The organism is Micromonospora sp. LH3U1, assembly GCF_028475105.1.
In the GTDB taxonomy this organism is placed as follows: domain Bacteria; phylum Actinomycetota; class Actinomycetes; order Mycobacteriales; family Micromonosporaceae; genus Micromonospora.
Genome location: NZ_CP116936.1, coordinates 2344515 through 2402185 on the forward strand (window position 1 = coordinate 2344515; position 57671 = coordinate 2402185).

Below are 57671 nucleotides of genomic sequence, written 5' to 3' on the forward strand. Positions count from 1 at the left end.
GAGGAGGTGGCCGCCGACCTGCGGCCCACTCCGGCGCGGTAGAACCCGGCCTTCTCAGGGTTTGGCCGCGCGGTACCAGGCGGCAGCCCCGGGGTGCAGCGACAGCGGCGCGGTGACGATCGCCGAGCGAGGGCTCATCCGCCCCGCCGCCGGGTGCGCGGCGGCCAACTCGGCCCGGCGTTCCATCAGCAGCCGGGTCACCTCCCGAACCAACCGCTCCGGCAGGTTGGCCCGGACGATCAGGTAGTTCGGGTCGGCCACCGTGGTCACCGCGTCCACCCCGTACACCGAGCGGGGGATGTCCCGGGAGACGTAGACCTGGCCGTAGCGGGAGCGCAGCGGCTCGGTCCATTCGCTGAGGTCCACGATCCGGGTGGCGCTGCGCCCGGCCAGCTCCTCGATGCCCCGCACCGGCAACCCGCCGGAGAAGAAGAACGCGTCGATCCGCCCGGAACGGAGCGCGGCCACCGAGTCGTCCAGCCCGAGCCGTTCCCGGCGCACCTCGTCGCCGCCGAGGCGGGCCACCTCCAACAGTCGGGTCGCGGTGATCTCGGTGCCCGATCCGGGTGCGCCGACGGAGACCCGCCGGCCCCGCAGGTCGGCGGCCGTGCGGACCGGACCGCCGCCCGTGGTGACCAGGTGCAGTTGGTCGTCGTACACCCGGGCGACAGCGTCGACCGAGGGGCTTCCCGCCGTGGTGGTGGGCAGCACGTCGGCCTGGGTGAAGCCCAGCTCGGCGTCGCCGGAACCGACCAGTTGGACGTTCTCCGCCGAGGCGGCGGTGATCACCACACTGGCCCGTACGTCGGGCAGTTCCCGGTTGAGGATGGCCGCCAGCGACTGCCCGAACGCGTAGTAGACGGCGGTGGGGCTGCCGGTGGCGATCCGGATCGTCGTCGGTGCGGTCGGGGCGTCCCGGCAGCCGGCGGCGCTCAGGCTCGCGGCCAGCAGCACCGTCAACAGGGCTGCCGTCCCCGCGCGGCGGCGACCGGGCCGGCTGGACGAGGTACGACTCACGCGGTGCACTGTGCGCTGTCGGACCGGTGCGCGCAACCCCCTTGGAGGTGGTGTGCCGGGCGGGTGCGCCCCGAGCACCGATCAGCAGGCCGGGCGCCGCGCGGGCACCGCGACCGCGCCGCGCGCCGACGTCAGGGCCGCGCCACGCGCTGGAGCCGCCGCGCGCGCCGGCTCCAGCGCCGCGCTGCTCAGGATTCGCGCCCGGTCCGGGCCGTCGGCCACGCTGACCAGGAAGCACCCGGTGCCGGGGCGGAGTCGGGCCGGCACGTCGAGCACGGCGGCGCTGCGGATCAGCACCGCGGCCAGCTCCCGGTCGGTGAGTCGCACGCCGAGGATGTGCCGGCGAACGTGCCGCCCGGCGGCCAGCAGCGCCGAACGCCAGGCCGCCGCCGCGAGCCGGGTCACCAACCGCCGGCGCGCCGGCGAAGCCCCGGGCAGCGGCCCGCCGAGCAGCTCACGCCGCCCCTGCCGCCAGCCCGCGTCCAACATCCGGGTGTACGCGCCCTGGTGCTCCCGGGGCACCCAGAGCCGGTGCAGCTCGTAGCGGCGGCGCAGGCCCCCGACGGCCACCTCGTGAGTGACCGGGATGTCCAGCCGGGCGAGCAGCTGCCGCATCCGCTGCGCGGCGTCCTCCCGGTTGAACTCCACCACCCCGGGTGCGTGCGCGGGAGGCGCGGCGCTCGGGCGCGCGGCGGTCGGCGGCGGCGTGCAACGCAGCAGGCAGGCGGCCTCGAACGCGTCGCCCAGGGTCAGCCAGTCCAACGGAGATGGCGGCGCCGGGGAGCGGGGCCGGTCGAGCAGGGCGGGTTCGCGGGTCAACGAAGGCTCCCTTGTCGGAGTCTGGGTTGTCCTACCGTCGCCCCTGCGTCGCCGTTACGGAACAGGTCCCGCTCAGCCTTGAGCAAATCTTGCGGCTGCCGCACCGCTGTTCCCCGGTGCCGTCTCGACACGGAACGCGGGGTACCGCGCCGCGATTGCCGCGAATTCGACCAGGGGTGCGTGCCGGTCGATGGGAACATGCGGCCGGGCTCCGGGGACCGTTGCCAGATACCGCTTGAGGATCGGTGCACGCTCCTCGACCGGTACCTCGACCAGGCGGCAGGCCCGGGCCCGCCCCCGCCGGATGGTCACCAGGCCGTCCGCCGCACGGACGTTGCGGACCCAGTTGCAGTTCTCGCCCAGCATCGGCACCAGATACCAGTCGCCCTGCCAGTCGGCCATGCCCAGCGGGAACCGGGTCAGCCGTCCCGTACGGCGGCCGGCGACCTCAAGTGTCACCCAGCGCCGGGGGTACAGGCCAGCACCGAACACGGCCGCCCACGCCCTGGAGAACCAGCGGGCCGCCGCATTACCGCGGCCCCCCGCGTACATCGAACGAAGGACGTTGTCAGACAACGGCCAGTTCCTCAACTTCGCCATCGCACACCCCTTCGCCCGCACCGACTCTTCCCGGCTTCAGGGTTGGCGATTCCGAGCGGACGATGCAGGGTCCAAGGTCCCGGTCACCTCGACCATTCGTCCTCGCTAGAGGTCGGTGACGACCACGTCCACCTGTCGTACCCGGCCGGACGCGGTGGCCTGCTCCACGACGGTGTGCTTCAACTCCCGCAGCGTGCCGACCAGCTCCGCTGCGGTTCGCGGCCGGGCACCGGCGACGAGCAGGTCACGGACCAGCCGCCCCTTGGTCGCCTTGTTGAAGTGGCTGACCACCGAGCGGACCGGCACGCCGTCGACCTCCCGCTCGTGCAGCACCCGCACGCTGACGGTCCGCTCGGCCAGCTCCCCGCGCGGCGTCCAGGTGGCCGCGTACGCGCCGGAGCGCAGGTCCAGTACCGGACCCCTGCCGGCGGCGTCGTCCAACACCGGCGTCAGCTCGGCGCGCCAGTACGCCGACAACGCCCCGACGCCCGGCAGGCGAGCGCCGATCGGGCAGCGGTACGGGGGGATCCGGTCGGCCAGTCGGACCGCGCCCCACAGCCCGGAGCTGATCAGGATCGACCGGCGGGCCGCCCGCTGCGCGGCTGTTGGCAACGAGGCCAGGTCCAGTGCCTCGTAGAGCACTCCGGTGTAGAGCCGCTCGGCCGGCGCGGTGGCCGCCTCCCGCAGTCGGGCGTTGCGGCGCAGCTCGCCCCGCTGGCCCTCGCTGAGGCCGAGCGCCGCCCGCGCCGTCGCCTCGTCCGGCCCGGCGCTCAGCGTCACCAGGGCGTCCAGCACCCGCTCGCGGGCCGGGTTCAGCTCGGGCAGCGAGAGCCGGTCCGGGGTCCAGCGGCGCCCGGTGCCGGCGTCGGCCTTCCCCTCCGAGGGCGGCAGCAGGATGAGCATCGGTCTCCTCGACGGGCGGATCGGCGGCGCCCCGCGCGCCGGCCCGGCCAGCGTACGACCCGCCGTTACCGCCAGGGCCGCACCGGGGTGTCGGGGTGGTACACGCGATAGCCGCCGACCTCCCGTACGAGCGCGGCGTCGGCCCGGTCGGCGAGCAGCTTGCGCAGTCGTCGATCCATCGGGGAGTCGATCTCGACTACGTAGCCCGGCCGTTCGGCCCGCCCGACCTGCCGCCAGTACGGCCGGTAGCGGTTCTGCCCGGGGGTCAGCTCACCGTCGAGCACTCCGCAGACCACCTTCTCGTCCGTGTTGAAGATCAACCGGTTGCAGGTCCAGTAGTCCCCGTACACCTCGTGGGGGCCGTCGGCGCGCAACGCGGCGGCCAGCTCCCGGGCCTGGCGCTCCTCGGTTCGTGACGTCGAGGTGCCGGTGGCCGCGAAGAGCACGGTGATCACCAGCGTGGTCGCGGTCAACGCGGCCAGCACCGCGGTGGAGAGCGCGCCGGTGAGTCGGCCGAGCGCACCGACCGTGCCCCGCCAGCACGCCACCGCTGCCACCCAGAGCGGCCAGAGCACCGCTGGCAGCGACAGTTGCAGCACCGACAGGTAGCGGGCGTTGTCCAGCGGGCTGGTCGCGGCGAGCGGGCTGCGCACGTACGACAGCAGGGTCAACGCGGCACCGGCGACCAGCGCGAGTTGCACCACCGGCCTGACCCGCTCCCCGCGCGGCGCCCCGGCCGCGCGGCGGTACGCCAGCACCGCGAGGACCGCGCCGGCCAGCAGCAGCACCGGGTACAGGAGGCCGAACCACTGTTGCCAGCGTCCGCAGCCGTCCACCGGGCAGAGCCCGTGCGCCAACGGCACCCCTTCCAGCAGGCCGCCCCGGATCCGGTCGGACCAGGGCGGGAGCGGCCCGGCCTTGGTGCTGATCTCCCGGAACACCGACAGCGAGTCCTCGCCGGGCGGGGCCCGGAGGTTGTCGGCGAGCATCGGTGCCACCCCGACGACGAACCCCGCCACCAGCAGCAGGCCGGACCAGCCGAGCAGTTCCCGCCGCACCGCCCACGCCAGGGCAAGACCGGCCACGGCCAGGTACGGCAGGATCAGCCAGTCCGACCAGATGGCCAGCCCGACGAGCAGGCCGAACAGGGCGACCGCGAGCCGTCGGCGGTGGACCGTGCGAGCGGCCAGTCCCATGGTGATCAGCAGCATCAGCAGCACCGCGGGCTTCACCTCGGGCCGACCACCCACCACGGTGAGTTGGTCGCGCACCACCCGCTCTCCTCCGAGCGCGAGCAGGCCCACGACGAAGGTCGCGAACCAGGGTGTGCAGAGCCGGCGGGTCAGCCGGTAGATCAGATAGATGAAGGCCGCGTACAACGCGAGCATCGGCAGCCGCAGCACCGGCCAGCTCGGCCCGGCCACCGCCACCAGGGGAGCGGCCAGGTACGACTCCAGCATCCCCATGTAGTGCTGGCCGTAGAGGAAGACCGGGCGTTCCCGGCCCTGCCCGATGTGCAGCGCGGCGAGGCCGAAGGTCGCCTCGTCGCTGTTCGACACCGGCACCGTGTACAGCGTCAGGACCAGCCGATACCCGACGCCGGCGAGCCCGAACAGCAGCGCGACGAGCGCCGGCCGGTCGAGTCGCGGGCGCCATCGCCCACGGTGCTGCTCTGGATGTGACACGACCACGCCCCCGTCGTCGTCCCGACGGAGTGTTTCACGTTTGGCGGGGCCGGCGAGGTGGATCGGGCGCAGCCGGGGTCGGCTCGCGTGGCCGTGCCTGTCGGCGTGTGGCAGGGTTGGCGCGTGCCACCCACTCCCACCGGCCAGCTGGCCGTTCCGAACCTGCACCGAGCTGCGCGGATCGAGGACGCGGTGCATCAGCTCGTCGAGCGTCGGCTGCGGCGCACCGGCTGGCGGGTCAACATCGTCGCGTACACCGGCTATGGCGCCCCGGGCTGGGTGCGGGTGATGTGCCGGGTGCTGCTGGGCCGACCGGACACCCGTCAGCGGGGTCGGCTGGACAAGGTCCGCGGCTGGCGCAGCTTCACCACACTGCCCGCGAAGCATGTCACCGTGACCATCGAGGCCGGCGGGGTGCGGCACGAGACGCAGGCCGACCGTAGCGGCTTCGTCGACACGCTGGTCGAGGCCGACCTGCCACCCGGGTGGGGCACGGTCCGCCTCAGCGTCCCGGACGCCGCGCCGGTCGACGCGCCGGTGCGCATCCTCGACCCAGAGGTCAAGTTCGGCATCATCTCCGACATCGACGACACGGTCATGGTGACCGCGCTGCCCCGGCCGCTGCTCGCCGCGTGGAACACGTTCGTGCTCGACGAGCACGCCCGCAACGCCGTTCCCGGTATGGCGGTGCTCTACGAGCGGCTGGTCACCGCGCACCCCGGCGCCCCGGTCTTCTACCTCTCCACGGGCGCGTGGAACGTGGCGCCCACCCTGACCCGGTTCCTGTCCCGGCACCTCTACCCGGCCGGGCCGCTGCTGCTGACCGACTGGGGGCCGACCGCCGACCGGTGGTTCCGCAGCGGGCGGGAGCACAAGCGGGTCACCCTGGCCCGGATGGCCAAGGAGTTTCCTGACGTGAAGTGGCTGCTGGTCGGCGACGACGGGCAGCACGACCAGGAGATCTACCGCGAGTTCGCGGCCGCCCACCCGGAGAACGTGGCCGGGGTGGCGATCCGCCGGCTCTCCCCGACGCAGTCGGTGCTGGCCGGTAGCCTGCCCGCCCCGGCCGGCTCGTCGTCGGCGGGACCGGTGGGGCAGAAGTGGCTGTCCGCACCCGACGGGGCCGGGCTGTGGAAGCTGCTGCGCGACGCTGGCCTCGTCTGATCTTCCGGAGTAGAAAATCGTGAAGGATACTTGCACGGAAGCCGTGCAGGATTGAAAATCCTTTCGTGCGCAGAGACTTTCATCGATACCTTCCCGGGCTGGCGCTGGTAGCGGCGCTGGCCCTCGGCGCGGCCGTCCCCACGGCCGCCCCGCCCTCCCCGCCCACCCCGCCGGGCATCGTGCCGGTGGCCGCCCAGGCGGCCTGCGTGACCGATCCGGCCACCCCGAAACGGCAGTTCCGGGGTATGTGGATCGCCAGCGTGGCCAACATCGACTGGCCCAGCCGCACGGGGCTCACCCCGGCCGCCCAGCAGGCCGAGTACCGAGGCTGGCTCGACCTGGCCAAGCAGCGCCGGATGAACGCCGTCGTGGTGCAGATCCGCCCCGCCGCCGACGCGTTCTGGCCGTCGACGTACGAGCCGTGGTCGCAGTGGCTCACCGGCACCCAGGGCGGCAACCCGGGCTACGACCCGCTGGCCTTCATGGTGGCCGAGGCGCACGCCCGCAACCTGGAATTCCATGCCTGGTTCAACCCGTACCGGGTGGCCAACCACACCGACCTGAGCAAGCTGGCGGCCAGCCACCCGGCCCGCACGAACCCGGGTTGGGCGGTCGCCTACGGCGGTCACCTCTACTACAACCCCGGCATCCCGGCCGTCCGCGCCTTCGTGCAGAACGCCATGATGGACGCCGTCAACCGCTACGACATCGACGCGGTCCACTGGGACGACTACTTCTACCCGTACCCGGTCAGCGGGGTGGCCTTCCCCGACCAGGCCACCTACGCCCAGTACGGCGCCGGCTTCAGCACCATCGCCGACTGGCGGCGTAACAACGTCAACCTGCTGGTCCAGGAGATGCACAACCGGATCCAGGCGGTCAAGCCGTGGGTGAAGCTCGGCGTGAGCCCGTTCGGCATCTGGCGCAACGCCGGCACCGACCCACTCGGCTCGCGCACCACCGGCCTCCAGGCGTACGACGCGATCTACGCCGACACCCGCCGCTGGGTGAAGCAGGGCTGGATCGACTACATCGCCCCGCAGATCTACTGGCAGATCGGCCACCCGTCGGCCGACTACGCGGAGCTGGTCCGCTGGTGGTCGGAGACCGTCACCGGCACCAACGTGCAGTTGCTCGTCGGCCAGGCCACCTACCGCGCCGGGGCGTCCGGGCAGGACGCCGCCTGGCAGGACCCGGCCGAACTGACCGACCATCTGACGCTCAACCGCACCTACCCCCGGATCCTCGGCGACATCCACTTCAGCGCCAAGGACGTACGCGCCGACCGCATCGGTGCCGTCTCCCGGGTGACGACCGACCACTACCGTCGGCCGGCGCTGGCACCGGCCGGGGCGGGCGGTGCCGCGCCCGCCGCGCCGAACCTCACCTCGGCGGTACGCGGCACCGGCGGTGTGACGCTGAACTGGCAGCGTGGCGGCACCGGAAGCACCGCCGAGTACGCCGTGTACCGACTGCCCGGCGACGGCTCGGTCGACCCCTGCGACCTGGCCGACGCCCGCAACCTGCTCGGCACGGTGCGCGCCTCTGGCGGCACCGGGACGTTCACCGACGCCACCGCCGCGGCCGGCTCGACCTACCGATACCTGGTGACCGCCCTCGACCGGCTGCACCACGAGAGCCCCGCCAGCAACGCGCGGACGGTCACCGGCACCGGCGGCACGTTCAGCGTGATCGTGGACAACGCCACCGCCGGTGGCTTCACCGCCGCCACCACCTGGGGCACGTCGTCGTACCTCACCACCCGGTACGGGGCCAACTACCGGTTCGCCGAGCCGCAGGCCGTCAGCGACCCGGCCTGGTTCAGCGCCACACTGCCCGCCGCCGGCTCGTACCGGGTCGAGGTCTGGTACCCGGCCGACTCCGGCTACAACAGCGCCACCCCGCACCTCGTGGCGACGGCGAACGGGACCGTGACCACCAAGGTCGACCAGCGCACCGGCGGTGGGCAGTGGCGGGAGCTGGGCACCTACGACTTCGCCGCGGGGACGCGTCAGGTCGTCGGGGTCAGCCGCTGGACCAGCACGTCGGGGTACGTCGTCGCCGACGCCATCCGGATCACCCGACTCTGATCCGACCGACATTCTGCTCGTACGGTCAGAAGCCGTGCCGGTCAGTTCGGCCGTAGGTGCCCTTCCAGGTGCCTACGGCCGAACGGCAGGCGCCGAACCTGGTCAGTCCCAGGATGAGCGGATCAACTCCCGCTCGGTGGCGGCGAGGTGGGCAGTCGTGGCGAGCCAGGCCCAGGCGTACCGGTCCGGGTCGGGATCGGTACGCCGACCGAACGCATCCCGCCCGCGCCGGTCGGACTCGTCGGCGAGCGCGGCGGCCACCGTGGCGGCGGTCGTGAAGCCGGCGCGGCGCAGCGGACCCGTCAGCCCGGTGCCCTCGCCGCGGGCCGCCTCGACGACGGCGCGGCGACCGCCGGAGACGGCCAGCTCCACCAGCCGGCGAACCCGCCACAGCGGGGACTCCGCGACCGCGTCGGCGCCGACGGCGAGGACCGGTTCGGTCATCGCGGCCGGGTCACGCGGCGGTAGGTGACCGCCCTGGATCTCGTCGTAGCCGAGGTCCGCCCGGCCGTGCCAGTCCGCGGGCAGCCGGAGCGTCGTGGCGGAACCGGGCACCGGACCGACCGCGAGCGGGCGCAGCGTGCTGGCCCGGTCCGGGTCCAGCCGGCCGACCACCCGGATCCGCAGGCCCGGCCGGGAGGCGAGCCGCCGCAGGTTGCCCACGTGGGCCAGCATCGGGTGGGAGTTGACCGGCGCCAGCCGGATCACCGGGCCGTCCGGCACCGGCGCCCGCTCCGGTCCGGCGTCGGTCGCGGGGGCCAGTTCGCGGGCCAGCACCTGGTCGCCGACGGCACCCACGACCATCAGGTCACCGCCGACCAGCGCGGTACCGGCGCGGATCGGGTCCTCCGGGTCGTCGGCGGCGAGTTGGGCGGTCACCACCTCGGCGAGTGGGCGGGCGAACAGTTCCGCCAGCGGTCCGGTGGCCCAGTCGGTCTCGGCGAGCGGGCTGGCGCGGACCCCCTTGCCGGCGCCGAGCCGGCCGTCCGGCGAAACGGTGGTGCCGGTGATCCGCAGGCCGCCGCGGGCCAACACCGCGTGGTTGACCGCGACTGCGCCCATCTCGGTGACCGCCCGGGCGCAGTCCCGTGCCCGCTCCGGGCCACCCGGTTTCACGTCGCCGAAGGAGAGCCGCCGCCCGTCGGCGGCGACCAGGTGGGTGACCACCCCGGCGTATCCGTTCGCGCTGATCACCGGTTCCCGGCAGACGCCGTACACCTCCAGCGTTCCGTCCGGCTGGTAGGCCCGCCGGAGGATGCCGACCAGCGCCGGGTCGGGATCGCCGGCGGCCAGCCGGCCGGCCACGTACAGCAGGTCGTGCAGCACCTCGACCAGCTCGGCCAGCCGGTGGCCGGCCTGTCGTTCCCGGTGGGCGCGCAGGCCACGGACCGCGCGCAGCGCGGCGCTCTCGGCCCGCGGCAGGCCGGCCAGCCGGGCGCTGTGGGCGGCCCGCAGCAGTTCGGCCTGGGGAACCGCGCCGGCGGCCGGCACGCCGGCCGCGAGCACTGCGGAGGCGGCCCGCCACAGCGCACCGGCGGCGGCCCGTTGCGCCTTCGTCGGTGCCGTGTTCTGGCCGGCACGACCGGCGGCCGATCTCTCGGTTCGCCCGGTCCGGCCGGTCTTCGCGCCATCGCTGTCCGGAGCGGACGACGCGCCGACGGACGCCGGGTCGGGACGGGTGGCCGGATCGGCGACCGGGCAGGCGACCAGGACCGCGGTCCGGTGCAGACAGCGGGGTGCCAGCAGGCAGCTGCACCGCGCCTGGTGCTCTTCGGTGACCGCGCCGGTCGACCCGGGCGTGAGGGTGACCAGGGCCTCGGCGCCGCAGTCGACCGACACGCCGCCGTCGACCCGGCCGACCGGTACCCCGGCCAGCCGTCCGACGGTGGCGTCCAGCCGCTTGTGCAGCCGGGGTGGCAGGGCGGCCACCGCCGCAGCGGCGACCTCCGGCAGCACCGGCGGCAACAGGTCGGTGGGTGTGCGGTCCGTCAACGTGATCCTCCGCGAATGCGATCGCCCACCCAGCGGGCGAGTTCGAGCGGGCTGAGAGCGGCGACCGGCATCCCGGCCGCGACGAGCTGCTCGGCGACCGGTACCGAATAGCAGGGCGCGCCCCGGTCGTTCAGCGCGGCGCAGCCGAGCAGATGCACACCGGACGTGGCCAGGGTGCGGACCTCGCCGAGCAGCCCGGCCAGTGGGTAGCCCTCCTCGAAGTCGCTGACCACCGCCACGATGGTGCGGCTCGGCACGGTCACCAGCGAGCGGGCGTGGGCCAGCCCGGCGGCGATGTGCGTACCGCCGCCGACGCGCACCTCCAGCAGCAGCGACAGTGGGTCGTCGACCCGGTCGGTCAGGTCGACCACCTCGGTGGAGAAGGCGAGGAAGTGGGTGGACAGGGTCGGCACCCCGCCCAGCACGGCGGCCGTCAACGCCGACCACACCACCGACGCCTCCATCGAGCCGGACACGTCGACCACCAGCACCAGCCGCCAGTCGGCCTCCCTGCGGGTCCGGGTGTTGAAGACCGGGCGTTCCGGCACCACGACCGTCCGGCCGTCGCCGAGCCGCTGGGTGTGCTGCAGGTTCGCCCGCAGCGTACGGGCGAGGTTGATCCGGCCACCGGGACGGCGGGACGGACGCGGGTTGGTCAGCCCGGTCAGCGCCGGACGCACCTGGGTGGCCAACTGCTTGGTCAGCTCCTCGACCAGCCGCCGGACCAGTGGCCGCAGCTTGGCCAGGTGCCCCTCGGGCAGTCCGCCGGCCAGTGACAGCACCGAGGTCAGCAGCTCCATCGAGGGGCGTACCGCGGCCGGGTCGAGCTCGGCGAGCACGTCGGTACGGCCGTTCTCGGCCGCCCGGGCGATGACCTCCTCGCGTACCGAGGTGCCGAAGAGCGCCTCGAGTTCGTTGGCCCACTCGCGTGCGGTCGGGAAGGAGCCTTCCTGGCCACCACCACCGCCGGCCCCCTGGCCGAGGTCGGTGGCGCCCTCGCCCTGGCCCGCCCCGTACAGCTCGTCCAGGGCGCGGGCGTAGCGGCGGGCGTCGGCCGGCAACCGGTCGGGTTGGCGGCCGAGCAGCAGCCGCCACCGGTCGGTGGGGGTGAGCTGGGCGGCCGGCGTGTCCAGGCCGGGTTCGGTGTCGGCCGAGCCGATCGGCGTGTCCGGGCCGGTGTCGGTGTCGGCGGAGCCGCTCGGCGTGCCCGGGATCGGTATGTGGCGGGCGATCAGGGCGGCCCGACCGGCAAGGTCGGCGGCGGTCCAGCGGGCCAGCATCTCGGGCGGGACGGACAGTGCCAGATCGAGCCGATCGCCGAGCCGGTCGGCGACGGTGTCCAGCAGCCGGTCCCGGGCCGCCGGGGTGAGCACGTCGAACCCGCCCCGCAGCGCCGGCAGCCGGTCCAGGAACTCGGTGTCGGTGAGCCGCTCGACCCGCTCCAGCAGCGGGTCCAGCGCGGCCGGGGCGGACTGCAGCAGCGGATGCGCCGCAGTGAGCAGACCCCCGAGCAGCCGGTGCAGCTGCCGCCGGGTGTCCGGTCCGGTCGCCGCGTCGATCCAGCCGGCCACCCGGGTGCCCAGGACCTCCAGGCCGGTCAGGTCGAGCAGCACCCGGGCGGCCAGGGCGGCGCCCTGGATCAGCGGCGAGCCGGCCCGGGCCAGGTGGTCGAGGGCCTCGTCCAGGCGTAGGCCGATCCGATCCTCGCCGGCGCGGACCGCGAGGTCGACCAGCGCGGCGGCGTCGGCGGTGGCGTCGCTGCCGGCCAGGCCCGGCAGCCCGCGGACCGCCGCGTCCAGCAGCACGACGGCCAGCTCGGCGGCCCGGGCCCGGCCGTCGGCGGTGGTGCCGGGCAGATGCGCGCGGCGCAGGGCCTCCAGCAGGTCCAGGGCGGCCAGCAGCTCGGGCAGCGTGCCGGTGCCAGGCAGCACCACGGTGGCCAGCTCCAGCCGGTCGGTGACCAGCTCGGGCAGGTCGCAACGGGCGGCGTCGCGCAGCCCGGTGAGCAACTGCGCGGCGGTGGGGCCGCCGTCGGCGGCCTCCCGGCGGAACCGGTCCCGCAGGGTGCCGGTCGCGGCCAGCGCCGCGGTCACCCCGCGTACGCCGACCAGGTCCAGCCGGGCCGCCACGGACGGCGTCCAGGCCAGCTGCCAACGGGTGGTCAGGGCGGTGCCGTCGCCGGTGCCGGAGACCGCGATCGGCTCGCCGTAGCCGACGCCGCAGGTCTGCAGGCGTTGCAGCAGGATCTCCCGCCGCCCGTCCAGCTCGGTGCGCAGCGGATCCAGCCGGACCTCGCGGGACTTCGGGCTGTCCGGGTTGGGCAGCCGCAGCGCGGTGAGTTCCGCCTCGACGGCGGGACCGAGGCCGGACCGCGGCGTACCGGGGGCGATCCGACCGCGTTCGGCACCGACCAGCACAATCTCCAGCGCCTTGGCCAGCGCTCGGCCGCGGCCGAGCAGTTCACCCTGGCCGAGCACGGTGGTCACCGCCTCCAGCACCTCGCCCCGGCCGGGGGCAGGCAGGTCCCGCAGTCGGGCCAGGTCGCCGGACAGCCGTACCGTCTCGGCGGCCTCGCCGGTACCGGCGGTGTGACCGGCCGAGCGGAGTTCCCGGCAGAGGTCGGTGACCGCCCGTGCGGCGGCGGCCCGGATCTGTTCGGGGTCGCCGGCAGCGGTGAAGACGGACTGCTGCCAGCGCGGGTCACGGATCCCGGCCGGGTAGCCGGAGCGGGAGTCGAGCAGGTCGAACGCGTACGGCACCAGCGAGGTGATCGCCGTGCCGTCGCCCTTGGTGGCCGGACCGGGCCGGGTCGTCACGGACCGGACCGAACCGGCCTGGGTGGCGCCGCCGGCCGTGCTGGCCGTCCGGGCGGGGCCGGCGTCGGTCGACGGGGTGGCGAGCAGGGCCGGGGCGTGGAAGGCGCCGATGACGGCGGCGACCCGCCGGCCGTCCGCGCCGGCCTCGGCCAGCACCCGGCGCATGTGTCGCTCGCGGGCCAGGTCCCGGGCCGGTATGCCGTCGCCGCTGGCGCTGTCGGTACGCATCGCCCAGCCGACGCCGAGGGAGGCCCGCCGGACCGCCTCCGGCGGGCAGCCCGGGGCGCGCACCTCGACCACCCGGTCCCACAGGTCGTCGCCGTCGCGGCCGGTGCCGCTGGCGCTGAGGGCGGCGGCGTAGCCGGACCGGCGCGGGCCGCGCACCGGCTCACCGGCGTCCGGGTCGCCCCCGGCGGCCGGCTCGGACCCGGCGGTCGAGTCGGAGTCGGTGGCCGGGTCGCAGTCGGTGGCCGGTTCGATGGTGTCGGCGCTCCAGCCGGGGTCGGTCAGCGGCAGGTCGCAGCAGACCACCTCGACGCCACGCTGTCGGGCCCAGCGGATCGCGGCCAGTTCCGGGGAGAAATCGGCGAACGGGTAGAAGCCCGTCGGCCCGTCCTCGCCGTGGCTGCCGACCAGGGCCAGCGGGGCCCGGGCGGCCGGGTCGGAAAGGTACGGCAGCCAGCGCTGGAAATCGGCCGGCAGCTCGACACAGACCACCTCGGCCGCGGCGGCGTCAAGCAGCGCCGGGAGCACCGCCGCGAGGGCCGGGCTGTGATGCCGCACCCCGATCAGGTACGGCCGGACGCAACCGGCGAGGGCGTCGACCACGGCTCGTGGGTCGGCCGCCATCGAGTCGACGGTCGGCGGAGCCCCACCGGGCGACGTGCGGGATACGGTCGTCACCGCAGGTTCTCCCGCAGATCCCAGAGCCGGCGCCACATCGCCGAGCCGTCCTCGGCGCGGCGGCGGACCGGGCCGTCCCAGTAGCCGAGCAGCCGGGCGTGGTCGTTCTGGTCGTCCTTGCGGACCACGCCGAGCAGGTGCCCGGGGACCAGGTCGAGCGCGTCCCCGCCGGGCAGGTACGCGGCGGCCAACCCGAGCGACGCCGCCACCTGCACCGCCTCGGCGGTGGACATCACCGTGCCGGGCCGTTCCACGTCCCAGCCCTCGCCCGACCGGCCGGAACGCAGGTCGCGGAACACGGTGACCAGGGCGTCCAGCACCGCGTCGTCCACGGCGTACGCCGCCCCGGCGCGCTGCACGGCGGCGGTGGCCTGCCGGCGTACCAGGTCGGTTTCGGTGTCCACGTCCGAGATCGGGTGGATGGTCTCGAAGTTGAACCGGCGCTTGAGGGCCGAGGACATCTCCGACACGCCCCGGTCCCGCAGGTTGGCGGTGGCGATCACGCTGAACCCGGGTGCCGCGCGGATCAGGCCGTCCTCGGTGCCGCTCAGCTCCGGCACGTTCATCCGCCGGTCGGACAGGAGGGACACCAGCGCGTCCTGCACCTCGGGCAGGCAGCGGGTGACCTCCTCGATCCGGACGACACGGCCGGTGCGCATCGCGGTCAGCACCGGCGAGTCGACCAGCGCCTGCGGGGTCGGGCCCTGGGCGAGCAGCAGGGCGTAGTTCCAGCCGTACCGGAAGGCGTCCTCGGTGGTGCCGGCGGTGCCCTGCACGGTCAGCGCGCTGGTGCCGCAGACCGCGGCGGCCAGCAGCTCGGACAGCATGGACTTGGCGGTACCGGGCTCGCCGACCAGCAGCAGGCCCCGCTCGCCGGCCAGGGTGACCACGCACCGCTCGACCAGACTCCGCTCACCGACGAACTTCGCCGGGATGGTCATGCTGGCCGGCAGTTCGGTGTCGGCCGGGCCGGTGCGCCGGTCGGCGGGCAGCTTCAGCGCCTCGCCGTCGCTGCCCCGGATGAAGGTGACCACGGCGCGCGGGGTCAACGCCCAGCCCGGTGGCCGAGCCCCGTCGTCGTACGCGGCCAGGAAGGCCAACTCGTCGGCGTACCGCTGTTCGGCGGAGAGGACCTGGGCGGCGGTCTCCGGCACCACGGTGGGGCGGACGTGTTCCGTCACGGTCACTGATGTTCCTCGATCTTTCTCTGGTTCGGGCGGGTCAGCGGCGGGTGCCGCGGGTGGGCAGGTTGTCGAATCGGGGCCGGTCGCCGTCGCGGAGGCGTTGCCAGGCCCGCCGGTAGAGGTCGGCGGCAGGCGCGAACGGGACGGTCACGCCGAGCCCGGCCGTACCGTCCGGTGCGAGGCCGAACAGGCTGGTCTTCCAGCCCTCGATCGGTTTCTGCCCGTGGCCGCGCTCCAGCCACGGGCCGGGCAGGAACAGCGACCGGCCGGCCCGGGACCGGCTGGCCTCGACGACCAGTTCGGTGCCGGCCAGTTCGGCGCGGGCCGCCTTCAGCCGGGCCGGCTTCCAGCCGGTCCACTTCGTCGTGTCGCGGTCGGTCGGGTCCGGCATGGCCAGCAGCATCAGGTACACCGCCGCCGCGTCGGCGCCCAGGCCGTGTTCCCCGGCTGCCTCGGCGACCAGGTCGGGCACCGACCGGGTCGGATCCTGCGGCCACCAGGTCCCGTCCGCCGCCCGCGCGCCGCCGCCCGGCTCCCCCGAATCGCCGAGGAGCGCCGCGAAGCGTGGGTCGCGGACCAACCGAAGCGCCACCTCCATCGGGTACGGCTTGGTTGCGTCTGCCCGCAGCGCCGGCAGGTACGGGTCCGTCCCGTCGACGTCGAGCAGGTCCGGTCGCAGCGCGGGCGAGGGCTGGGTGTCGGCGGTGGCCAGGACGATGGCGCCGTAACGTTCCCAGCCCGCGCCGGTCTCCGACGGGGTGCCAGCCACCTGGCGGAACGCGGGCAGGGAGACGTACTCGTTGAGGTCGAGCAGCAGGTGCGGGTTGGCCAGCCGATCCCGGATCAGCGCCAGCGCGGCCGGCAGTGCGGCCCGGCACGGATCGCCGGCCGGAGTGTGGTGGGCGACCCAGGCGGCCAGGGTGACCGTGGAGCACAGCACCTCACCGGTGAAACCCGTTGGCTGGCCGTCAGCCGGCTGGGCCCGATCGCCCTTGATCCCGAAGGTCAGGTCGGTGCTCAGTTCGGCAGAGCGGGCGGGGTCGAGCAGCGCCGGAAACGCTTTCGTGGGTGCCCAGTCGGTGCTGACCGCGCGCACCGCGTCGATGAAGAGCTGTTCGGGTATCACCGCCCGGCGTCCCACGGCGGCGTTCCAGACCCTCGCGGCGGCGGCCACGTCCACACCGTCGGTCCACAGCCGGGCCGGGTCGTCCGGCAGCAGCGCCGAGACCGCGGCCAGCCGGACCGCCATGCTTGACTCGTGCAGTAACTCGTAGGCCAGGTTGACCTCGCGGGCCTGCTTGATTCCGAGGGCCTTGAGCAACTCGGGCGTGGCGGTGTTCATCGAGTTCCCGTACAGCAGGCCGGCCAGCACCAGCTTCCCGGCGGTGGGGGTGACGCCGGTCAGCTCGGCGAACTGCTCGGCCGCTTCCGGCCGCCAGGGCAGTGGGCCGCGCGCGGCCCACTCGGTGAGGAAACCGGTCAGCCAGCCGGCCGGCCGTTCGTCACCGACCGGCGCCGAGGACCGCACCGTGTACGGCTCGGGCACGGCGAACACGCCGGCCGGGTCGTGGTACAGCGCGTCGAAGAGGTAGCCGCCGGCGGTGCCGGAGTGGTTGAGCACGGCGATGAACGCCCCGTCGGGCAACGGCAGGATGCCCGGCCGGGGGGATCGGCGTTCGCCGTCGAGGTTGGTGAGGTCGTCGTCGCGCAGGTACAGCGAGAATCGACGCCAGCGGGCTGGTTCGGCCGCCGTGCTCAAATCGAGCCGGTCCAGCTCGGTGAGCAGGGCGCGCAGCGTCTCCCGGTGTTCGTCCGGGGTGACCGCCGCGACCGCCCGGTAGGCGACGGCGGCGACAGCGCCGAGCAGGTCCCACCAGTCCAGAGTGATCGGCAGCGGCGGCCCGTCGAGGTGCAGCCGTACGGCGGGTTCGTTCCCGGTGGCGGCGGATCGCTGGGCGGCGATCACCTGGAACTGGGTGAAGGCGTGGGTCGAGCTGCTCGCCCTGGCGGCCGAGCGCAGACCGTTCAGCGCCAGCTTGAGCTGCTCGTCGGTTGGTCCGCTCGCGGTGGCCGCCGGTGCCACCGCCTTCGGGGCGGACAGCGACCTGGTGAGCCGCTCGCCCACCGCCTCCAGGTCGGTGTGCGCCTGGGCGGCCAGCCGCAGCACGCCGGCCACCCCGGCCAACAGCGCGTCATGGCTGATTGTCGGCAACGTCGAGCGGACCAGTTCGACCAACGCGTCCTCGCCATCGGCGGTGGCGGATGCGCCGGCCGATGGGCCGACCACGGCTCCCGGGAGGGCGATGGGAAGGCCGGTGCTGGCCTGGGTGGCCGCGGTCAACCCGGATCGGGTCGCAGCCCGTGCGGCCGCTTCGGCCGTGGCGGCGCGGCGTTCGTCGAGGGCAGCCTTGAACAGCGTGGCGGCGATGTCCCGGTCCACCCGGCGCAGGGCCGCGGAGCCGGCCGGATCCCGGTGCAACATGTTGCCGAGGAACTCCCGCCTCGGCAGCGGGACCGCCCTGGCGGTGTAGGGCCGGCCGGACGACGCTCCGGCGGTGGCTGACACCACACCGTCCGGGTCGACCAGGACGAAACCGTCGAGGACGGCCCGTGGCCGGTCGTCGCCGGGCAGCATCAGCGCCGCGATCGGTTCCTGTCCCGGGGCCACGGTGACGGTACGGCCAGCCAGGTCCTCGCCGCGCACCGCGCCGTCCGGCAGGGTGGCCACCCGCCAGCCGAGTAGACCGTCCACCGGAGCGGCGGCCGGGGTGGCCCGGTCGGACAGGGCCGGCCGTAGCCAACTGGCCGACTCCTCCAGGCGGCTTCCGCTCACCGGCAGCTCGGCCAGGAACCGGGGCAGGCTGCGCCGGCCGTGGGTGTTGCTGGCCGGGTCGTACTCGCGCCAGCCGTGGTCGCTGTTCTCCTCGTCGGGGCGGTAGACCCAGTAGGAGGTGCCGTCGGTGATGACCGGCAGCTCCACCGGGACAGCGTTGTCGCGGGGGTGCAGCACGCCGTCGCCGGTGGTCCGCCCGCCGCCGGCCAACGGCAGGGTGATCTCGTTCGGGCGCCTCTGGCCGCGAAGACTGCCGTTGATGGCCTGCAGCTCGCCGGGCGACGAGTGCCAGTAGCCGCACAGGTCGTAGTTGAACGACCGGGAATGCCAGAAGACAAGCAGTTGACCGTCGACGTAGTGGTAACCGGGCTGGCGCCACATGTCGCCGGCCGGGATGCGCAGGTCGTGGCGGAGCACGATGCCCTCGGCGCCGAGCACGCGCACCGTGGTCGGCCCGCCCAGGATCACGTACGGCCACGCGTCCTGCTGGGTCACCTCGACCCGCCGGTCGCCGCCGGTCACCTCCTGCCAGGCCTGCTCCCAGTCCGGCCAGCCCAACTCGTCGAGGAGCCCGCCGCGCAGGCTGCGGGCCACGTGCCCGGCGAGGTCGACGTCGAGGGCCTGTCTGAGCTCGCCGCGCGCAGCCTGCGCGGCGGGCCCATCGAGGTCGTCGAAGACCAGGCGCAACGCCTCCACCGGGAGGTTGCCCAGCCACCTCACCGCCTCCGGAAGGTATGGCAGCCCGGTGGTGAACCGGTCGCGGATCCGGGCCCGCAGCCAGTCGGCCAGCATCGGCCGGACGCCCCGCGTCCCGGCCAGCCGGCGCTGGGCCTGCTGCTGGTCGTCGACCTGGTCGAGACCTCGGCGCAAGGCCGCGGTGAACCGGTCGTCGCCGGCCAGGGCGAGCAACTCCCGCTCTCCCTTGGCATTCACCCAACGCGCCAGGTCCAGGGCGTCGCGTTCCTTGGGCGGCGCCACCGGCAGGTCGAGGGCGAGGAGCAGATCGAGCAGGTCCAGGTCGTCGGCGACGGCGAGGGCCTCGCCGCTGTCGGCCAGCTCGGCGCGCAGCCGGGCGGCCATCCGCTCGACGAGTGGGTACAGCTCCCGCAATGGCCGGTGGCGGTCCAGGTTGGCCCGACTCAGGAAGCGGCGCAACCAGCCGACGGAGCCGTCCTGCGGACGGGCCGCGTCCGGCACCTCCGGGTCGGAGAGTCCGGCGAGCGCACCGGTGTCGGCCAACAAGGCCATCCACATGACCAGGTTGTCCCGGTTGGCGGGCATCAGATCGAGCAGGCTGCCACGGATCGCCGGGTCGCGGCCGGCCAGTGCCGTCACCGCCGGCAGGTGCACCTTCCACCAGCCGGCCGGCGCCTCGGCGGCCACCGGCAGCCGCAGCAACTCGGCCAGGTAGGCCGCCTCGCGGTCGGCGACGGCGGCGGCGCCGGCCGCACCAGCGGCCTTGGTGGCGGCCCGGACCAGCCGCTGCACCGCGCTGGCCAACTGCGCGGAGGGAACCACGCCGGCGGCCGCTGCCCGCAGCGCCAGCCGGCAGAACCGCTCCAGCGTCTCGTCGGCCGGCAACTGGGCGGACAACTCCTTCGCGTGGCCGGCCAGCGCGGTCGCGGAGACCACCTTGGCCGCCGCGAACTCCACATAGACCTCGTCCAGCCGGGTCAGGTCGACCGGCAGCCCGTGCTGCGCCTCCGCCTTGCGCGCCTTGTTGAACAACTGCGTCGCGTAGGTGTCCTGCCCGGCGGCCAGAAACACCCGCGCCGCCTGCTCGAAGAACGTCGGCAGGAAGTGCGGCAGCGTACGGGCGAAGCGGTCGGCGAGGCTCTGGTGCCCGTCCAGGGCGGCCTTCGGCTTCGACCGGACCTGCTTGGCCAGCTTCTGCAGCTCCGGCACCACCGCCAACGCGTGCCGGCCGTCCGCCGGGTGGTGCACCAGCACCCACTCCGGGAAGGCCAGCGGGCGGCGCGGGCCCAGCCCGACGACGGCCGGCTCGGCGCCCGGCGTCAGACCGAGGAACCCGACGGCCATGTCCTCGCCCTCGCCGAGGGCCGCGTCGACCAGGCGGACCACCGGCCGGTCGTCGAGGGCCGGGTGCCGGTAGGTGCGGGCGGTGAGGGGCACCACCCGGTCGCCGGCCCCGGCGGTGCCGATCGGCAGCACCGCGCCGGCGGCCAGCAGGCTCTCCGCCGATTCCCCGTCCGACCTGGTCGTCATCCCGGTCACGCCTTCTCCCCCGTTCGGGTCAGGGCGCCGGACAGGGCCGTCGCCATCCGTATTCCTTCCGACCAGGCCACCGGCCCGACCTCGGTCAACCGCAACGTCGGCCCGTCCACGACCGACCAGGAGAGGCTGCCGAGGGTCGCCTCGGAGTCCCAGTAGCTCTCGTCGAACCACATGGCGGCCTCGACCGTGCGGCCGGCCTCCCAGACCCGGCACTTGACCTGGGAGCCGGAGACCCGGAAGCCGAGCGTGGCGGCCCGGGCGGCCAGCCGGTTGGGGACCGTGGTGCCCTGGAAGTCGTTGATCGTGGTGTCCCGGTCCTTCAGGTTGGCCGGCCTGCCCCAGGTGTCCCGGTGCAATTGCTCGACCCGCTGGGTGACGTCCAGTTCGTCGGCGAACTCGCGCAGGTCCGCCAGATCGGGCACGCGCACCGGGTGGGGCAGCGTGGCGCTGGCCGGCGAGAGCCGGACGGTGTCCCCGTCGAGGTTGACCACCCGCAGGTCACCGGTGTCGGTGACGTCCCGCAGGAAGCCCGGCTCGGCCGGATCGTCCCCGAGCACCACCAGGTCGCGCAGCGCGCCCTGCCAGGCCGGGTCCGGCCAGACCCGGGCCAGCAGCCCGGTCGGCACCGGCAGCGAGGACACCACCCAGCCGTCGACCCGCGCCAGGCATTCGGCGCTGTGCCGATCCAGCCACTGGCTGAGCTGGCGCAACCGGTCCACCTCGGGGTCGTCGCGCAGCGACTTCGGGAGCGTCTTCAGTGGACGACCGCTGGCCCGTGAGCCGGTGGATCGGGCCGCCACCTTTCCGTCCACGAGAGAAACCTCGTAGGAGTCTCCGACCGCTAGCCAGCCCATCAGGATCGCCCTCCACAGTGGCAGGTCGGCCGGATTACATGGCGAATTGGCCGAGACTGATCAACGAGGGGGGACGCTAACAGTAGTGACCGACACGACAGGAACCCGTTGGCCGGGCGGCGGTGGGGCACGGTCCGCTGCGACGCCGGCGCGCACCCGCGCGCTCAGTTGCGGCGAAGCCAGATGACACCCAGTGGGGGGACCTGGAGGGCGGCGGAGGCGACCATTCCGTGCCATGGCACGTCCTCGGCGTGTACCGCCCCCATGTTGCCCACCCCGGACCCGCCGTAGTGCTGCGCGTCGGTGTTGAGCACCTCCTGCCACGTCCCGCCGGCCGGTAGGCCGATCCGGTAGTCATGCAGGGGCTGGGCGGAGAAGTTCGCCACGCACACGAGCGTCGAACCGTCCGGGGCGATCCGGACGAACGACACGGCGTTGTTGGCGACGTCGTCGCCGGCGATCCAGCGGAACCCGGCCGGCTCGGTGTCCTGCGCCCAGAGCGCCGGGGTGTCCCGGTAGACCCGGTTGAGGTCACCGACCAGTCGCTGCACCCCGGCTCGGGCCGGGTCGTGCAGCAGGTACCAGTCGAGGCCGCGCTCCTCGCTCCACTCCCGGTCGTCGGCCAGCTCGGAGCCCATGAAGAGCAACTGCTTGCCCGGGTGCGCCCACATGTACGCCAGCAGCGCCCGCACGTTCGCCAGCCGCTGCCAGGTGTCGCCGGGCATCTTGCCGGCCAGCGAGCCCTTGCCGTGCACCACCTCGTCGTGGCTGATCGGCAGCACGTAGTTCTCGCTCCAGGCGTACGCCAGGGAGAAGGTGAGCTGGTGGTGGTGGTGCTGGCGGTAGATCGGGTCCTTCGAGGTGTAGAGCAGGGTGTCGTGCATCCAGCCCATGTTCCATTTGAAGCCGAAGCCCAGCCCGCCCTCGGCGGTGGAGCGGGTGACACCCGGCCAGGCGGTGGACTCCTCGGCGATCATGACGACCCCGGCGTGGTGCTTGTAGACGGTCGCGTTCACCTCCTGCATGAGCGCGAGGGCTTCCAGGTTCTCCCGACCGCCGTACTTGTTGGGGGACCACTGCCCGTGCTCACGGGAGTAGTCGAGGTAGAGCATCGAGGCGACGGCATCCACTCGCAGCCCGTCGACGTGGAACTGGTCGCACCAGTAGAGCGCGTTGGCGACCAGGAAGTTGCGCACCTCGTTGCGTCCGAAGTCGAACACGTACGTGCCCCAGTCGGGGTGCTCGCCGCGCTGCGGGTCGGGGTGCTCGTAGAGCGGGGTGCCGTCGAAGCGGGCGAGGGCCCATTCGTCCTTGGGGAAGTGCGCGGGGACCCAGTCCAGGAGTACGCCGATGCCGGCGGCGTGCAGCCGGTCCACCAGGTGTCGGAACTCGTCCGGGTCGCCGAACCGGGAGGTCGGCGCGTAGTAGCCGGTCACCTGGTAGCCCCAGGAACCGCCGAACGGGTGCTCCATCACCGGCAGGAACTCCACATGCGTGAAGCTCAACTCGGTGACGTACGCGGTGAGCTGATCGGCCAACTCGCGGTAGCTCAGGCCGGGCCGCCACGAGCCGAGGTGCACCTCGTAGACGCTCATCGGCTCCTGGTGCGGCTGCCGTTCGGCCCGCCGGGCCAGCCAGTCCGCGTCGTTCCACCGGTAGGTCGAGTGGTGCACCACCGAGGCGGTGGCCGGCGGCACCTCGGCGTACGCGGCCAGGGGGTCGGCCTTGTCCCGCCACTGCCCGTCGGCGCCGAGGACGCGGTACTTGTAGCGGGCCCCGACCCGGGCGTTGGGGACGAACAGTTCCCACACTCCGCTGGAGCCGAGTGACCGCATCGGCCAGCCGTCGTCGGGCGACCAGCCGGTGAAGTCGCCGATCACCCGGACCCCCCGGGCGTTGGGCGCCCAGACGCTGAACGCGACGCCCTCGTCGAAGACCCGGGCGCCGAGCGCCTCCCACAGTCGCTCGTGGCGGCCCTCGCCGATCAGGTGCAGGTCCAGTTCGCCGAGGGTCGGCGGGTAGCGGTACGGGTCGTCGTGCGCTGTGCCATCGGCTTCCACCCGGTAGTCGAGGACCGGGCCCTCGACGGTGGTCTCGAAGACGCCCACGTCGTGCACCCGCTTCATCGGGTGCCGTTCGTCGCCGATCAGCAGCACCACGTCGCCGGCACCCCGGCGCAGCGTGCGGATCGTCGTCGACCCGTCGGCGGCGGGGTGCGCGCCGAGCAGCGCGTGCGGGTCGTGCGTCGCGCCGGTGATCAGCTGGTCCATCGGGCGTCCTTCGGTGCGGCATCGGTCGGTGCCGGGGCGGACCGGCCGGCGGCCGACCGGCGCGGAGGGGTCGGAACGGGGGCCGACCGGCGGGGCGGAGTCGGCACCGGGACGGTCGGCGCGGTGCCGCCGGAGAGGTCGTCCGGCACCTCGGCGACGGTGAGGTTCGCCGGCTCGGCGCCCGCCGGCTGCGGCTCGGTCGGCGGGGTCGGGCGGCGCACGGTCAGTACGTGGGCCGGTTGCAGGTACGGGTCGAGCCGGACCGCGTTGCGCTGACCCCAGTCGTAGCTGGTGCCGGTGAGCTCGTCGTGCACGGTGAACCGCTCGTGCCAGTCGAAGCCGAGCGCCGGCATGTCGAGGGTGGTGTTGCCCCACTGCACGATGCGCGGGTCGAACGAGCAGATCACGATGACGGTGTTGCCGGTCTCCGGGTCGTGCTTCGACCAGCAGAGCAACGCCGGGTTGTCGATCTCGTGGAAGCGCAGGTTGCGCAGCTGGTGCAGGGCCGGGTTGTCCCGGCGTACCCGGTTGAGGGTGGCCAGGAACGGGGCCAGCGAGCGGCCCTGGGCCTCGGCGCCGGCCCAGTCGCGGGGCCGCAGCTCGTACTTCTCGTTGTCCAGGTATTCCTCGGCGCCGGGCCGGGCCATGTGCTCGAACAGCTCGAAGCCGGCGTACAGGCCCCAGGAGGGGGAGAGCAGCGCGGCCAGCACCGCTCGGATCTTGAACATCGGCGGGCCGCCGTGCTGCAACGACTCGTGCAGGATGTCTGGCGTGTTCGGCCAGAAGTTGGGCCGCATGTAGTCGGCCGCCTCGATCAACTCCTCGCAGTACTCCCGCATCTCGGCGGCCGTCGTGCGCCAGGTGAAATAGGTGTACGACTGGGTAAAGCCGATCTTGCCGAGGCCGTGCATGATGGCCGGCCGGGTGAACGCCTCGGCCAGGAACAGCACGTCCGGGTCGACCTCCTTCACCTCGGCGATCAGCCAGTGCCAGAAGTCGAACGGCTTGGTGTGCGGGTTGTCCACCCGGAAGATCCGGACGCCCTCGCCGATCCAGTGCAGCACCACCCGCAGCACCTCGGCCCGGATGCCCTCCGGGTCGTTGTCGAAGTTGACCGGGTAGATGTCCTGGTACTTCTTCGGCGGGTTCTCCGCGTACGCGATGCTGCCGTCGGCCCGGGTGGTGAACCACTCCGGGTGCTCGGTGACCCAGGGGTGGTCCGGCGCGCACTGCAACGCCAGGTCCATCGCCACTTCCAGGCCCTGCGCCGCCGCCGCCTGAATGAAGGCCCGGAAGTCTGCCGGCGTACCCAGATCGGGGTGGATGGCGTCGTGGCCGCCCTCGGCGGCGCCGATCGCCCACGGCGAGCCCACGTCGGTCGGCCCGGCGGTGAGCGCGTTGTTGCGGCCCTTGCGGTTGACCCGGCCGATCGGGTGGATCGGCGGCAGGTAGAGCACGTCGAAGCCCATCGCGGCCACGCCGGGCAGTCGCTCGGTGGCGGTGGCGAAGGTCCCGGATCGATCACCCACCGCCCCTTCGGAGCGGGGGAAGAACTCGTACCAGGCCGAGTAGAGCGCCCGCTTGCGGTCAACCCAGAGGGAGTACGCGTCACCGGCGGTGACCATTTCCCGCACCGGGTGCTCCCAGAGCAGGTCGGCCAGGGCCAGCGCCGGGTCGACCCGCTTCGGCAGCGGCAGGTCGGTGTCGACCAGCGCGGTGAGGGCGTCGGCGACCCGGGGCCGGTCGGCGGTCGGGACGAGGTCCCGGGCGGCGGCGAGCACCCGCGCGCCCTCGGCGAGGTCGTTGGCCAGGTCGGCAGACCCCTGCCCAGCGGCGATCTTCTTGGTCACCGCGTTCTGCCAGGTCAGGTACGGGTCCTGGAAAGCCTCGACGGCGAAGGTCCAGGAGCCGACGGCGTCCGGTCGGATCGTGGCGTGCCAGCGGTCCTGGCCCGGCTCGCCGGGGCGCATCCGGGTGAACGGCCGTTGCTCGTCGTCCGGGCCGCTCCACACCACGTTGCAGCCCAGTGCGTCGTGCCCCTCCCGGTAGGCGCGCGCCGACACCGGAATCGGTTCGTCGACCACCGCCTTGGCCGGGTACCGCCCGCACGAGACGACGGGGGAGACGTCTTCGATCGGGAACCGTCCAGTCACCCCGCCAACCTACTGCGCGAGATCCGTTCGCGCGCGGCCAAGCATGCCTGTCAGTCCCTGGCACCCGGGGCCGCGAGCCAAGATCCGCGCGCCCCCGTCAAGATCCACACGTTTTCGGTGAAACCGTTGCTTCAGGGCCCGTCGAGACAGCAGTTTCACTGAAAGCGTGTGGATCTTCGCGGTGCGGATGGCTTCGGCCGGTTCAGGCCGGCGGTTGCGGTGCCACGAACGAGCCCTTGCCCTGTCGGGTGACAATCCAGCCCCGCTCTTCGAGGATCCGCAGGGCGTATCGCACCGGCCAGGCGCTCGACTGGTACTGCTCGCCCATCTCCGCGATCGACGGCAGTTTGTCGCCCGGCTGCAATGTGCCAGCGCGGATCGAGGCCACGACGTCGGCAATGATCTGCTCGTACAGCGGTGCTTGCGGCATGGTGGCGCCACCTCTCGTCAGCGCTCCGATCTTCGCATCCGCAGCGACATGCCGTGCATGCTCTGTTGACTGTGAAGGCAGTGCCTTCTAAGTTGGATGGCGGCAGGGATCCTCTCGTCAGCAGCGGAGTGTCCCGAGCCGCCGGGCGGGGAGGCGCGAGCGGTTCCTCGTGCCACCCGCCTGAGCTGCACCTCCCTCTAACCGCCAAGTCGATCACCCACAAGGAGGCAGAGTTGGACGAGCGTCCGTCGGATGGGCCACTGCCGCCCGCGTACCCGATTGCCAATGGGCGGCCTCCGCACCCGGACGGAGATCGGGTGCCGTGTCCGCCGATCCCGGCGCGGGCGCCGCTCAGTCGGCGGCAGTACGCCTACGGCCTCACGGTCGCGGTGGTCGTACTCGTGCTGCTCGTGGTGGGGATCCTGCGGTGACCGGGACGGGCCGGCGGTGAACGAGCTGCCGGTGGGTCGCCGGGTCGCCCAGTGGCGGGTGCGGCGGAACATGACGCAGCAGCAGTTCGCGGACCGCCTCGGCAAGTCGAAGAGCTGGGTGGACAAGGTCGAGCGCGGGGTACGCCGGCTGGAGCGGGTGTCCAACCTCCGGGAGATCGCGGACGCGCTCCGCATCGATGTGGAGGTCCTGCTGACTGCCCGACCCGTGCGGTCGGATCCCGTCGCCGCCGGGGTGGACGGGATCCGGACGGCGCTGGCCCGGTACCACCTGCGGGGCTCGACCCGACCGCCGCGCGTCGAAGAGTTACGTGCCCGGCTGGACCACGCCGAGCAGAGCTATCGGCACGCCCGGTACCCGGCGTTGCTCGCCGCGCTGCCCGGCCTGCTCGACGCCGCGCGTGAAGCACAGGCTGCTGGCCCCGGCCGGACGGACGCCTTGCTGGTGTCGGTGTACGGGCTGATCGCCCTGGTACTGGTGAAGGTCGGCCAGGGGGAGTTGGCCTGGCTGGCCGCCGATCGTGGGATGGCCGTCGCGCTCGCCACAGGCGACCCCCAGCTCGCCGCCGTTGCCACCGTCTCACTGAGCCAGGCCCTGCGGTCCCGTGGTCGGCGGCGATCCGCCCTGGATGCCGCGATCGTCGCGGCTGACGGCATCGAAGCGCCCCGGTCGGGCGGTGGGTTCGCGGCCAACTTGTCACTGCGCGGGACGCTGCTTCTCCAGGCCGCGCTTGCCGCCGCAGGCGGGGGAGACGAACGCCGCGCCCGCCAGTCGCTCGACCAGGCTGCGGAAATCGCGCGGGACGTCGGCTCAGACGGCGGCCGCGGGCTTGGCTGCGGGGCCGGTGGCGAGGGCTTTGGTGGCGGTGGCTTTGGTGGCGAGGGCTTTGGTGGCGCTGGCTTTGGTGGCGCTGGCTTTGGTGGCGCTGGCTTTGGTGGCGGTGGCTTTGGTGGCGCGGGCTTTGGTGGCAGGGGTTTCTGTGGCGGGGGTGTCGGCGGCGTGGGTTTTGGCCTGGCGGCGGTCGAGGCAGCCCGGGTGGTGGCCGAGGCGGCCCTTGGCGACGTCACCACGGCAACAGGCCGGCATGGGCGACTGGTGGTCGGCGACGAGTGGCGGTGGTTGCCGCCCGAGCACCGCGCCGCGTACCTCCTCGATGTGGCCCGTGCGTGCGCCCTGACCGGCGACATGCGCTGCGCGGGCCGGACGCTGCTCGACGCGGAACGCATGGCCCACAGCGAGGTGCACGACCGGCCGGCGGTACGGCGACTGGTCGCAGTCGTCTGGCGGTCCGCCGAAGCGCCCGCCGGCCTCGCCCAGCTCGCGGCCGCCCTGCACGTTGCCTGACCCACGTCGCCTGACCCACGTCGCCTGAGCGGCGTTGGCGTGGTGGGTGTCGCCTGACTTCGATCACGGGAGCGCTATCTGCGTCGGTGGTAGTGGTTGCGGCGAGGGAGTTGGTCCGGGTGGAGCCAGGCGGGTGGGCGGAACTCGGGGTGGCCGTCGCCGCCGAGCTGGACGGCCCAGTCGCTGTGGTGGATGTGTCGGTGGTGGTGGCCACAGAGCAACACGGCGTTGTCGAGGCTGGTGGGACCGCCGTCGGCCCAGTGCCGGATGTGGTGGGCGTCGCACCAGCGGGGCGGGCGGTCGCAGCCGGGGAAGGCGCAGCCGCGGTCGCGCAGCACCAGGGCGCGTCGTAGTGGGCCGCTGATGAGGCGGCGTTGCCGGCCGACGTCGAGGACCTGACCGGCTTGGCCGAGGATGGCGGGCAGGATGGCCGCGTCGCAGGCGAGTCGGCGCACCGCGTCGGCGCTGAGGTGCCCGCCGGTGTCCAGCGTGCCCGTGTCGAGCTGCTGACGCAGGACGTCGTAGGTGGCTGTGACGACGAGTTGGGAGCGGTCGCCGCCGTTTTCGGGCAGTTCGCCGGTGCACAGGGTGAGTCGGCAGACGTCGGCGAGGGCGTCGTGGCGGCGTTGCCCGGCGGTGCGGGTGTCGTCGGGCCCAGCGGGCGTGGTGAGCGGGTCGATGGCGGTGCGGAGCAGGGCGGCGGCTTCGGTGTCGAGGATGCCAGTGAGGCGTATTCGACCGTCGGGCTGCTCGCTGATGGTGAGGTGCCGGTCTAGGGCGGCCCGCGACTCCTGGGCCCGCAGCGCCGCCTCGGCGGCCGCGTCGGCGATGTCGGGGGCTACGTGGTCGAGGATCCGCGTGCCGAGCCTGCGTAACTGGGTGGCGTCGAACTGCGCCGCCCAGTCGACGAGGACACCGACGGCCTTGTCGGCGGCCTGCGCCCCGGCGGCGGTATGCACGGTCTGGACCGTTTCGGCGATGACCCGAATCTGCTCCGCGTTAACCGAACCACCGGCCAACGCGTCTCGCACTCCGGCGGGGGCGGTGTCGAGCATCGCGGCCAACTCGACCAGTCGGCGGGCGGCGCCGACGCCGAGCCGTAACCGGTCCCGCAGCCACACGGCCGTGCAGGAGGCCCCCTGCGTGGTCGCGGTGCCTCGACCATCCAGCTCCCGGACGAGGGTGAGCTTCACCGCGGCCAGGCGTTGCTCAAGGCGGTGCGTGGCGTCCAAAGCCGCGACGAGATCAGGCTCGGAAGCGGCCCACGCGGTCGTGTCGAAGCAGGCCACCACTGCGGCCTCCGCTTGCTCCAACGCATCGATCACCACCAGAGACTAGAACAGACGTACGACAATTTCTGGTGCCGTTGTTGTGCTGCCGGGGGTCGGTCGTCGCGCCCACGGATCGGCTGGGTGACGTAGCCTCCCGTCCATGATCAAACGGGTGCGAGTTGCGGTTGTGGGTGTCGGTAACAACACCTCCGCGTTGGTGCAGGGAATTGCTCTGCACCGCCACAGCGGCAGTCTGGTGGGTGTCCGCAGGCCGATGATCGACGGGATCGGGGTGGATGACATCGACTTCGTCGCGGCTTTCGCCACATCCGAGGAGAAGATCGGCAGGGACCTGACCGAGGCGATCTTCCTGCCGCCCAACAATTTTCCACGGCTCGACTGCGATCTTCCGAGGGCGGATGTCCCCGTAACCAAGGGGCTTGTCGACGCGACCGAGGTGGACCGGGTGGCGGCAGCGCTGGCCGGGGCGGAGGTGCTGCTCTACTCGGCGCCGAGTGGCCGACCGGAGACCGCCACGGCGTACGCCGAGGCCGCCCACCGGGCAGGTGTCGCCTTCATCAACACCACCTCCGACCCGGTAGCCCGCGATCCGCGCTGGATGGACCGATTCGAGGCGGCTGGTCTGCCGCTGCTCGGCGATGACCTGGCCAGCCAGTTCGGCACCTCGGTGCTGCACAAGGCGTTGCTACGGCTGTTGGAGGAGCGGGGCCTCACTTTGGTCAGTTCCTACCAGGTCAATCTGGGCGGCACCGAGGACTTCCGCAACCTGGTCGAGAACCCGGACACCAAGAAGCGGTCCAAGCTCAACGCGTTGGCAGCGGATGACAAGGTTCAGGTGGCCCCGCTCGGTTACCTGTCACAGCTGAAATCGCAGAAGGTGGCGCACCTCAACCTTGAGGCGCAGGGCTGGGGCGAGATGGCGGTGAGCCTCGACGTGAAACTGCAGGTGCATGATCCGAGTGGTGCCGCAGGGGTCAACATCGACCTCATTCGCATCGCGGCCAGCGCGTTACGACGTGGGCAGGGCGGTCATGCTGCCGAGGCGACGTCGTTGCTCAAATCCCCGCCCGGAACGGCGATCTGAAAAGATCAGCTGACCGAGCGGTACACGTCGAGCGTCTGCTGGGCGATGGACTCCCAGGAGAAGTGCTCCACCGCGCGCCGCCGGCCGGCCTGGCCCAGCCGGGCGGTGCGTGCCGGGTCGGCGAGCAGCGTGTTGACCGCCGCCGCCAGGTCGGCGACGAACTTCTCCGGTGCCAGCGGTCGGCCGGAGCCGTCGGTGGCCTGCTCGATGGGCACCAGCAGACCGGTCTCGCCGTCGGCCACCACCTCGGGGATGCCGCCGGTGGCGGTCGCCACCACCGCCGTTTCGCAGGCCATCGCCTCCAGGTTGACGATGCCCATCGGCTCGTACACCGACGGGCAGGCGAAGACGGTCGCGTGCGTGAGCACCTGGATCACCTCGGGCTTGGGCAGCATCTCGGCCACCCAGACCACCCCGGAGCGGTTGGCCCGCAGTTCGGCCACCAGATCCTCCACCTCGGCGGCGATCTCGGCGGTGTCCGGCGCACCGGCGAGCAGCACGAGCTGGGTGTCCGCCGGCAGCTCCCGGGCGGCCCGCAGCAGGTACGGCAGCCCCTTCTGCCGGGTGATCCTTCCCACGTACACCACGCTCGGCCGGGACGGGTCGATGCCGAGGCGGTCGAGCACGTCGGTGCCCTGGTCCGGCGCGTACTGGACGGTGTCGATGCCGTTGTAGACCACCCGGACCCGGGCCGGGTCGATCTGCGGGTAGGCGGTGAGCACGTCGTTGCGCATTCCTCCGCTGACCGCGATCACGGCGTCGGCGGCCTCCATCGCGGTGCGCTCGATCCAGGAGGAGAGCGCGTAGCCGCCGCCGAGCTGCTCGGCCTTCCACGGCCGCAGCGGCTCCAGGCTGTGCGCGGTCACCACGTGCGGCACCCCGTGCAGCAGCTTCGCGGTGTGGCCGGCCAGGTTCGCGTACCAGGTGTGGCTGTGCACCACGTCGGTGCCGGCCGTGCCGGCGGCCATCTCCAGATCGACGCCCATCGTGCGCAGCGCGGCGTTCGCGCCGGTCAGGCCGGGCGGTTCGGCGTACGCGGTGACGCCCGGCTCGGTGCGCGGCAGACCGAAGCAGTGCACCCGTACGTCGGTGCGGTGGCGCAACTCCCGGGCCAGGTACTCGACGTGCACGCCGGCGCCGCCGTAAACCTCCGGCGGGTACTCACGGGTGAGCAGATCGACGCGCAGGGATCCGGTGGCCGGGGAGGAGTCGGTCATGTGCGCACCCTAGTGCAGAAGAGTCCCCGTACGAGTGGTGAAGTGGGACGTGGGTGGATAGCGTCGGGGCATGGCTGCCAAGGTGCTCGCGATCGTCCTGGCGGGTGGTGAGGGCAAGCGCCTGATGCCACTCACCACGGACCGGGCCAAGCCGGCCGTCCCGTTCGGCGGGATGTACCGCATGGTCGACTTCGTCCTCTCCAACCTGGCCAACGCCGGCTATCTGAAGATCGTCGTGCTGACCCAGTACAAGTCCCACTCCCTCGACCGACACATCACCAAGACCTGGCGGATGTCCACGCTGCTCGGCAACTACGTCACCCCGGTACCCGCGCAGCAGCGTCGTGGCCCGTGGTGGTTCGCCGGTTCGGCCGACGCCATCTACCAGAGCTTCAATCTGATCAACGACGAGCAGCCCGACTACGTGATCGTCTTCGGCGCCGACCACATCTACCGGATGGACCCGCGGCAGATGGTGGAGGACCACATCGCCTCCGGCGCCGCGGTGACCGTCGCCGGCATCCGTCAGCCGCTGTCGACCGCCGACCAGTTCGGCGTCATCGAGGTCGGCGAGGACGGCAAGCGGATCCGGGCGTTCCGCGAGAAGCCCACCGACGCGGTCGGCCTGCCCGACGCACCGGACGAGATCTACGCCTCGATGGGCAACTACGTCTTCACCACCCGGGCGCTCTGCGAGGCGGTCGAGCGCGACGCGGAAGACAAGAGCAGCAAGCACGACATGGGCGGCAGCATCATCCCGATGCTCGTCGAGCGGGGCGAGGCGAACGTCTACGACTTCCGCGACAACGAGGTGCCGGGCAGCACCGACCGGGACCTCGGCTACTGGCGCGACGTGGGAACGCTCGACTCGTTCTACGACGCGCACATGGATCTGATCAACGTGCACCCCGTGTTCAACATGTACAACTTCGACTGGCCGATCTACACGGAGCAGCCGCCGTGGCCGCCGGCGAAATTCGTACACCAGTGGGGTGAGCGGGTCGGCCGGGCCGTCGGTTCGATGGTCTCCCCGGGCGTGGTGATCTCCGGATCGCTGGTGGAAAACTCGATCGTCTCGCCGAAGGTGCGGGTGCACTCCTGGGCGCACGTCGAGGGCTCGGTGCTGATGGAGGGTGTCGAGATCGGCCGGCACGCGGTGATCCGGCGGGCCATCCTGGACAAGAACGTGTTCGTCCCGGAGGGCGCCGAGATCGGCGTCGACCTGGAGAAGGACCGGCAGCGCTACACCGTCTCCGACAACGGCATCGTGGTGATCGGCAAGGGCCAGAAGGTCGAGCTGTGACCACCCGTACTTCCCGCAGGAGGATCCCGCAGTGACCCATCCCCGTGCCGGCCAGCCCGCCCAGCCCGCCGACCTGGTCGACGTGCCGCGCCTGGTGACCGCCTACTACGCCGAGCACCCCGATCCCACGGACCCGGCGCAGCAGGTCTCCTTCGGCACCTCCGGCCACCGCGGCTCCAGCCTGCGCAACGCGTTCAACTCCGACCACATCCTGGCGGTCACCCAGGCGCTCTGCGACTACCGGCGGGAGCAGGGCCTCGACGGGCCGCTCTTCCTCGCCCGGGACACCCACGCGCTCTCCGCGCCGGCCGCCGTGGACGCCCTGGAGGTGCTCGCCGCCAACGGGGTCACCGTCCTGGTCGACAGCCGCGACGGCTACACCCCGACCCCGGCGCTGTCGCACGCGATCCTCACCCACAACCGGGGGCGTACCAGCGGGCTCGCCGACGGCATCGTCATCACCCCGTCGCACAATCCGCCCGACGACGGCGGTTTCAAGTACAACCCCACCAACGGCGGGCCGGCCGACACCGATGTGACCCGGTGGATCCAGGACCGGGCCAACGCCATCCTCGCCGCCGGGCTCAAGGAGGTCCGTCGGATCACCTACGCGCGGGCCCGGGCCGCCGACACGACCGGGGAGTACGACTTCCTCGCCAACTACGTGGACGACCTGCCGGCGGTGATCGACATCGACGCCATCCGCGACGCCGGGATCCGGATCGGCGCGGACCCGCTGGGCGGGGCGAGCGTGGCGTACTGGGGTGAGATCGCCGAGCGGCACCGGCTGGACCTGACCGTGGTCAACCCGACGGTCGACCCGACCTGGCGGTTCATGACCCTCGACGGCGACGGCAAGATCCGGATGGACTGCTCCTCGCCGAACGCGATGGCGTCGCTGATCGCCGCCCGAGCCGACTACCAGATCTCCACCGGCAACGACGCGGACGCCGACCGGCACGGCATCGTGACCCCGGACGCCGGCCTGATGAACCCCAACCACTACCTGGCGGTGGCGATCGGTCACCTGTTCCGCACCCGCACCGAGTGGGGTCCGGCGGCGGCGGTGGGCAAGACCCTGGTCTCCTCGTCGATGATCGACCGGGTCGCCGCCGACCTGGGCCGGCCGCTGTTGGAGGTGCCGGTCGGCTTCAAGTGGTTCGTGCCAGGTCTGCTGGACGGGGCGGTCGGCTTCGGCGGTGAGGAGAGCGCCGGGGCGTCGTTCCTGCGCCGCGACGGTTCCACCTGGACCACCGACAAGGACGGCCTGCTGCTCTGCCTGCTCGCCGCCGAGATCCTGGCCACCACCGGTCGCAGCCCGAGCGAGCACTGGGCGGAGCTGGCCGACCGGTTCGGCGCACCCGCGTACGCCCGGATCGACGCCCCGGCCAGCCGGGAGCAGAAGGCCGTGCTCGCCAAGCTCTCCCCGGAGCAGGTCACCGCCACCGAGCTGGCCGGTGAGCCGATCACCGCGACGTTGACCACCGCGCCCGGCAACGGTGCGCCCATCGGCGGCCTCAAGGTCACCACCGAGTCCGGCTGGTTCGCCGCGAGACCCTCCGGCACGGAGGACGTCTACAAGATCTACGCCGAGTCCTTCCAGGGTCCGGAGCACCTCAGCCGTCTCCAGCAGGAGGCCAAGGACCTCGTCACGCAGGTTCTCGGCTGACCGGCAGGGCTCCCGTTTCACCTCCGGGGTGAAGTGCGAACCATCCGCCCAGCGCTGACGGGCGACGCGGTACGGGGCCGACGCCGGGTGTGCGTCGGCCCCGTACCAGCGGAGTCAGCGTGCTAGCGGGATACCCCTGCGGCGGTCCGGGAGCGGGCTGGGCAGGATGCCGCAGAGCCGGGCGAGCTGGTCGGTCACCTTGTCTGGTTCGTCGAACGGGTCCAGTCCACTGACCTCGAAGGGGTCCAGGACGGGGACGGTCACGTGCGAGATCAGCGGGTGCAACGGCCGATGGTCGGCCTCCCCCTGGCCGAGAAGGTCCTCGTGCAGTTTCTCCCCGGGCCGCAGCCCGGTGTAGACGATCGGGACCGGACTGGCCGCCTGCTCCACCATGCGGCGGGCCAGATCGTCGATCCGTACCGGCTCGCCCATGTCGAGGACCAGGGCTTCCCCGGCGCGGCCGATGGCGGCCGCCTGGAGGACCAGGTGCACCGCCTCCTGCACCGTCATCAGGTACCGCGTCACGTTGGGGTCGGTGACGGTCAGTGGCTGCCTCGCCTCGATCTGCCGCTGGAAGGCGGTCACCACCGAGCCTCGGCTGCTCAGGACGTTGCCGAACCGGACGCTCAGGAAGGTGCCCGGGTAGGTCGCCGCGGCGTGCGCGGTCAGCATCTCGGTGATGCGCTTCGAGTAGCCGAGCACGCTGATCGGGTCGGCGGCCTTGTCGGTGGAGATGTTGACGAAGCGAGCGACATCCCGGCAGGCCTCCAGGACGGTGAGGGTCCCCCAGACGTTGGTCTTGACCGCTTCCCCCGGATGACGTTCCAGCAGGGTCAGATGCTTCAGTGCCGCCGCGTGGAAGACGATCTCGGGTCGGCGGTCCCGCATGATGCGTCGGACACCTTCGTCGTCCCGAAGGTCGGCGAGGATGAGTTCGGGGCCGTCCAACAGCGCACGCCCGGTGAGCGACATCTGGAGGCTGTGCAGGGCCGACTCGTCCCGGTCGAGCATCATCAGCTCACCGGGGTTGGCGCGCATGATCTGCCGGCACAGCTCCGAGCCGATCGAGCCCCCGGCGCCGGTGACCAGAACGCGTCGGCCGGTGAGTCCGTTGTCGTCCAGGGTCAGATCGCCGACCACCTGGCGTCGGCCGAGCAGGTCACTGATCTGTACGTCCCGTACGTCGCTGACCGTGATCCGATGGTCCACCAGCTCCCGGACCGGCGGAAGCACCTTGAAAGCCGCGCCGCTTCGGAGGGTGGCCTCCCGGACCTCACGGATCAGCGTGGCGTCGGCGTTCGCCACGGCGAAGATCACGGTGGTCGCCCCGGTGCTGCGGATCGCCCCGACGAGTTGGTGCCGGCTGCCCAGCACCGGGACGCCGGCGATGCGCAGGTCGTATTTGCCCGGGTCGTCGTCGAGCGCGCCGACGGGCAGGTAACGGCCCTTCGGGTCGCCGAGCATCGCGCGGACCAGCCCCTGCCCGGCCTCGCCGAGGCCGAAGAGCAGCACCGGGGTCGCCGAACGGGCGTCGGGGCGCATGGCGCGGTCCCTTCGGTGCCGATGCAGGAGACGGAAGCTGAGCATCAGCAGCAGCGCCAGAGCACCACCGATCACGGGACTGCTGGCAGGTACCGGGCGCTCGCCGAGCGCGAGGAGGGAGACGAGGACGATCGCTGCCGTGGTGGCGGTGGTACCGGCGAGCCCACGGACCTCCTCGATGCTGCCGAGAGGTTGGCGACCGGAACGGATCCGGCGCAGCGCGCTGACGCCGACATGCAGCACGGCGGCGGCCCCGCCGAGCAGTACCGCGTTGACCGCCTGGTGGATGGTGAGAGCGAGCTCGTACCTCGCCCAGCCAGCGACCGTGAAACCTCCGACCCACGCGAGGGCGTCGGCGGCGAGAAAGATGGCGGTCCGACGACGACTCACCCTGGCGCGGCCCATGGTCGTTGCTGTCGCTGGTTGGATCCGCTGTATCTCTGGGGGCATGTACGACTCCCTGTCCTGTCCGTGGCCGACGGTGACCCAGGGCAGGTCAGGGGCCACGCACGTCCCCTAACTGCTTAGCGGAATATCGCCCTTCGATTCCGGTTTTCACATTTCTATGACCGGTTGTCTGATTTAACCTCGAAAGGTGCGACCAGTGCACCCTTACCGGAGGGGCTCTTCGCGACGGCCGAGCTGGCGGCGCAGGCTCTCCGGTAATAGCTCGCGCAGCTGCTCCGGCAGCAGCGGCAGATCCAGCAGCCTGAGCTTGAGCTGGTTGCGTTCCTGGTGGCGGCGCGGGTCGAGGCGGACCACCAGACCGGCGTCGGGGCGGTAATGGATGTCCACCACGCCCGATGTCGACTCGTCGCGAATCACCCGCCCGTCCACCTCCACCGCGACCGGCCCGGACCCGGGGCGCAGCTCCAGCTGCACCGTCTCCTCCGGAGAGAGCACCACCGAACGGGAGATGCCCGCCATCGGGGCGCTGGGCGTCACCACCACCGCCCGCGTGGCGGGAGAGATCAGCGGGCCGCCAGCGGCGTAGCTGTAGGCCGTCGACCCGGTCGGGGTGCACACCACCAGGGCGTCACAACGGTAGTAGCCATACTGTTGCCCGTCGACCGCCAGGTTGGCGCTGACGAAGCCCTGCCCCGGGTGGCGGACCAGCGCGATGTCGTTGAACGCGACGACATCGTCGCCGCACACGGTGCAGGCCAGGCAGCTGTGTGCCTCGACGGTGTAATCCCCGGTCAGCAGCCGGTCCAGCGCCGCCGGCAGCTCCGGTGGCTCCACCTCCACGAGGAACCCCAGCTTGCCCAGGTGGACGCCGAGCACCGGCTTCGGATCGCGGATGGCCAGCCGCAGCGCGCCCAGCATCGTGCCGTCCCCGCCGATGGTGACCAACATGCCCGACTGGTCGGCGAGTTCGTCTTCCGGAACCGCCTGGACCGAGTCGGGCACCCGGTGCCGGTCCTGGTCGCGAACCGCCAGGGCGACGCGGTGGCGAGCGGCCCAGGCCATGATCGTGCCCACCACCGGGGACACGTCCCGGGTGGGATGGAGCACCAGCCCGAGCCGGATCGGATCCATACGCCCAGCTCATCACAGTTCGGCTGGTCACCACGGCTCTACGCGTCAAGGCGGGTCATCGATCGGGGCGACCAGCCCATCCCTGCGGGCGTTTCGCCCGGTCGGTTGATTCGTTGGGTCAGGTGCGACCAACCACAGCCAAAGGGGGCGCACGCGATGACCTGGCCCGGGGCCTCCCTAGACCCCGGCGGGACGATCGGTGGGACCGGGGCGCGGACGAAACGGCCCAGCGGGAACAAGGCGGGCGCCCACCGGGAGTTTGCCGGTCGATTGCTGCGCTGCTACCCGGTGACCTTCGTCGTGCTCGCCCCGTATGCACTGCTCATCTTGCCGATGGCGGTCTTCTACCAGAATCCGGAGACCGGCTTCATCGTGTCCCTGGTGGGCCTCGCGTTGCTGGGCAGCGTCGCCGTGGAGACGATCGGCCGGCTGTTCGGGCGCCCCGATCCGCGGTGGCGAGAGGGCATCCGGCGCTCCCACGCCCGGTACCCCTGGCTCTACCGGGTCGCCGTCCTGGTGACGCTGACCAGCATCGTCGCGGATGTGCTCGGGGCCCACCTCGGTCGCGGAACCATCGTCAACCAGGTCGCCGGCGACCTGTCCGACGGGCCGCTCGCGATGGTGAGCACGCTCTTCTCGGGCTGGCGAGCCGTGGGCTTCGCGTTGTTGCTGGCCAGCCACCTCAGCGGTCGGCTGTCCCTGGCGAAGCTGTACGGCTGGCTGGCCGTTCTGGTCGGCGCGGAGGTCTACATCGCCGTGCTGACGGCCGTGACGGCACCACTTGTCGCGCTGGTGTTCTTCGTGGCTTCCACCGGGGCGCTCTGCGGTGTCTTCCGGTTACGCCATCTGGCGTTCTGCGCGGTGGTGCTCTTCCTCGTGTGGCCGGCCGTCTTCGAGCACCGCAACACCCTTCGGGAGGATCGCGGGGTGGCGGTGGACGCCCAGGTCACCGCCAGGGACCGACTGCGCGTGGACAGTCAGCTCAGCGTCGTGGCGGGCTTCGACGTCCCGGTTGACCTGGGCCAGCCCGGTGTCACCGACTACCTCCGGTACGGGCTGGTTCCCCGGGTGCTGGATCCGGACCGGCCGGCGCTGTCCACCGGGCAACGGATCAACCAGTACATCGGTGGCGGCCCGACGTCGGCCTACACCTTCCTGCTGTTGGGCAACATCTGGTTCTTCGACGGCCCGATCGGCGTGGTCGTCGTGCACGCCTTCTGGGCCGCGGTGGCGGCGGTGCTGCTGCGCTGGCGGGGCACACCCGGCCCGGTCCGGCTGAGCCTCTTCTGTCTCGTGCTCTCCGACCCGCTGCTCTGGTCCAACACCTACCCGGACTCCACGATCGGGTTTCTGCAGCACGTGGTCTCGGCGATACCGGTCTTCGTCCTGCTGTGGCTGAGCCGCAGCGCCGTCGACCGGTCCGCCCGGCGCCCGGGCATCGGCCGGTTGTCCCCCGCCGCGAGCACCGTCCGGTGACCGTACGAGTTCCCCGTCACGCGGTCGGCCGGTCCGGCGCCCCGGGCCGCCCACGGACCGGCCGGCGTGCCCTGCTCGCACTGGTTGTCGGAGGGCTTTCGAGCGGCGGCAACCTGCTGCTGGCGATCACCGTGACCCGACTGGAGTCGGTCGCCGGGCTGGGCCAGTTCGCTCTGGCATTCTCGTTCTACATCGTCGGCTCCGGGCTGGTGCGGAGTACGGTCACCGATACCGTGCTGGCCACGGGGACCGGGGCTGTCGCGTCGGCCGCCCGGCGGGCGACCCTGCTCGGCGTCGTCGGCGGCGTGATGATCTGCGCGGCCGGTGCCGCGTACGGCTCGGCCTACCTGGTGTTCGTGGGCCTCGCCCTTCCCGGTCTGGTCCTCTACGACTACGTCAAGGCGATCGCCGTCGGCATCGGCGCCCCCTCGGGCGCGATGGCCCAGGAGATCACCTGGGCGGCGCTCACGGGTTGTGCCGCGCTGGCCGGCCTGCTCGGGCTGCTCGACGCGCCGTACGTCTTCGCCCTGTGGGCGGTCGGCGGCGGGCTGATCGGTCTGGTCGTCGCGGCCCGGTGCCGGTACGAGCTGCTGCCCGGCTGGCGTGTGGGGCGGGCCGAGACCCGCGTCGCGGCGGGATTCGGCACGCAGTTCCTGTTGACCACCGGGTCGGCGCAGCTCGCGCTGACCGCGGTGGCGCTTGTCGCGGGCACTGCGGTGGTCGGGGCGCTGAGCGCCGGACGCACTCTGCTGGGACCGGTGAACCTCGTGTTGTCGACCGCCGCCACGCTGATCCTGCCGCAGCTGGCCCGCACCCGTGCCGACTCGGGCGCGGCGCGGACGAGGACGGCTGTCCGGCTCGCGCTGCTCGTGTCCGCCGCCGTCCTGCCGCTGACCATCGCGGTCGCCCTGCTGCCGGACGCGGCCGGGACGGCATTGCTGGGCGCCAACTGGAGCGTCGCGCGAAGCCTGCTGGTGCTGCTCGCGCTGGAGAGCCTGCTCGCCGTGCCGGCCACGATCGGCTTCGCCGGGCTGCGGGTCGAGCAGGCGAGCCGGCGGGCGATCGTGCTCGGCATCCTGCTCGGCGGGTTACGCGTCCCGCGGTCGTCGCCGGGGCAGTCCTGTTCGGAGCGCCCGGCGCGGCCGGCGCACTGGTCGTGCTGGCCCTGGTCAGCGCGGTCGCCTGGGGCGGCAGCTACCTCCTGCTGCTGCGGGAACGCGCAGTGGACCGCCCGCTCGCGGCACAACCGGTCTGAGCCTGACGCCGGCACGCCACCGACCGGTCGGTGGCGTGCCGGGCGCGGGTCAGGCAATGGTGGCCAGGGCCGCGCGGACGCGCTCCACCACCGCCTTGACCGCCGGTTCGGTCAGATCGGCGTACGTGGGCAGGTTGATGCCGCGCCGGCTCAGATCGCCGGTCACCGGGCAGTCCGCAGCCGGATCGTGGTGCGCGGGCAGTTTGGGGACCGGCAGGAAGAAGGGACGGGTCTCCACGCCGAGCCGGCCGAGTGCACGGGCCAGTGCGTCCCGGGACGTCGTGTCCCCCTGGCCCCCGACCAGGAAGGCCGCCATCCAGGGCGCGCGGCGGACTCCGGGGACCACCGGCTGCGCCGACAGCGCCGGCTCGTCGGCCAACTGCTCCTCGTACCCGGCGATCACCCGGTCCCGGCTGGCGATGATCTCGTCGGCCCGTTCGAGCTGTGCGCAGAGCAGCGCGGCGCACAGGTTCGTCATCCGGTAGTTGTAGCCGAGTACCGGGAAGTGGTAGCGCCGGTGCGGATCCATGCCCTGGTTGCGCAGCAGGCGCATCCGATCCGCCAATCCGTGGTCGGACGTGGTCACGCAGCCGCCCTCACCGGAGGTGATCACCTTGTTGCCGAAGAACGAGAAGGTCGTGACGTCGGCCAGCGAGCCGGTGGGTTGCCCGTCGAGGGTGGCACCGAACGACTCCGCCGCATCGGCGACCAGGAGCAGGCCGTGCCGGCCGCAGAGTTCGCGCAGCGCAGCGTAGTCGGCCGGGTGGCCGTACAGGTCGACGGCGATGACCGCCCTGGTACGCGGGCCGATGGCGGCCCGTACCGCGGCGGGGTCGACGCACCAGCTCTCCGGCAGGACATCCACACAGACGGTGCGGGCGCCGCAGTACGCGACGGCGTTGGCGGTCGCCACGTAGGTCAGCGCGGGGACGATCACCTCGTCCCCCGGCCCGATGCCGGCCGCCGCGAGGACCAGGTGCAGGGCGACCGTGCCGTTGCTGGTCGTCACCGCGGTGTCGGCGGCGCAGCGCCGGGCGAATCGTTCCTCGAAGTCACGCAGGTACGGCCCCTGCGACGAGATCCATCCGCTGCGCACCGCGTCGACCACGTACCGCTCCTCCAACTCGGAGAGGCTCGGTCGGGCCACCGGATAGGTGTCGTCCGCGATGCTCATGACGCTTCTCCCTTTGCGGCGACGAACGGGGACCGTGGCACCGGACCCGACCCGCCCTGCGCTGCCCAGCGCAGGACGTCGAGGTAGTCGCGGCCGGTGGCTTCCCAGGTGCGGCCGGCCAGGCGTTCGTTGGCGCGGCGTGAAGCGGCGGCGTAGCGCTCCCGGTCGCCGAGTAGCCGCCGCACCGCGTCGGCGAGCGACCGCGGATCCTTCGCGCGGAAGACCGTCGCTTCGGCGCGGTTGAACTCCAACTGGGCGAGCAGCGGTTCCACGTCGGCGCAGGCGACGGGGAGCCCCCAACTGAATGCCTCCAGCATCGCGCCGCTGGCCGCCTCCCAGAGCGAGGGCACGACCACCGCGTCCGCTCGGGCGTAGATGGCGTTCAGTTCGTCCAGGCTGACGAAGCCGGGGAAGGACACCCGTCCGCGCAGGTCGGGTAGTGCCGCTCGGCTGAGCAGCCGGCTCGCTTCGGGCTCCACCAGCGGCCCCGGGCAGATCAGGCGGCAGTCGGGTAGGAGCGCCATCGCCTCCAGCAGGGTCGCGTGGTTCTTGTGCTCCGCGGTGGACGACGGGTAGACCAGCAGTCCCGGTTCGGGCCGTGTGTGCGCGCGCCCCGGCGCGGGTTGGAACGTCGGGGTCGGGATGAGCACGGTCCGTTCTGCAGCCTCCGGGAAGAGGCGCAGTGCCTCCTGGTACGGATGCGGCCAGGTGACCACGATCGCCGCCGCACGAGCCACGTTCTCCCGAATCACCGCCGCGAAGCCGGGGGCGTGGAACTCGACCCCCAGGTGGCGCAGGTCGTGCAGAACGACGACCGACGTGCCGGACCCGATCGGAGCACAGTGGAACGGAAACAGCGTGACGTCGACGTCACTGTGTCGCACGACGGACCGTTGCCGGACCGCGTTGACGGCCGTGCGGACAGCGAGGGAGTTGCGCATCGCCCTCGGCGTCCAGCGGCGCAACAGTTGGCCGGCAGGGTTGTCGGAGCGTAGCGGCTGAGCCACCTCGGTCCAGGCGATCCGCGTGGCGGGCACCTGACCCTCCCACTGGGCCTGGGTGCCCCGCAGGACATTCACCCGCAGGTCGCAGGACGTGTCCGCGGCCATGCCGGTGAGCAGGCCGTAGGTGAAGGCTTCGAGCCCGGCGGCATGACCGGGACGGATGGGTGAGGCGTCGACCGCAACCTTCACCGGTCCACCCGGACCAGTCGCCCCATACGCTCGTCCTCGAGGAGTTGCCGGTCGGCGTCCACCATGACCCGGACCAGGTCGGTGAAGTGCGTCTTTGGTGCCCAGCCCAGGGTGCGCCGGGCCTTCGTGTAGTCGCCGATGAGGGCATCCACCTCTGCCGGACGGAAGTAGGCGGGGTCCGTTTCCACGTACCGCTGCCAGTCCAACCCGACCCGGTCGAAGGCGGTCTCGACGAACTCGCGCACGGTGTGGCCCTCGCCGGTGGCGATCACGTAGTCGTCCGGGCGGTCCTGTTGGAGGGCCAGCCACATCGCTTCCACGTACTCCGGCGCGTAACCCCAGTCGCGAACGGCGTCGAGGTTGCCCAGGTAGAGCTTGTCCTGAATGCCAGCCTCGATCCTCGCCACCGCACGGGTGATCTTGCGGGTCACGAAGTTCTCGCCGCGGCGCGGGCTCTCGTGGTTGAACAGGATGCCGTTGGCGCAGAACATGTTCCAGGATTCGCGGTAGTTGACCGCCGACCAGTAGGCGTAGACCTTGGCGCATGCGTACGGGCTGCGCGGGTGGAACGGGGTCTCCTCGCGTTGTGGGGGTGGCGTCGAGCCGAACATCTCCGACGAGGATGCCTGGTAGAACCGGCAACCGATGTCGGCTGCCCGGGCCGCCTCCATCATGCGAAGCGCGCCGAGCCCGGTGACGTCCGCCGTGTAACCGGGAATGTCGAAGGAGACTCGGACGTGGCTCTGCGCGCCGAGGTTGTATATCTCGTCGGGGCGGATGTCCCGTATCAGCGCGGTCAGCGAGGCCGGGTCGGACAGATCGCTGTAGTGCAGGAAGAGTCGGGCCTCGCCGCTGCGCGGATGGACGTCGACGTGGTCGATCCGCTCAGTGTTGAAAGAGGACGACCGCCGTTTGATGCCGTGCACCGTGTATCCCTTGTCGAGCAGGAATTCCGACAGGTAGCTGCCGTCCTGCCCAGTGATGCCGGATATGAGTGCCACTCGTGACATAGGGGGTCCCTCTTCTGCTGGGCAATTCTTCCGCGAGTTCCTTATATCGGGTCCGGGCCCGGCAACCATGAGGTTTCATGTATCCGGAGGAATTTCTTTTGTGTGGCCGTACCTGAGAAAGGGCTTCAGTCACGGATCGAGCACTCGATCGTTAGGTCAATCGATCGATCCTGTGGCACGAGCGAGGAGCGAGGATGGCCGGCGACCCCACCCCCGCGGCGGACACCCGAGAACGACTGACAACTGTCGACGAGAAAAGATTCCACGTGCTTGTCACTGCCGGTTACTTCGCTCCCGGCTGGCGGGCCGGAGGCCCCATCCGGTCCATTTCCGAAGTGCTCGCCCTGGCCAGTGACGACATCCAGACGTCGATGCTGACCCGCGACCGCGACCTCGGTAGCAGCGACCCCTATCCGGGGCTTTCCGGTCGCTGGGAGCAGGTCGGCCGGACGAACGTCTTCTATCTCGGCGTTCGTCGGCCGGGGCACTGGCGGTCGCTCTGGCGCTCTCTCCGAGCGGACCGGTTCGACCTGCTCTACGTGAACAGTGTCTGGTCGGCGTTCTCCATCCTGCCCATGGCCGCGGCCCGGCTCGGTCTGCTGCGGGTGGGTCGCATCCTGGTCGCCCCCCGGGGAGAGTTCGGCCCTGCGGCTCTCCGGGTGCACCGGCTCCGTAAGCGGATCTTCCTGACGGGCTGGCGGTGGATGCTGCTCGACCCTCGGGTGCTGTGGCACGCCACCACCCCGGCCGAGGCCGCCGACATCCAGCGGGTGTTGCCCCGGGCGCAGATCGGCGTCGTCGCTGTCAGCCGTGGCCCGGAGCCGGAACAGGCGCCGGCGGAGTTGCCCGCGACCCACCACGCGCGGCTGGTCTTCATCGGGCGGATCTCTCCGATGAAGAACCTCGACCTGGTGTTGGCCGCGCTCGCCTTCGTGCCGGTGCCGGTGCGGCTGGACATCTACGGCCCGGTGGAGGACCCGGCGTACTGGCGGCGCTGCCGGGAGCATCTGGCCGCACTGCCCGACTCGGTCGCCGTCAGCTACCAGGGTGAGTTGCGGCCCGAGCAGGTCCGGGCGACCTTCTCGCGGTACGACGCCTTCGTGCTGCCGACCCGGGGGGAAAACTTCGGCAACGCCATCGCGGAGAGCCTGTCGGCGTACTGCCCGGTGCTCTGCTCCGACCGGACGCCATGGACGGCGGTGCTGCGCGACGGTGGTGGACTGGTCCTCACCGAGCTGACCGCGACGGCGCTCGGTGCCCTGATCACGCAGGTGGCCACCGCCACGCCCGAGCAGCGGCTGGCAGCCCGGGTCGCGGCGGGGGACGCCTACGGCCGCTGGCGGTCGAGCAGGACGCCGGTCAGTGTTCTCGACCAGGCACGGCGGGTGATTCGCGATCCGGCGTGCCGGGTGCCTCCACAGGGGCGGACACCGTGAACCGTGCTCAGCCCGGACTGCGGGGCGCGCAGTCCGCGCGGCGGGCCGAACCCGAATATCTGCGACCAGGAGGCGTCAAGTGACCCGCGTGATGACCGTCGTCGGAACCAGACCGGAGATCATCCGGCTGGCCCGGGTGATCGACGCGCTCGACCAGACCGTGGACCACACGTTGGTACACACGGGACAGAACTGGGATCCCGCGTTGTCTGATGTCTTCTTCACCGAGCTGAACGTCCGACCGCCCGATCTCCTCCTGCGGGCCGACACCCGCTCGCTCGGCAGCCTTCTCGGTGCCGTCCTGGTCGGTACGGAGAAGGCGATCGCCGAGCTGCGTCCGGACGCGCTGTTGGTGCTCGGTGACACGAACAGCGCGATCTCGGCTCTGATGGCACGCCGGATGAACGTGCCGGTGTACCACATGGAAGCCGGTAACCGCTGCTTCGACCTGAACGTGCCGGAGGAGACCAACCGGTGCATGGTCGACCATGTCGCCGACTTCAACCTGGTCTATTCGGAGCACGCTCGGCGCAACCTTCTTGCCGAAGGTCTGCACCCGCGCCGCATCCTGCACACCGGCTCACCCATGCGCGAGGTGCTCGACCACTATCGGCTGCAGATCGAGCGATCGACGGTGCTGGCGCAGCTCGAGCTCGAACCCGGCGGCTACTTTGTCGTGAGCGCACACCGGCAGGAGAACGTCGACCACCCGGACCGGCTCCGTCGGCTGCTGGAGTGCCTGCGGGCCGTACGCGACGAGTGGCAGCTGCCGCTGCTCGTCTCCACGCATCCGCGTACCCGGAAGCGGTTGGAGGCAATTGCTGGTGACGGCCTGGACCTGGACGGCGTGGCCTTCCACGAGCCGTTCGGCTTCTTCGACTACGTGACCCTGCAACGACATGCCCGATGCACCCTCTCCGACAGTGGCACCGTCAGCGAGGAGGCCGCGATTCTCGGGTTCCCGGCGGTGACCCTGCGCGAGTCCATCGAGCGTCCCGAGGCGCTGGACAGCGGGGCGATCGTGATGACCGGCCTGGAACCCGACGGGGTCGTGGAAGCCATCCGGGTCGTGGTGGCACAGGTGGCTCGTGGCTCCGTCGCCTGCCCGCTCGACTACCAGGTCCCCGACACGTCACGCCGGGTGGTCGATTTCATCCTGTCGACCGTGCGCCGCCATCACGACTGGGCGGGTATCCGCCGCTGACCGATCCGCCGGCCGGGCCGGCACGCCCATGACCACGACGCCGCCCGCCACATCGTGGGTCACGCAGGCGCCGGCGCCGACGGTGGCGTCCCGGCCGACGGTCAGCCTCGGCAGGACCGCGGCGGTGGTGCCCACCATGACGCCCTCCTCCAACCGGCAGTATCCGGAGACCGCCGCGAGTGGATTGACCGAGACGTAGTCGCCGAGCACCGCGTCGTGCCCCACAGTGCAGTTCTGGTTGAGGTGCACGTGGCGCCCCAACAGCACGTTGGTCGTGACCCGGGCGCCACCGGCGGCGAACAGGCCCTCCTGGTAGACACAGTCCGGGCCGATCTCCGCAGCCGGATGGACCACTGTGGCGGCCGGTAGGCCGTACCGGGCGATGGCCTGGTCGGTCTCCCGACGCAACCTCGGATGCCCGACGCCGAGCGCGACATGGGTGCTGCTGGGCTGAGTGGCCAACCAGCGGGTCGAGCCGAGGAAGGCGACACCGAGGCGGTGCACCAGCTCGACATTGGGCTCGGTGGGGTAGTCGTCGACGAAGCCGAGAACCCGCCAGGGCGGTTCGCCGCTCGCGCTCGTGTTCAGTAAGCGAATTACCGCATATACCTCACGGCCCATCCCACCCACGCCTACCATCACTACGTCGGTCGTCAACCGCGGCTCCCTCGGCTACGGAGAACGTTGGCCGCTCTCCGTCATCTGAACCAGTTATTGGTGCCGATGGTGACGGGTGAGTGATGGCGATGGTGATGGCCGGACGCCCATGGCCGCGAAAGCGCGGGCCACCAAGACCGGGCGTCACAGACGAGCCGCTCCCGGCGCCTCCTCCCGGGTGCTCTCGTCAAACCTGACGCGTTCCCGGTGTCGGTCTGCGTGCCGACACCCGGGGACAGCAAGTTGAAAGCGAGCCGACAGTGGACGAGCTGGTAAGGACGCGTCTCCGAGCTACGACCACGGCGGGATACCACGTGGTCGCCACCGCGCGGGTGTTCGAGCCGGGCTTTCGTGGTGGCGGACCGATCCGTTCCCTGCGGTTCATTCTGGACACTTTGCCGGACGACCTCGACGTCACCCTGATCACCGCAGACCGGGACCTCTCTTCGCCCGCACCCTACCCGGAGCTGTCCGGTCGGCTGGTGCGGCGCGACGACCGTTCCGCCGTTTTCTACCTCGGCCTCTCCGCTCTGCGGCACTGGGTTCGACTCGTACGGCACATCCGGTCCCGCCCGGTTGATCTGATCTACGTCAACAGCCTCTGGTCGCTGTTCTCGGTGTTGCCGATCCTGGCGGTGGCGCTGCGTCTGGTACGCGTGCGGGCGATCATGCTCGCCCCAAGAGGTGAACTGTCGCCCGGCGCACTCGCCATCAAATCGCGCAAGAAGCGCCTCTTCCTGGCGGTGTGGGCCCCGCTTCTGCGCCGGCTCGATGTGCGCTGGCAGGCGTGCAGTTGGCTGGAGGAGAACCAGATCCGCGCGAACTTCCCGTGGGCGCACATCATGGTGAACGGCAACGAGTGCCCGATCCCGGACCACCCGGCGCCCCAGGTCGTCGCGCACGACGGGCCACTGCGGTTGGTTTTCGTCGGTCGGATCTCACCGATGAAGAACCTGACCACGGCGCTGGAGGCGGTCGCCGGGGCGACCCGCCCGCTGGAGTTCGACATCTTCGGCCCGCAGGAGGACGAGCAGTACTGGGCGTCGTGCCGGCGGCTCATCGACGCGATGCCCGGCCATGTCCGAGTCCGGTATCGCGGCGAACTCGCGGCGGACGAGGTGATGCCGACCTTCAGCGGATACGACGCCTTTCTCTTCCCGACCCTGGGCGAGAACTACGGGCACGTCATCCTGGAGAGCCTCGCGTCCGGTTGCCCGGTGGTCTGCTCCGACGCGACGCCGTTCAGCGAACTGATCGCCGACGGCGGGGGAGCGGTGGTCCGGCCCGCGTCGGCGGCTGCTCTGAGCAGAGCCCTCGACCGGCTGGCTGACCGATCGGCCGGAGAGCGCGCCGAGGCGAAGGAGATCGCGGCCCGGCGGTACCGGCTCTGGCGGCAGCAGGTCCGGGAACTCAACGTGCTGGACCACGCCCGCCAGTTCTGCGGCTGAGCAGGCTCGCCGCAACCGCGTCACCCGGGGCGGAACCGCATCGTTGCAGTGGCGGGGCCGGCCCGTGTGCACGGGTTCGGTCTCCTCCACACCAGTAGGCCCGATGAGCGAGGACAGCAGGTGCCCAAACGCGTTCGTACGATGGTCCGACGAGTCCGGGACCACCTGGCCGCCACCCGTGACCCCGAGGCGTTCGTGCGGTCCCTGGGGGTGAATCTGACGGGACGGGTCAGGTTCTACGGCGTCAGCCGGGCGATGTTCGGCTCGGAGCCGTGGCTGATCACCATCGGCGACAACGTCTACATCACCTCCGAGGTGCAGTTCGTCACCCATGACGGCGGCACGCTGATCCTGCGCAAGGACCACCCCGACCTGGACTGGACAGCCCCGATCACGATCGGCGACGACGTCTACATCGGTATGCGGTCGATGATCCTGGCCGGCGTCACCATCGGAAACCGGTGCGTCATCGGGGCGGGCTCGATCGTCACCCGCGACATCCCGGACAACACGGTGGCGGCCGGGGTGCCGGCGCGGCCCCTGCGTACCACCGACGAGTACCTCGAACGGTTGCAGGCCAAGTCGCTGGGCATCGGGCACCTCCCCGTCCCGGCCAAGCACGAGGCGATGAAGAAGATCTACGGAGTGACCACCGTCTGAACCCCCGACCCAGCCGAAGCCGCCAGGTCAGGCCCGCCGGTACGCGACCCGCGGTGGGCGTAGCTGATGGATTCCGCTGATCGTTATCGCCCCCAGCACGCCGGTCGTTCCGGTCACCTCGTAACCGAAACAATCCCCGGTCATCGCGGCCGAGCTGGTGCCGAGGTTCAGGGTGGTGGCGGCCCCGGTGTCGCTGGCCCGCAACGTGGGCGGGGTGGCACCGTTCGTCTGCCACACGTGCCCATACCAGTGCCAGCCGGCGGGCAGCAGCACGGGAACACTCAATACGGACTCCCTCACTCCGACGGATGTGAGGGCGACGCTGCCGAAATCGGCGATCGGGCCGAGGGCGGCGGGGCGACCGGTCGCCGGATCGTGGGCGTACACGCCGTGCCGCATGACCCCGGTGCCCGCCACTGTGACCTCGACGCACACCCGGTCGACCGGGGTGGGTTCGGCCAGGTACACCGGGTGCAGCAGGAGACGCTGGTAGGTGCCGGTGTAGGTGGTGTTCTGGGTCGGGCCGGACAGGGTGAGGAAATAGCTGCCGCGCGAGCAGGTCGCCCCGGGTAACGGTCCCGCCTGCGCCTGGTCGGGCTCCGCTCGCCACATCCCGTACCCGGAGGGGACCGGCATGCTGTACGGGATCCCGTCGACAGTGACCCGGTCCGGCACGCTGAGGTTCGTCGGACCTACCGGGACCAGTAGCCGGTGGAACAGCTGCGGCGCCGCCATCTGCGTCTGGGCGACGGTGTCGACCCGTTCGATCATCACGAAGTCGTGCGTGGAGTCCGATACGACGATCTCGGTGGCCGCCGAGGGTGGTGCCAGGTAGCGGCGGTAGGCGGTGCCGGTCACGGATTCCCCGGCCGCGAGGGTGCGGCCCCACACCAACTGCGGGTAGTTCTTCTTGAGGCTGGAACTGATGAACCAGCCCTTCGTCGTGGTGTGTCGGGCCCGGATCTCGGGCACGCCGTCGGCGACCGGCAGCAACCCGACGGCGATGCCCCACTGCTGGATCTGGCCGCTGTTGACCGCCCACTGGGTCATGCTGCTCGCCGGCATCAGCCGGTCCTTGAGGGTCGCCGGGGTGAAGTCGGTGAGCGCGGGCAGTGTGTCGATGTTCGCCCACACCGACCAGTTCAGGCCGCCGGCCGACCCCACGTTCGGCATGAACTGCCGGCGTGTGCCCCCGGCCACTGCGGTCAACGGGGCGCACTGGGTCACTCCGGCGTTCAGGGTGAACCGCGCCAGTGCGGCCACCGTCTGCCCGACGAGCAGACCACCCTGCGACCAGCGGTAGACGTTCGAGACGCGGCACAGGGACGGAACCCGCGACATGATCGTGGCGATGGGTGTGCCGATGTTCGTCCTGGCGGTGTCGATCATCCCCTGGTAGGACGGGATCACATAGGACTCCCTGATCGTCAGATCCTGGCCCGTCCATCGACCGTTCGCCACGGGTCGTCCGTCCAGTTCAACGGTCGCCGTGTGGGAGTGGGTGGCCGGGCGGATCTGCACGTCTGGCGTCAGGCCCGTGATCGGTACGGTGGTCTTGTTGGTCGCCCCCGAGACGTGGGTGAGTGGCGCCGCCGGCTTGACCCGGGCACCCTGGGCGATGCCGTCGACGACCGTGTAGGGGTTGCCGAACAGCAGGCTGTTGGCGTTGGTGATGGCCAACAGGGTGAAGATGCGGATCCCGTCGGTCCATTGCGAGCCCACGTCGGCGGTCGTCTTGCCATGGTTGGTGACGACGATCTGGTTGCCGACGTCGTAGCCGTGGTTGCCGCCGACGTACGACCAGCCGGTGTTGATCGGGCAGTTGTCGTCGGAGGTGTCGTGGATCTTCGTGCCGACCGCTGACATGATCGGCCACACCTGGTCGTCGGTCGCGGTCGAGGGCACGAGGGTGACCTGGGGGAGACCGGAGTGCCACATGCCGACCATGGCCTCGGCGTACGCGAGGTTGGCGGGCATCACCAGATCGCGGGTGCTGTCGAATCGCGACCTGACGGACATCAGGGCGTTGAACCGGTAGACGATCAGCTCGGGCATGCTCGGCACCTCCACCGCGATCGCACGATGACGTCACTGTGCGCGCCTGCGCGGTTGGCGGCTGCCGACGGTCGGCACCCGGACAGCACCTTGGGCTGATCGGCGGACCCCGGTACCCGGCGGTCGGCGGCGATGTCCGTTCGGTGTCGGGGCACGCCGACCGGGCGCTCAACAGGGTGAAATCCCCCCGTCGCCGTCACGCGGCCCGTGCTCACTCGATGTACAGGTGATCGGGTGTAAACGGGGGGTTTCATGCGCATTTTGATCACCGGCGGAGCCGGCTTCATCGGGTCCAACCTGGCCCGCGCCGCGTTGGTTGAGCCCGCGGTCAAAGAAGTCACCGTCCTTGACGACCTCTCGGTCGGGCTTCGGGCCAACCTCGACGGTCTGGACGTCGAACTCATCGAGGGGTCGATCCTGGACCCGGCCGCCCTCGACGCGGCGATGGCGGGCCGTGAGGCGGTGGTCCACCTGGCCGCGCTGCCCAGCGTTCCCCGCTCGCTGCGCGACCCACTGGCCTCCCACCACGCCAACGCCACCGGCACACTCATGGTGCTGGAGGCGGCGCGCCGGCACGACGTCGCACACGTCCTCGTCGCCTCCTCGTCATCGGTGTACGGCTCGAACCCGGCGCTGCCCAAGGCGGAGCTGACCTGGACCCGCCCGATGAGTCCCTACGCGGCCAGCAAGCTCGCCACCGAGGCGTACGCCCTGGCCCACCAGGCGTCGTTCGGGCTGCCGACGTTGGCCTTCCGCTTCTTCAACGTGTTCGGCCCCGGCCAGCGGCACGACCACGCGTACGCGGCCGTCATCCCCCGGTTCGTGCACGCCGCCCTGCGCGGCGAACCCGTTGTGGTGCACGGCGACGGCACGCAGTCCCGCGACTTCACCTACGTCGGTACGGTCTGCGACGTCATCCTCGACGCGCTACGCCGCCGGGTACACCACCCACATCCGGTCAACCTCGCCTTCGGGGCCCGGGCCAGCCTGCTGCAGGTCCTCGACGAGTTGGAGGGGTTGTTCGGGACGTCGATCCCCCGCGAGTACGCCCCGTCGCGTACCGGCGACGTCCCGCACTCCCATGCCGACAACACCACTCTGCGGCAGCTGTTCCCGAACGTGGCGCCGGTCGCCCGCCCGGATGGCCTGCGGGCGACCGTCGAGTGGATGGCCGGGCGGCTGGACGCCGAGCTTGCCGTACCTGCCGTACCCCGGTGACCCGGGCAGCGAATCGGGCCGAACCGGGGCCGGTGGTCTCCGTGGCGGTGGTGCCGGCCATCGCGCCTCCTGCCGGCACGATGGTCGCATCCGCCCCGTCGACGCTCAGCCCGGCGGCGTCGAAGGATCGAGACCGCACGGTCACGGTGGGCATTGCTGCCGCGATGGTGGCGAAGGGTGTCGGCCTGGCCGCTCCCCTGGTCATCACCCCGGCCTGCTTCCGGTATCTCGGGGACCAACGGTACGGCCTGTGGATGGCGATCACCGCCCTCACCGGTATGGCCTGGTTCGCCGATCTGGGGCTGGGTAACGGGCTGCTCACCCGGCTCAGTCACCTGGCCGACGATCCCCGGCAGCAGGCCCGGGAAATCTCCAGCGCGTTCGCCACCCTCGGCGTGGTCGCGGTGGTGCTGCTGGCGGGTCTCGCGCTGGCCGCGCCCGTGGTGCCGTGGGCCGCGCTGTTCAGCGTCAGCGACCCGAGTGTCGCCGCGCAGGCGTCCGCGCTGGTCCTGCTCTGCTTCGGCGCCTTCGCGGTCAACATTCCGCTCTCGCTGATCCAGCGGATCCAGTACGCCCGGGGCCAGGTGGTGCAGAGCAATGTCTGGCAGTCCGCCGGGGCTCTGGCCGCCATGGCGGCCGTGCTCGGCGCCATCGCCGCCGGGTGGAAGCCGCTGGCGGTCATCGCCTGCGCGGTGCTGGCCGTGCCGGCAACCAACCTCCTCAACACCGTGACCTACTTCTGGTTTGAGGAACCCGGGCGGCGGCCAGGCCCGAGGCTCGTGCACCGGGCCACCGCCGTCGGCCTGCTCCGACTGGGCCTGCAGTTCTTCGCGCTCACCACGATGTCGTCGATCGCGCTGAACGTGGACAGCCCGCTGGTCGCGAACGTCCTCGGGCTCACCACGGCGGCGCACTACGCGGTCGTGGGGAAGCTGTTCGGCGTCCTCTCGATCTTCGTCGGGCTTGTCGGCATGACGGTCTGGCCGGTCAACGGTGCCGCTCTGGCGCGGGGCGAGGTGGCCTGGGTGCGCCGCAATACGCGGCGCATGGTGCTGCTCTACGGGCTGATCGTGGGGACGGTCGGGGTCGTGCTGGTCGGCTACGGCCACCGGCTGATCGAGCTCTGGGTCGGCGGCATCGACCGATCGGACATCCCGGTCACGGTCCTGATCGGATTGGCGTGCTGGTCCTTCCTGGTCGCGGTCGCCTCCCCGCTGATCATTGTGCAGAACAGCATCGGACTACTTCGGCCGCAGTTCGTCGGCTGGGCATCGTTCCTGCTGCTGGCGACCGTGTTGAAGATCTGGGGACTTCGACGATTCGGCCTCGCCGGCCTGCCGGCGGCGGCCTGCGTCGCGTATTTGCTCACCATGTGGCCGGCCGTGCTGGTGGGATACCGACGCGCGCTCGCCAGGTCCGGGTCGTCGTGACCGGTCACGACGGCCGCCAGGACGAGGCGGAAGAGGACCAGGTGCCTGGCTCAGCGGTCGACATCAAGGCCGGCGACGACCAGGGGAGCGATCAGCGCGACGGTGGGTGCCGGGTGCTCCGGGTCGTCGGCGAGCTGAACTTCGGCGGCACGGAGATGCGGACGGCCGAACTGCTGCCCCGGCTGTCCGCCGCCGGCGTCGAGGTGCACCTGGTGACACTCAGCGACCGGGTCGGTCCCGGACCGTTGGCCGGCGTGGTCGGCCGGTACGGCGGCTCGGTCACCCCGATACCACTCGACGTACGCTTCGTCACCCGCTTCCTGCACCTGCTCGGGCGCCTGCGTCCGGACGTGGTGCACGTCGACTGCGCCAACTTCTCCGGCGTGCTGCTCTCGCTTGCCGCCCTGCGCGGTGTGCCTGGGCGCGTCGCGCACTTCCGGGGGGACGACAACCAGTCCCGGAACCTGCGCCGACGCGTCTATCGGTGGATCTGCGGACGACTGCTGCGGATCTGCGGCACCGACATCCTCGGTGTCTCGCCCAGCTCGCTCACCTGTGCCTACGACCCGCGCTGGCGTGACGACCCCCGCTGCCAGGTGGTCCTCAACGGGCTCGACCTCGACCGACTCCGCCGGCCCAGCCGCGACGACCTGCGCGAAATGATCGGCGCCGGCCCGGCGGACATGGTCTGCGTGAGCGTCGGTCGGGCTTCGCCGGAGAAACGGCGGTGGCTCCTGCCGCCGATCCTGGCCGAGCTGCGCGACCGGGGAATCGAGGCCCACGCCGTACTCATCGGACCGGGCGACGACGCCGACGACGAGCGCGTCCGGACGGCAGCGGCTGCCGCCGGGCTCGCCGACCGGGTGCATCTGCTGGGCCCGCGCGACGACGTGGGCGGGCTGCTGAGCCAGGCCGACGTGGTGGTCCACCCCTCCTGCCTGGAAGGGCTGCCCGGCGGGGTGCTGGAGCCCGTCGCGTTGGGCGTCGGCACGGTGGCGGCCGACCTCCCGGGCGTGCGTTTCATCGACGAACACCTGCCCGGCGTGACCATCGTCGACATCGACGCCACGCCGCAGGCATGGGCCAGCGCGGTGTGCGCGGCGGCGTCGCACACCAAGACGACCGCGGCCCCGGTGGCCGCGGAGCGTTTCGCCCGCAGCGTCTTCGCCATCGACACGGCGGCCACGACCCACCTGACGATGTATCGACGGCGGGCGTCGGCCCGCCCGCATCGCAATCGGCGAGCAGCAGAGCAGCCGGTTGCCGGCCTTCTGGAAGCGGTGAGAAATGAACGATCAGACGACGATGGTCGGCCGGCAACCGCGGCTGGGTCGAGGGTCGACCGGGCGGGCTGACCGACCGCGCCCGCTGCTCGTGGGCGCGTACGCCTTTCCACACGGGGACGCCACTTCCAACCGTCTGTTGCAACTCGCCCGTTCTGCCGCGCCCGACGGTGCGCACACGCTGGTCGTCAACGACTGGCCCTGCGAAGTCGCGTTCCCGTCCCTGCGTAGCGGCGTGGCCGGCGTCGACCTGCACACCATGCGGATCCGGGGTTCGAACTACCTCACTCGCATGTCGGCCCGGCTGGCCCGGCCCGTACGGGTGCTGCGGGCCGTACGCCGCGTGGGGGTGAGTCGCGGCGACGTGAGCGTCGTGCTGTTACCGATGGCCCTGATGACCCTGGGAAACTGGGCGACCCTGCGCCTCGCGCTGCGGTGCCCGGTGGTGGTGGACGCCAGTGAGCGCCATGACCGGCGGCAGTTCCGGCACGGCTGGTTCACCCCGTACTTTCTCCGGCACCGCTGGTCGACGTTCCTGGCGACCCGGCTCGTGGACCGGGCCACGGCGGTCTCCACCACGCTGGCCGACTACCTGACGGGACACGGACTGGACGTGTTGATCGTGCCGCCGCAGGTGGACTGCGACGAGTTCCGGGTGCCGCAGCCGCCCTCGCTCACCGGTGGCCTGCGCCTGCTGTACGCGGGCACCCCCGGGCGTAAGGACATGCTCGACGTGATCGTGCGCGGGATCAGCCAGCTCGCGCCGGAGCACCAGCGGCGGGTCAGCCTCACCATCGCGGGCGTCAGCTACGAGGACGCCGCCGCCCGTTCGGACCTGGACGTCGCGGTGCTGGACGCGGTGTCGGCCGACGTGACGTTCCTTGGTCGCGTCCCTCGCGAAACCGTGCTGACCCTGCTGTCGGAGTCGCACTTCTCGATGCTGGTCCGTCCCACCGACGGGTACGCGGCCAACGGGTTCCCGTCCAAGGTGCCGGAGAGTCTCGCTGCCGGCTGCCCGGTGCTGCTCAATCACACCAGTGACCTGGCCGCCTACGTGCACGACGGGGTCGAAGGGCTGGTGCTCGACGGCAACGGCCCGGACGATGTCCGGTTGGCGATCGAGCGGGCGCTGCGGCTTCGGGACGAGGACTGGGCGGCGATGAGCCGGGCGGCCCGGTCGCGGGCCCGCGAGTCGTTCGACCATCGGGCCTGGCGGGACCGGGTGAGCGCCTTCGTGACGACGACCCGCCGGAGCTGAGCCGACGCCCGGCAGGTGAGGCGGGCGTCCTGGCTCGTGCCCACGGCGCCCCCAGGTTTCAGCGCAGCCGGCGGTTCAGCGCAGCGCCGGGGCGTGTCGCCTCGGCGCGGTGTCGAAAGCGCCGGCCCGCTGCTGGCGTGCCTCCGCGTGGGGCAGGTTGCCGCGGGCAGCGGCGTGCCGGTCGGCCCGGTTCCGGTTTCCCGGCAGGTGCAGCAGCGCGGCGGCGACCACGGACCAGAACACGTACGGGTAGGTCTGTCCGGTGCCGAACATGGCCGACTCGGTGACCTGAATCAGCAGGCCGGAGACGACGAGCCAGACCAGACCCGCGTCGGCCCGGACCACCGGGGCCCGCAGCACGACCCGCCCGGCGGCCACCAGCAGCAGAACCAGCGGCAGCACGGCCGCGAGGCCCAGCTCCAGCAGCAACTGCAGGTAGCTGTTGTGCACCACGCTCACGCTCGTCCCGAAGAACTCGTCGTAACTGGCCAGTTCGAACAGGTAGTTCCGCGACGCGTACCCGAAGCCCAGGGTGGGACGGTTCTGCCACCACAGGTCGACGGTCGCCTGCCACATCTGGGTCCGGCCGTTGGACAGGTCACCGCCGGTGGGGTCGGTGAAGCGCAGCACGAACTGCCGCATCCAGGGCGCGGCGAAGATGGTGGGTAGCAGGTTGAACAGGTACGCCACCAGCAGCATGGCGGTCACTCCGGCGGCCAGGCGTACGAGCCGGCCGAGCCCGTAGCGCAGCACGATCCAGAGGGCGCCGACGAGCACGGCGATCAGCGCGGTGCGGGACTGGGACAGCAGGAGGCAGGCGGCGGCCGGCACCATGCCGAGCAGTGCGGCGTGCCGTCGGGACTGCCGGTAGACCGTCCAGCCCAACGGGATTGTCAGGGCGCAGACGATGCCGAGCATGTTGGGATTGTTGTAGAGGCCCTGGAATCGTTCGATGCTGGACATCGAGGCGACGAGCGTGCCGTCGGCGAGCCCGATACCGAGGCTCACCACTGTGGAAGCGCTGAGGACCAGGTAGACCACGCGCAGGTCAGCCATCATGACGGTCCGGTCGGGCCACCGGCGCCGGACCAGTACGTGCACCAGCGCCGCCAGCAGCAGCAGCGCGACGCCCCGCTGGAGGGTCTCCATCGGAACCACCGACCAGGCGAAGCTCAGCGTGGCGAGACCGGCCATCACCCAGAGCGCGGCGATGAACACGCGGGTCCAGACGTCGGTCGGTGATCCGGTCCGATTCGGTAGGCAGAGTCCCCACAGAACCAGGCCGGCGACCGCCGCGTACCTGGGGTAGAAGCTCGCGTCGACCAGGGCCGGCACATTGGACGAGGCGCAGACCAGCAGCGCCATGGTCAGGGCCAGCATCCACCGCCAGCCGTCTATCCGCCGCGTGAAGGCGAACAGCAGCAGCAGCGCAACCATCCCGGTCGCGATCAACGGCGCGTAGATGGCGGTGATGGTGGTGACCACCACGAGACACGCCGCGCCAACGAGCAGGCCCAGTTGGCCTA

Annotated in this window: 40 protein-coding genes (2 of these 40 cut by a window edge); 16 read left to right on the plus strand and 24 right to left on the minus strand. The window is 71.7% G+C overall.

Annotation, left to right across the window (positions count from 1 at the left end; genetic code table 11):
* Nucleotides 1-42: the 3' portion of a sensor histidine kinase gene (locus tag PCA76_RS10695; protein WP_272617110.1), read on the plus strand. It extends 1395 nt beyond the left edge of the window; 42 of the gene's 1437 nt are visible here — the last part of the coding sequence; its start codon lies beyond the left edge, outside the window; its stop codon occupies nucleotides 40-42.
* A gap of 12 nt (nucleotides 43-54) precedes the next feature.
* Here PCA76_RS10695 and PCA76_RS10700 read toward each other — a convergent pair whose 3' ends face one another.
* The 5 genes from PCA76_RS10700 to PCA76_RS10720 all read right to left on the minus strand — a co-directional run bounded on the left by PCA76_RS10700 (nucleotide 55) and on the right by PCA76_RS10720 (nucleotide 5024).
* On the minus strand, nucleotides 55-1017 hold the full coding sequence (locus PCA76_RS10700; RefSeq protein ID WP_272617112.1) for a TAXI family TRAP transporter solute-binding subunit: 963 nt from the start codon (nucleotides 1015-1017) through the stop codon (nucleotides 55-57).
* 81 nt (nucleotides 1018-1098) lie between these two features.
* On the minus strand, nucleotides 1099-1836 hold the full coding sequence (locus PCA76_RS10705) for a hypothetical protein (RefSeq protein ID WP_272617114.1): 738 nt from the start codon (nucleotides 1834-1836) through the stop codon (nucleotides 1099-1101).
* 72 nt (nucleotides 1837-1908) lie between these two features.
* A complete protein-coding gene (locus tag PCA76_RS10710) occupies nucleotides 1909-2295 on the minus strand; it encodes a nitroreductase/quinone reductase family protein (RefSeq protein WP_272617116.1) in 387 nt (128 codons plus the stop codon).
* A gap of 246 nt (nucleotides 2296-2541) precedes the next feature.
* Nucleotides 2542-3339 (minus strand): peroxide stress protein YaaA, encoded by a 798-nt coding sequence (gene yaaA / locus PCA76_RS10715; protein ID WP_272617118.1) that lies wholly within the window; start codon nucleotides 3337-3339, stop codon nucleotides 2542-2544.
* A 65-nt stretch (nucleotides 3340-3404) separates the two neighbouring features.
* Nucleotides 3405-5024 (minus strand): ArnT family glycosyltransferase, encoded by a 1620-nt coding sequence (locus PCA76_RS10720; protein WP_442930217.1) that lies wholly within the window; start codon nucleotides 5022-5024, stop codon nucleotides 3405-3407.
* Between the two features lie 123 nt (nucleotides 5025-5147).
* Here PCA76_RS10720 and PCA76_RS10725 point away from each other — a divergent pair, with 123 nt between their 5' ends.
* Entirely contained in the window at nucleotides 5148-6188 is a 1041-nt protein-coding gene (locus tag PCA76_RS10725) for an App1 family protein (RefSeq protein WP_272617122.1), read from the plus strand.
* 65 nt (nucleotides 6189-6253) lie between these two features.
* The gene (locus PCA76_RS10730; RefSeq protein ID WP_336298056.1) at nucleotides 6254-8278 is read left to right on the plus strand and encodes a family 10 glycosylhydrolase; all 2025 of its coding nucleotides are present in this window, start codon (nucleotides 6254-6256) and stop codon (nucleotides 8276-8278) included.
* Nucleotides 8279-8380: 102 nt separating this feature from the next.
* Here PCA76_RS10730 and PCA76_RS10735 read toward each other — a convergent pair whose 3' ends face one another.
* From PCA76_RS10735 to PCA76_RS10770, 8 genes are all read right to left on the minus strand, one after another.
* Nucleotides 8381-10270: a hypothetical protein gene (locus PCA76_RS10735; protein ID WP_272617124.1), complete on the minus strand. Its 1890-nt coding sequence runs from the start codon at nucleotides 10268-10270 to the stop codon at nucleotides 8381-8383.
* Nucleotides 10267-13989, minus strand: coding sequence for a vWA domain-containing protein (locus PCA76_RS10740; RefSeq protein ID WP_272617126.1), 3723 nt, complete (start codon nucleotides 13987-13989; stop codon nucleotides 10267-10269). Before PCA76_RS10740 ends, PCA76_RS10735 begins: the two co-directional genes overlap by 4 nt.
* Nucleotides 13986-15176: an ATP-binding protein gene (locus PCA76_RS10745; RefSeq protein ID WP_272617128.1), complete on the minus strand. Its 1191-nt coding sequence runs from the start codon at nucleotides 15174-15176 to the stop codon at nucleotides 13986-13988. The genes PCA76_RS10740 and PCA76_RS10745 overlap by 4 nt, the downstream gene beginning before the upstream one ends.
* 34 nt (nucleotides 15177-15210) lie before the next feature.
* The gene (locus tag PCA76_RS10750; RefSeq protein WP_272617130.1) at nucleotides 15211-20241 is read right to left on the minus strand and encodes a hypothetical protein; all 5031 of its coding nucleotides are present in this window, start codon (nucleotides 20239-20241) and stop codon (nucleotides 15211-15213) included.
* Complete coding sequence (locus PCA76_RS10755) at nucleotides 20238-21053, minus strand: DUF4132 domain-containing protein (RefSeq protein WP_272617132.1); 816 nt, start codon at nucleotides 21051-21053, stop codon at nucleotides 20238-20240. The genes PCA76_RS10750 and PCA76_RS10755 overlap by 4 nt, the downstream gene beginning before the upstream one ends.
* Nucleotides 21054-21259: 206 nt before the next feature.
* Nucleotides 21260-23365, minus strand: coding sequence for a 1,4-alpha-glucan branching protein GlgB (gene glgB / locus PCA76_RS10760; RefSeq protein WP_272617134.1), 2106 nt, complete (start codon nucleotides 23363-23365; stop codon nucleotides 21260-21262).
* A complete protein-coding gene (locus PCA76_RS10765; protein WP_272617136.1) occupies nucleotides 23353-25518 on the minus strand; it encodes an alpha-1,4-glucan--maltose-1-phosphate maltosyltransferase in 2166 nt (721 codons plus the stop codon). Before PCA76_RS10765 ends, glgB begins: the two co-directional genes overlap by 13 nt.
* Before the next feature lie 202 nt (nucleotides 25519-25720).
* A complete protein-coding gene (locus tag PCA76_RS10770; RefSeq protein ID WP_272617138.1) occupies nucleotides 25721-25948 on the minus strand; it encodes a winged helix-turn-helix domain-containing protein in 228 nt (75 codons plus the stop codon).
* Between the two features lie 447 nt (nucleotides 25949-26395).
* Between PCA76_RS10770 and PCA76_RS10775 the strand changes: the two genes are divergently transcribed.
* Complete coding sequence (locus PCA76_RS10775) at nucleotides 26396-27742, plus strand: helix-turn-helix domain-containing protein (protein ID WP_272617140.1); 1347 nt, start codon at nucleotides 26396-26398, stop codon at nucleotides 27740-27742.
* Nucleotides 27743-27816: 74 nt separating this feature from the next.
* Here PCA76_RS10775 and PCA76_RS10780 read toward each other — a convergent pair whose 3' ends face one another.
* Nucleotides 27817-29067 carry an HNH endonuclease signature motif containing protein gene (locus tag PCA76_RS10780; RefSeq protein WP_272617142.1) on the minus strand — a complete coding sequence of 417 codons (1251 nt, stop codon included), beginning with the start codon at nucleotides 29065-29067 and terminating at the stop codon, nucleotides 27817-27819.
* A 118-nt stretch (nucleotides 29068-29185) separates the two neighbouring features.
* On the opposite strand from PCA76_RS10780, the gene PCA76_RS10785 reads away from it, so the two are divergent.
* The gene (locus tag PCA76_RS10785; RefSeq protein WP_272617144.1) at nucleotides 29186-30118 is read left to right on the plus strand and encodes an inositol-3-phosphate synthase; all 933 of its coding nucleotides are present in this window, start codon (nucleotides 29186-29188) and stop codon (nucleotides 30116-30118) included.
* 5 nt (nucleotides 30119-30123) lie between these two features.
* On the opposite strand, the gene glgA is transcribed toward PCA76_RS10785, so the two are convergent.
* On the minus strand, nucleotides 30124-31335 hold the full coding sequence (gene glgA, locus PCA76_RS10790) for a glycogen synthase (protein ID WP_272617146.1): 1212 nt from the start codon (nucleotides 31333-31335) through the stop codon (nucleotides 30124-30126).
* A 70-nt stretch (nucleotides 31336-31405) separates the two neighbouring features.
* Between glgA and glgC the strand changes: the two genes are divergently transcribed.
* On the plus strand, nucleotides 31406-32638 hold the full coding sequence (gene glgC, locus PCA76_RS10795; RefSeq protein ID WP_272617148.1) for a glucose-1-phosphate adenylyltransferase: 1233 nt from the start codon (nucleotides 31406-31408) through the stop codon (nucleotides 32636-32638).
* 31 nt (nucleotides 32639-32669) lie between these two features.
* The gene (gene pgm / locus PCA76_RS10800; RefSeq protein ID WP_272617151.1) at nucleotides 32670-34307 is read left to right on the plus strand and encodes a phosphoglucomutase (alpha-D-glucose-1,6-bisphosphate-dependent); all 1638 of its coding nucleotides are present in this window, start codon (nucleotides 32670-32672) and stop codon (nucleotides 34305-34307) included.
* 114 nt (nucleotides 34308-34421) lie between these two features.
* On the opposite strand, the gene PCA76_RS10805 is transcribed toward pgm, so the two are convergent.
* A complete protein-coding gene (locus PCA76_RS10805; RefSeq protein WP_272619298.1) occupies nucleotides 34422-36254 on the minus strand; it encodes a polysaccharide biosynthesis protein in 1833 nt (610 codons plus the stop codon).
* A 207-nt stretch (nucleotides 36255-36461) separates the two neighbouring features.
* A complete protein-coding gene (locus tag PCA76_RS10810; RefSeq protein WP_272617153.1) occupies nucleotides 36462-37388 on the minus strand; it encodes an NAD(+)/NADH kinase in 927 nt (308 codons plus the stop codon).
* Nucleotides 37389-37544: 156 nt separating this feature from the next.
* Between PCA76_RS10810 and PCA76_RS10815 the strand changes: the two genes are divergently transcribed.
* On the plus strand, nucleotides 37545-38864 hold the full coding sequence (locus tag PCA76_RS10815) for a hypothetical protein (protein WP_272617155.1): 1320 nt from the start codon (nucleotides 37545-37547) through the stop codon (nucleotides 38862-38864).
* A gap of 391 nt (nucleotides 38865-39255) precedes the next feature.
* Here the strand turns inward: PCA76_RS10815 and PCA76_RS10820 are convergent, their stop codons facing one another.
* The 4 genes from PCA76_RS10820 to gmd form a co-directional block, all read right to left on the minus strand.
* A complete protein-coding gene (locus tag PCA76_RS10820) occupies nucleotides 39256-39939 on the minus strand; it encodes a hypothetical protein (protein WP_272617156.1) in 684 nt (227 codons plus the stop codon).
* Nucleotides 39940-40168: 229 nt separating this feature from the next.
* Nucleotides 40169-41293, minus strand: coding sequence for a DegT/DnrJ/EryC1/StrS family aminotransferase (locus PCA76_RS10825; RefSeq protein ID WP_272617158.1), 1125 nt, complete (start codon nucleotides 41291-41293; stop codon nucleotides 40169-40171).
* Entirely contained in the window at nucleotides 41290-42486 is a 1197-nt protein-coding gene (locus tag PCA76_RS10830) for a glycosyltransferase (RefSeq protein WP_272617160.1), read from the minus strand. Before PCA76_RS10830 ends, PCA76_RS10825 begins: the two co-directional genes overlap by 4 nt.
* Nucleotides 42483-43496, minus strand: coding sequence for a GDP-mannose 4,6-dehydratase (gene gmd / locus PCA76_RS10835; RefSeq protein ID WP_272617162.1), 1014 nt, complete (start codon nucleotides 43494-43496; stop codon nucleotides 42483-42485). The genes PCA76_RS10830 and gmd overlap by 4 nt, the downstream gene beginning before the upstream one ends.
* 194 nt (nucleotides 43497-43690) lie before the next feature.
* Between gmd and PCA76_RS10840 the strand changes: the two genes are divergently transcribed.
* Nucleotides 43691-44932, plus strand: coding sequence for a glycosyltransferase (locus tag PCA76_RS10840; protein ID WP_272617164.1), 1242 nt, complete (start codon nucleotides 43691-43693; stop codon nucleotides 44930-44932).
* Nucleotides 44933-45011: 79 nt separating this feature from the next.
* A complete protein-coding gene (gene wecB / locus PCA76_RS10845; protein WP_272617166.1) occupies nucleotides 45012-46136 on the plus strand; it encodes a non-hydrolyzing UDP-N-acetylglucosamine 2-epimerase in 1125 nt (374 codons plus the stop codon).
* Here wecB and PCA76_RS10850 read toward each other — a convergent pair.
* Nucleotides 46065-46793 carry an acetyltransferase gene (locus PCA76_RS10850; protein WP_272617168.1) on the minus strand — a complete coding sequence of 243 codons (729 nt, stop codon included), beginning with the start codon at nucleotides 46791-46793 and terminating at the stop codon, nucleotides 46065-46067. The genes wecB and PCA76_RS10850 overlap by 72 nt on opposite strands.
* 314 nt (nucleotides 46794-47107) lie before the next feature.
* Here PCA76_RS10850 and PCA76_RS10855 point away from each other — a divergent pair, with 314 nt between their 5' ends.
* Together PCA76_RS10855 and PCA76_RS10860 are read left to right on the plus strand one after the other, a co-directional pair.
* Nucleotides 47108-48241 (plus strand): glycosyltransferase family 4 protein, encoded by a 1134-nt coding sequence (locus PCA76_RS10855; RefSeq protein WP_272617170.1) that lies wholly within the window; start codon nucleotides 47108-47110, stop codon nucleotides 48239-48241.
* A gap of 120 nt (nucleotides 48242-48361) precedes the next feature.
* Nucleotides 48362-48901 (plus strand): acyltransferase, encoded by a 540-nt coding sequence (locus PCA76_RS10860; protein WP_272617172.1) that lies wholly within the window; start codon nucleotides 48362-48364, stop codon nucleotides 48899-48901.
* 27 nt (nucleotides 48902-48928) lie between these two features.
* Here the strand turns inward: PCA76_RS10860 and PCA76_RS10865 are convergent, their stop codons facing one another.
* On the minus strand, nucleotides 48929-50956 hold the full coding sequence (locus tag PCA76_RS10865; protein WP_272617174.1) for a hypothetical protein: 2028 nt from the start codon (nucleotides 50954-50956) through the stop codon (nucleotides 48929-48931).
* Between the two features lie 252 nt (nucleotides 50957-51208).
* Here PCA76_RS10865 and PCA76_RS10870 point away from each other — a divergent pair, with 252 nt between their 5' ends.
* Genes PCA76_RS10870 through PCA76_RS10885 form a run of 4 tightly spaced genes read left to right on the plus strand, consistent with a single transcriptional unit; the run spans nucleotide 51209 to nucleotide 56145 of the window.
* A complete protein-coding gene (locus tag PCA76_RS10870; protein WP_272617176.1) occupies nucleotides 51209-52174 on the plus strand; it encodes an NAD-dependent epimerase/dehydratase family protein in 966 nt (321 codons plus the stop codon).
* Nucleotides 52171-53604 (plus strand): lipopolysaccharide biosynthesis protein, encoded by a 1434-nt coding sequence (locus PCA76_RS10875; protein WP_272617178.1) that lies wholly within the window; start codon nucleotides 52171-52173, stop codon nucleotides 53602-53604. The genes PCA76_RS10870 and PCA76_RS10875 overlap by 4 nt, the downstream gene beginning before the upstream one ends.
* Complete coding sequence (locus PCA76_RS10880) at nucleotides 53601-54959, plus strand: glycosyltransferase (RefSeq protein WP_272617180.1); 1359 nt, start codon at nucleotides 53601-53603, stop codon at nucleotides 54957-54959. The genes PCA76_RS10875 and PCA76_RS10880 overlap by 4 nt, the downstream gene beginning before the upstream one ends.
* A complete protein-coding gene (locus PCA76_RS10885) occupies nucleotides 54892-56145 on the plus strand; it encodes a glycosyltransferase (RefSeq protein WP_272617182.1) in 1254 nt (417 codons plus the stop codon). Before PCA76_RS10880 ends, PCA76_RS10885 begins: the two co-directional genes overlap by 68 nt.
* Before the next feature lie 75 nt (nucleotides 56146-56220).
* On the opposite strand, the gene PCA76_RS10890 is transcribed toward PCA76_RS10885, so the two are convergent.
* Nucleotides 56221-57671, minus strand: the 3' portion of a protein-coding gene (locus PCA76_RS10890; protein WP_272617184.1) for an O-antigen ligase family protein. Its footprint extends 13 nt past the window's final position; the window shows 1451 of its 1464 coding nt (coding positions 14-1464); its start codon lies beyond the right edge, outside the window — the gene reads right to left on this strand; it ends in the stop codon at nucleotides 56221-56223.

Excerpts from the sequence above, each read along its gene's own strand:
- glgC (WP_272617148.1), top strand. The coding sequence starts at position 31,406 with ATGGCTGCCAAGGTGCTCGCGATCGTCCTGGCGGGTGGTGAGGGCAAG.
- PCA76_RS10810 (WP_272617153.1), bottom strand. The coding sequence starts at position 37,388 with ATGGATCCGATCCGGCTCGGGCTGGTGCTCCATCCCACCCGGGACGTG.
- PCA76_RS10820 (WP_272617156.1), bottom strand. The coding sequence starts at position 39,939 with ATGCCGAGCACGATCGCCCGCCGGCTCGCCTGCTCGACCCGCAGCCCG.
- glgB (WP_272617134.1), bottom strand. The coding sequence starts at position 23,365 with ATGGACCAGCTGATCACCGGCGCGACGCACGACCCGCACGCGCTGCTC.
- PCA76_RS10825 (WP_272617158.1), bottom strand. The coding sequence starts at position 41,293 with ATGAGCATCGCGGACGACACCTATCCGGTGGCCCGACCGAGCCTCTCC.
- PCA76_RS10815 (WP_272617155.1), top strand. The coding sequence starts at position 37,545 with ATGACCTGGCCCGGGGCCTCCCTAGACCCCGGCGGGACGATCGGTGGG.
- yaaA (WP_272617118.1), bottom strand. The coding sequence starts at position 3,339 with ATGCTCATCCTGCTGCCGCCCTCGGAGGGGAAGGCCGACGCCGGCACC.
- PCA76_RS10870 (WP_272617176.1), top strand. The coding sequence starts at position 51,209 with ATGCGCATTTTGATCACCGGCGGAGCCGGCTTCATCGGGTCCAACCTG.
- PCA76_RS10805 (WP_272619298.1), bottom strand. The coding sequence starts at position 36,254 with ATGGGCCGCGCCAGGGTGAGTCGTCGTCGGACCGCCATCTTTCTCGCC.
- glgA (WP_272617146.1), bottom strand. The coding sequence starts at position 31,335 with ATGACCGACTCCTCCCCGGCCACCGGATCCCTGCGCGTCGATCTGCTC.
- PCA76_RS10770 (WP_272617138.1), bottom strand. The coding sequence starts at position 25,948 with ATGCCGCAAGCACCGCTGTACGAGCAGATCATTGCCGACGTCGTGGCC.
- PCA76_RS10865 (WP_272617174.1), bottom strand. The coding sequence starts at position 50,956 with ATGCCCGAGCTGATCGTCTACCGGTTCAACGCCCTGATGTCCGTCAGG.
- PCA76_RS10840 (WP_272617164.1), top strand. The coding sequence starts at position 43,691 with ATGGCCGGCGACCCCACCCCCGCGGCGGACACCCGAGAACGACTGACA.
- gmd (WP_272617162.1), bottom strand. The coding sequence starts at position 43,496 with ATGTCACGAGTGGCACTCATATCCGGCATCACTGGGCAGGACGGCAGC.
- PCA76_RS10885 (WP_272617182.1), top strand. The coding sequence starts at position 54,892 with ATGAACGATCAGACGACGATGGTCGGCCGGCAACCGCGGCTGGGTCGA.